Source organism: Luteibacter rhizovicinus (assembly GCF_004342265.1).
Classification (GTDB): domain Bacteria; phylum Pseudomonadota; class Gammaproteobacteria; order Xanthomonadales; family Rhodanobacteraceae; genus Luteibacter; species Luteibacter rhizovicinus_B.
Map to the genome: position 1 here is coordinate 631,505 of NZ_SMCS01000002.1, position 56,533 is coordinate 688,037.

General features: G+C 63.8%; 54 protein-coding genes (1 of these 54 only partly in view). 30 read left to right on the plus strand and 24 right to left on the minus strand.

The window, feature by feature from the left end:
* Positions 1 to 1,726, minus strand: the 5' portion of a protein-coding gene (locus tag EC912_RS06910; RefSeq protein WP_165973528.1) for a TonB-dependent hemoglobin/transferrin/lactoferrin family receptor. Its footprint begins 584 nt before the window's first position; 1,726 of the gene's 2,310 nt are visible here — the first part of the coding sequence; its start codon is at positions 1,724 to 1,726; the stop codon falls past the left edge of the window.
* Between the two features lie 170 nt (positions 1,727 to 1,896).
* Positions 1,897 to 2,988, minus strand: coding sequence for an ABC transporter ATP-binding protein (locus EC912_RS06915; protein ID WP_132142402.1), 1,092 nt, complete (start codon positions 2,986 to 2,988; stop codon positions 1,897 to 1,899).
* A gap of 258 nt (positions 2,989 to 3,246) precedes the next feature.
* Here EC912_RS06915 and glk point away from each other — a divergent pair, with 258 nt between their 5' ends.
* Positions 3,247 to 4,263 (plus strand): glucokinase, encoded by a 1,017-nt coding sequence (gene glk, locus EC912_RS06920; protein ID WP_132142403.1) that lies wholly within the window; start codon positions 3,247 to 3,249, stop codon positions 4,261 to 4,263.
* Positions 4,264 to 4,460: 197 nt separating this feature from the next.
* On the opposite strand, the gene EC912_RS06925 is transcribed toward glk, so the two are convergent.
* The 3 genes from EC912_RS06925 to secB form a co-directional block, all read right to left on the minus strand.
* On the minus strand, positions 4,461 to 7,481 hold the full coding sequence (locus EC912_RS06925) for a DEAD/DEAH box helicase (protein WP_132142404.1): 3,021 nt from the start codon (positions 7,479 to 7,481) through the stop codon (positions 4,461 to 4,463).
* Between the two features lie 141 nt (positions 7,482 to 7,622).
* The gene (locus EC912_RS06930; protein ID WP_132142405.1) at positions 7,623 to 8,660 is read right to left on the minus strand and encodes an NAD(P)H-dependent glycerol-3-phosphate dehydrogenase; all 1,038 of its coding nucleotides are present in this window, start codon (positions 8,658 to 8,660) and stop codon (positions 7,623 to 7,625) included.
* A gap of 3 nt (positions 8,661 to 8,663) precedes the next feature.
* Entirely contained in the window at positions 8,664 to 9,155 is a 492-nt protein-coding gene (gene secB / locus EC912_RS06935) for a protein-export chaperone SecB (protein ID WP_132142406.1), read from the minus strand.
* 295 nt (positions 9,156 to 9,450) lie between these two features.
* Here secB and rpmB point away from each other — a divergent pair, with 295 nt between their 5' ends.
* The 4 genes from rpmB (at position 9,451) to EC912_RS06955 (ending at position 10,904) form a co-directional block, all read left to right on the plus strand.
* Positions 9,451 to 9,687 (plus strand): 50S ribosomal protein L28, encoded by a 237-nt coding sequence (gene rpmB / locus EC912_RS06940; protein WP_132142407.1) that lies wholly within the window; start codon positions 9,451 to 9,453, stop codon positions 9,685 to 9,687.
* Between the two features lie 12 nt (positions 9,688 to 9,699).
* On the plus strand, positions 9,700 to 9,864 hold the full coding sequence (gene rpmG, locus EC912_RS06945; RefSeq protein WP_132142408.1) for a 50S ribosomal protein L33: 165 nt from the start codon (positions 9,700 to 9,702) through the stop codon (positions 9,862 to 9,864).
* A gap of 97 nt (positions 9,865 to 9,961) precedes the next feature.
* Complete coding sequence (locus EC912_RS06950) at positions 9,962 to 10,504, plus strand: DUF4166 domain-containing protein (protein WP_165973529.1); 543 nt, start codon at positions 9,962 to 9,964, stop codon at positions 10,502 to 10,504.
* Positions 10,497 to 10,904 carry a thiol-disulfide oxidoreductase DCC family protein gene (locus EC912_RS06955; protein ID WP_132142410.1) on the plus strand — a complete coding sequence of 136 codons (408 nt, stop codon included), beginning with the start codon at positions 10,497 to 10,499 and terminating at the stop codon, positions 10,902 to 10,904. The genes EC912_RS06950 and EC912_RS06955 overlap by 8 nt, the downstream gene beginning before the upstream one ends.
* A gap of 110 nt (positions 10,905 to 11,014) precedes the next feature.
* Here EC912_RS06955 and EC912_RS06960 read toward each other — a convergent pair whose 3' ends face one another.
* Positions 11,015 to 12,208 (minus strand): DesA family fatty acid desaturase, encoded by a 1,194-nt coding sequence (locus tag EC912_RS06960; RefSeq protein WP_132142852.1) that lies wholly within the window; start codon positions 12,206 to 12,208, stop codon positions 11,015 to 11,017.
* A gap of 236 nt (positions 12,209 to 12,444) precedes the next feature.
* Between EC912_RS06960 and EC912_RS06965 the strand changes: the two genes are divergently transcribed.
* The 8 genes from EC912_RS06965 (at position 12,445) to EC912_RS07000 (ending at position 18,898) form a co-directional block, all read left to right on the plus strand.
* Positions 12,445 to 13,179: an ABC transporter ATP-binding protein gene (locus EC912_RS06965; RefSeq protein WP_132142411.1), complete on the plus strand. Its 735-nt coding sequence runs from the start codon at positions 12,445 to 12,447 to the stop codon at positions 13,177 to 13,179.
* A complete protein-coding gene (locus EC912_RS06970; protein WP_132142412.1) occupies positions 13,176 to 13,931 on the plus strand; it encodes an ABC transporter permease in 756 nt (251 codons plus the stop codon). The genes EC912_RS06965 and EC912_RS06970 overlap by 4 nt, the downstream gene beginning before the upstream one ends.
* Complete coding sequence (locus EC912_RS06975) at positions 13,931 to 15,277, plus strand: GldG family protein (protein ID WP_132142413.1); 1,347 nt, start codon at positions 13,931 to 13,933, stop codon at positions 15,275 to 15,277. The genes EC912_RS06970 and EC912_RS06975 overlap by 1 nt, the downstream gene beginning before the upstream one ends.
* Complete coding sequence (locus tag EC912_RS06980) at positions 15,278 to 15,766, plus strand: hypothetical protein (RefSeq protein ID WP_132142414.1); 489 nt, start codon at positions 15,278 to 15,280, stop codon at positions 15,764 to 15,766.
* A 58-nt stretch (positions 15,767 to 15,824) separates the two neighbouring features.
* The gene (gene mutM / locus EC912_RS06985) at positions 15,825 to 16,637 is read left to right on the plus strand and encodes a bifunctional DNA-formamidopyrimidine glycosylase/DNA-(apurinic or apyrimidinic site) lyase (protein ID WP_132142415.1); all 813 of its coding nucleotides are present in this window, start codon (positions 15,825 to 15,827) and stop codon (positions 16,635 to 16,637) included.
* A 79-nt stretch (positions 16,638 to 16,716) separates the two neighbouring features.
* Positions 16,717 to 17,256, plus strand: coding sequence for a hypothetical protein (locus EC912_RS06990; RefSeq protein ID WP_132142416.1), 540 nt, complete (start codon positions 16,717 to 16,719; stop codon positions 17,254 to 17,256).
* 204 nt (positions 17,257 to 17,460) lie between these two features.
* Complete coding sequence (locus tag EC912_RS06995) at positions 17,461 to 17,955, plus strand: hypothetical protein (protein ID WP_132142417.1); 495 nt, start codon at positions 17,461 to 17,463, stop codon at positions 17,953 to 17,955.
* A gap of 25 nt (positions 17,956 to 17,980) precedes the next feature.
* Positions 17,981 to 18,898 carry a hypothetical protein gene (locus EC912_RS07000; RefSeq protein ID WP_132142418.1) on the plus strand — a complete coding sequence of 306 codons (918 nt, stop codon included), beginning with the start codon at positions 17,981 to 17,983 and terminating at the stop codon, positions 18,896 to 18,898.
* Between the two features lie 24 nt (positions 18,899 to 18,922).
* Here EC912_RS07000 and EC912_RS07005 read toward each other — a convergent pair whose 3' ends face one another.
* On the minus strand, positions 18,923 to 19,693 hold the full coding sequence (locus EC912_RS07005; RefSeq protein ID WP_132142419.1) for a hypothetical protein: 771 nt from the start codon (positions 19,691 to 19,693) through the stop codon (positions 18,923 to 18,925).
* Positions 19,694 to 19,702: 9 nt separating this feature from the next.
* Positions 19,703 to 20,332: a thymidine kinase gene (locus EC912_RS07010; RefSeq protein ID WP_132142420.1), complete on the minus strand. Its 630-nt coding sequence runs from the start codon at positions 20,330 to 20,332 to the stop codon at positions 19,703 to 19,705.
* A 157-nt stretch (positions 20,333 to 20,489) separates the two neighbouring features.
* Between EC912_RS07010 and EC912_RS07015 the strand changes: the two genes are divergently transcribed.
* Positions 20,490 to 22,481, plus strand: coding sequence for a UvrD-helicase domain-containing protein (locus tag EC912_RS07015; RefSeq protein WP_132142421.1), 1,992 nt, complete (start codon positions 20,490 to 20,492; stop codon positions 22,479 to 22,481).
* 68 nt (positions 22,482 to 22,549) lie between these two features.
* Here EC912_RS07015 and EC912_RS07020 read toward each other — a convergent pair whose 3' ends face one another.
* Positions 22,550 to 23,578, minus strand: coding sequence for an AI-2E family transporter (locus EC912_RS07020; RefSeq protein WP_132142854.1), 1,029 nt, complete (start codon positions 23,576 to 23,578; stop codon positions 22,550 to 22,552).
* A gap of 58 nt (positions 23,579 to 23,636) precedes the next feature.
* A complete protein-coding gene (locus EC912_RS07025) occupies positions 23,637 to 24,656 on the minus strand; it encodes an AI-2E family transporter (protein WP_132142422.1) in 1,020 nt (339 codons plus the stop codon).
* Positions 24,657 to 24,786: 130 nt separating this feature from the next.
* On the opposite strand from EC912_RS07025, the gene EC912_RS07030 reads away from it, so the two are divergent.
* From EC912_RS07030 to EC912_RS07055, 6 genes are all read left to right on the plus strand, one after another.
* Positions 24,787 to 25,701 carry a 5'-nucleotidase, lipoprotein e(P4) family gene (locus tag EC912_RS07030; RefSeq protein ID WP_132142423.1) on the plus strand — a complete coding sequence of 305 codons (915 nt, stop codon included), beginning with the start codon at positions 24,787 to 24,789 and terminating at the stop codon, positions 25,699 to 25,701.
* Between the two features lie 252 nt (positions 25,702 to 25,953).
* Positions 25,954 to 26,931: a hypothetical protein gene (locus tag EC912_RS07035; protein WP_132142424.1), complete on the plus strand. Its 978-nt coding sequence runs from the start codon at positions 25,954 to 25,956 to the stop codon at positions 26,929 to 26,931.
* Positions 26,932 to 26,957: 26 nt separating this feature from the next.
* Positions 26,958 to 29,552, plus strand: coding sequence for a glycerol-3-phosphate 1-O-acyltransferase PlsB (gene plsB, locus EC912_RS07040; RefSeq protein WP_132142425.1), 2,595 nt, complete (start codon positions 26,958 to 26,960; stop codon positions 29,550 to 29,552).
* 74 nt (positions 29,553 to 29,626) lie between these two features.
* The gene (gene ubiE, locus EC912_RS07045) at positions 29,627 to 30,385 is read left to right on the plus strand and encodes a bifunctional demethylmenaquinone methyltransferase/2-methoxy-6-polyprenyl-1,4-benzoquinol methylase UbiE (RefSeq protein WP_132142426.1); all 759 of its coding nucleotides are present in this window, start codon (positions 29,627 to 29,629) and stop codon (positions 30,383 to 30,385) included.
* A gap of 354 nt (positions 30,386 to 30,739) precedes the next feature.
* Positions 30,740 to 32,596, plus strand: a complete 1,857-nt coding sequence (locus EC912_RS07050) for a M1 family metallopeptidase (protein WP_132142427.1) — start codon at positions 30,740 to 30,742, stop codon at positions 32,594 to 32,596.
* Positions 32,597 to 32,675: 79 nt separating this feature from the next.
* Positions 32,676 to 33,674, plus strand: coding sequence for an alpha/beta fold hydrolase (locus tag EC912_RS07055; protein ID WP_243649179.1), 999 nt, complete (start codon positions 32,676 to 32,678; stop codon positions 33,672 to 33,674).
* Positions 33,675 to 33,738: 64 nt separating this feature from the next.
* Here EC912_RS07055 and EC912_RS07060 read toward each other — a convergent pair whose 3' ends face one another.
* From EC912_RS07060 to ttcA, 4 genes are all read right to left on the minus strand, one after another.
* Positions 33,739 to 34,506: a M48 family metallopeptidase gene (locus EC912_RS07060; RefSeq protein ID WP_132142428.1), complete on the minus strand. Its 768-nt coding sequence runs from the start codon at positions 34,504 to 34,506 to the stop codon at positions 33,739 to 33,741.
* A gap of 75 nt (positions 34,507 to 34,581) precedes the next feature.
* Positions 34,582 to 35,490, minus strand: a complete 909-nt coding sequence (locus EC912_RS07065) for a recombination-associated protein RdgC (protein WP_132142858.1) — start codon at positions 35,488 to 35,490, stop codon at positions 34,582 to 34,584.
* Positions 35,491 to 35,584: 94 nt separating this feature from the next.
* A complete protein-coding gene (locus EC912_RS07070; protein ID WP_132142429.1) occupies positions 35,585 to 36,781 on the minus strand; it encodes an amino acid aminotransferase in 1,197 nt (398 codons plus the stop codon).
* 14 nt (positions 36,782 to 36,795) lie between these two features.
* A complete protein-coding gene (ttcA, locus tag EC912_RS07075; protein WP_132142430.1) occupies positions 36,796 to 37,677 on the minus strand; it encodes a tRNA 2-thiocytidine(32) synthetase TtcA in 882 nt (293 codons plus the stop codon).
* 98 nt (positions 37,678 to 37,775) lie between these two features.
* On the opposite strand from ttcA, the gene EC912_RS07080 reads away from it, so the two are divergent.
* Both EC912_RS07080 and EC912_RS07085 read left to right on the plus strand, forming a co-directional pair.
* On the plus strand, positions 37,776 to 37,982 hold the full coding sequence (locus EC912_RS07080) for a YdcH family protein (RefSeq protein WP_132142431.1): 207 nt from the start codon (positions 37,776 to 37,778) through the stop codon (positions 37,980 to 37,982).
* 8 nt (positions 37,983 to 37,990) lie between these two features.
* Positions 37,991 to 38,572, plus strand: a complete 582-nt coding sequence (locus EC912_RS07085) for a GNAT family N-acetyltransferase (protein WP_132142432.1) — start codon at positions 37,991 to 37,993, stop codon at positions 38,570 to 38,572.
* A gap of 54 nt (positions 38,573 to 38,626) precedes the next feature.
* Here the strand turns inward: EC912_RS07085 and EC912_RS07090 are convergent, their stop codons facing one another.
* The 8 genes from EC912_RS07090 to EC912_RS07125 all read right to left on the minus strand — a co-directional run bounded on the left by EC912_RS07090 (position 38,627) and on the right by EC912_RS07125 (position 47,039).
* Entirely contained in the window at positions 38,627 to 39,643 is a 1,017-nt protein-coding gene (locus tag EC912_RS07090; protein ID WP_132142433.1) for a biotin/lipoyl-binding protein, read from the minus strand.
* Between the two features lie 8 nt (positions 39,644 to 39,651).
* The gene (locus tag EC912_RS07095; RefSeq protein ID WP_132142434.1) at positions 39,652 to 39,849 is read right to left on the minus strand and encodes a DUF1656 domain-containing protein; all 198 of its coding nucleotides are present in this window, start codon (positions 39,847 to 39,849) and stop codon (positions 39,652 to 39,654) included.
* Positions 39,839 to 41,965, minus strand: a complete 2,127-nt coding sequence (locus tag EC912_RS07100) for an FUSC family protein (RefSeq protein WP_132142435.1) — start codon at positions 41,963 to 41,965, stop codon at positions 39,839 to 39,841. The genes EC912_RS07095 and EC912_RS07100 overlap by 11 nt, the downstream gene beginning before the upstream one ends.
* Positions 41,966 to 41,979: 14 nt before the next feature.
* Complete coding sequence (locus EC912_RS07105; RefSeq protein ID WP_132142436.1) at positions 41,980 to 42,471, minus strand: MarR family transcriptional regulator; 492 nt, start codon at positions 42,469 to 42,471, stop codon at positions 41,980 to 41,982.
* A 107-nt stretch (positions 42,472 to 42,578) separates the two neighbouring features.
* Positions 42,579 to 44,384, minus strand: coding sequence for a M3 family metallopeptidase (locus EC912_RS07110; protein WP_165973530.1), 1,806 nt, complete (start codon positions 44,382 to 44,384; stop codon positions 42,579 to 42,581).
* A 134-nt stretch (positions 44,385 to 44,518) separates the two neighbouring features.
* Positions 44,519 to 45,283 (minus strand): AraC family transcriptional regulator, encoded by a 765-nt coding sequence (locus tag EC912_RS07115; RefSeq protein ID WP_132142438.1) that lies wholly within the window; start codon positions 45,281 to 45,283, stop codon positions 44,519 to 44,521.
* Between the two features lie 75 nt (positions 45,284 to 45,358).
* Positions 45,359 to 46,255, minus strand: a complete 897-nt coding sequence (locus EC912_RS07120) for an SDR family oxidoreductase (RefSeq protein ID WP_132142439.1) — start codon at positions 46,253 to 46,255, stop codon at positions 45,359 to 45,361.
* Positions 46,256 to 46,298: 43 nt separating this feature from the next.
* Positions 46,299 to 47,039, minus strand: coding sequence for an SDR family oxidoreductase (locus EC912_RS07125; RefSeq protein WP_132142440.1), 741 nt, complete (start codon positions 47,037 to 47,039; stop codon positions 46,299 to 46,301).
* 118 nt (positions 47,040 to 47,157) lie between these two features.
* Here EC912_RS07125 and EC912_RS07130 point away from each other — a divergent pair, with 118 nt between their 5' ends.
* A complete protein-coding gene (locus EC912_RS07130; RefSeq protein ID WP_132142441.1) occupies positions 47,158 to 48,066 on the plus strand; it encodes a LysR family transcriptional regulator in 909 nt (302 codons plus the stop codon).
* Here the strand turns inward: EC912_RS07130 and EC912_RS07135 are convergent.
* Positions 48,063 to 48,473, minus strand: coding sequence for a DUF4156 domain-containing protein (locus EC912_RS07135; protein ID WP_132142442.1), 411 nt, complete (start codon positions 48,471 to 48,473; stop codon positions 48,063 to 48,065). The two genes, EC912_RS07130 and EC912_RS07135, sit on opposite strands and share 4 nt — an antisense overlap.
* A 77-nt stretch (positions 48,474 to 48,550) precedes the next feature.
* On the minus strand, positions 48,551 to 51,382 hold the full coding sequence (locus tag EC912_RS07140) for a M16 family metallopeptidase (protein ID WP_132142443.1): 2,832 nt from the start codon (positions 51,380 to 51,382) through the stop codon (positions 48,551 to 48,553).
* Between the two features lie 265 nt (positions 51,383 to 51,647).
* Between EC912_RS07140 and EC912_RS07145 the strand changes: the two genes are divergently transcribed.
* The 7 genes from EC912_RS07145 (at position 51,648) to EC912_RS07175 (ending at position 56,492) form a co-directional block, all read left to right on the plus strand.
* On the plus strand, positions 51,648 to 51,851 hold the full coding sequence (locus EC912_RS07145) for a hypothetical protein (RefSeq protein ID WP_132142444.1): 204 nt from the start codon (positions 51,648 to 51,650) through the stop codon (positions 51,849 to 51,851).
* 7 nt (positions 51,852 to 51,858) lie between these two features.
* Positions 51,859 to 52,326, plus strand: coding sequence for a tRNA (uridine(34)/cytosine(34)/5-carboxymethylaminomethyluridine(34)-2'-O)-methyltransferase TrmL (trmL, locus tag EC912_RS07150; protein ID WP_132142445.1), 468 nt, complete (start codon positions 51,859 to 51,861; stop codon positions 52,324 to 52,326).
* A 98-nt stretch (positions 52,327 to 52,424) separates the two neighbouring features.
* A complete protein-coding gene (locus tag EC912_RS07155; protein WP_132142446.1) occupies positions 52,425 to 53,096 on the plus strand; it encodes a ubiquinone biosynthesis accessory factor UbiJ in 672 nt (223 codons plus the stop codon).
* On the plus strand, positions 53,093 to 54,742 hold the full coding sequence (gene ubiB, locus EC912_RS07160; RefSeq protein ID WP_132142447.1) for a ubiquinone biosynthesis regulatory protein kinase UbiB: 1,650 nt from the start codon (positions 53,093 to 53,095) through the stop codon (positions 54,740 to 54,742). The genes EC912_RS07155 and ubiB overlap by 4 nt, the downstream gene beginning before the upstream one ends.
* A gap of 6 nt (positions 54,743 to 54,748) precedes the next feature.
* Complete coding sequence (locus tag EC912_RS07165; protein WP_132142448.1) at positions 54,749 to 55,471, plus strand: pseudouridine synthase; 723 nt, start codon at positions 54,749 to 54,751, stop codon at positions 55,469 to 55,471.
* Between the two features lie 14 nt (positions 55,472 to 55,485).
* The gene (gene arfB / locus EC912_RS07170; protein ID WP_132142449.1) at positions 55,486 to 55,908 is read left to right on the plus strand and encodes an alternative ribosome rescue aminoacyl-tRNA hydrolase ArfB; all 423 of its coding nucleotides are present in this window, start codon (positions 55,486 to 55,488) and stop codon (positions 55,906 to 55,908) included.
* A complete protein-coding gene (locus EC912_RS07175) occupies positions 55,905 to 56,492 on the plus strand; it encodes a 1-acyl-sn-glycerol-3-phosphate acyltransferase (RefSeq protein WP_132142450.1) in 588 nt (195 codons plus the stop codon). Before arfB ends, EC912_RS07175 begins: the two co-directional genes overlap by 4 nt.
* Positions 56,493 to 56,533 lie beyond the last annotated feature (41 nt).

The window sequence follows — 56,533 nt, forward strand, 5'->3', positions numbered from 1 at the left end:
GATCGAGCGTGTAACCGCCGAAGATGAAGTTCTTGTACCGGTTGTAATAGACGTTGGCGGTGAAGTAACCGAGTTCGCCCGTACCGCGCACACCCAGTTCGATGCCCTTGCTGGTTTCGGGTTTCAGACCGGGATTCGGGATGATGCCGTACGCACGCGGCGTACCCCACGCGACAGCCAGCTCGCTGTACAGCGGCGGCCGGAATCCCTGCGAATACTGCGCGTACGCACTGATCGCATCCGTCACGGCATACTCGACGCCAAGCTTGGGCGACACACGACTCTTCTTTACGTCGGTCAGGCCGCTCTGCACGAACGAGCTCTTGTAGTAGCTGTCGTTCTCGTCCGGCTTGAAGGAGTAGCGATCGACGCGCACGCCCGGCGTCACGCGCAGGCGTCCGTTGAGGAACGACATCTCGTCCTGAGCGAACACGGCATAACGGTCCGTGTCGTTCTTCGGGAAGAAACGCAGCGGATAGTTTTCCGGCATGTACGGCGTATTGCTGGAAACGACGCCCGTACGCGTATCGCGTCCCTGACCACCCAGCTGGCCCGTGGGGGTCGTACGCGACACTTCGATACCGTAGGCGATGCGATGTTCGACGGCATCGCCGGTCACCGACTTGAACAGCGTGGCCTTGCCGCCGAAGAGACGCTCGTCGAGGTTGCTCAGATACAGGCGATCGTAGGTCGCTCCGCGCGACGGCACGTTTGCCAGCGTATGGGTGGTCGACTCGGTTTCGGTCTTTTGCCAGTACACATTCCATTCGATGCGATCGACCAGCGTCGTATCGAGATTGGCGTAGCGCTGTTCGAACGAACCGCGGATACGCGACGACGTGTCTTCGGCGCGGTCGTCCAGCAGGCGAGTAGTGCCGGTCGCCTGATTCATCGCGCTGTAGATATGCGTGTTCACCTTATTACGGAACACATCGACCGTGACGCGATCTTCGCGACCCGAGTCGGCGGTATGCACGTACTTTCCAAGCACGCTGTTCGTCGTCGACGACATCGGATCGGGCCGCGTGCGCAGATAATTCGTCGTGTCTACGTCGCCTTTGTTGTTCGTCGCACTGGCTTCGCGATGGTTTGCGACGAAGACGATACCGTTGCGCTTATCGCCGCCGGCCAGCGTAAGCGACGTGCCCAGGCCGCGATCCGCGCTGCTGTACTGCTCTTTCACCGAAACATAAGTATCGCGTCCGTCGCGCAGGTAATCGGCGGGATCGCGTGTCACGTAACGAACGGTGCCACCCAACGCATCGGAAGGATCGAGAGCGGAGGCCGGACCACGCGCTATCTCGACGCTTTTCACCGAATCGAGATCGATGAAGTCGCGGCCCGCACGCATACCGGTGGTGGAGAAGCCGAACGAATTCGCCGTGGCGACGCCGTCGGTCTGGATGTTGACGCGATTGCCGTCCAGACCGCGGATGCTGAAGCTGTCCAGGCCCCATCGTCCCGCGGCACCGATAGCCGACACGCCCGGCTCGTAACGCACCAGGTCGCGGATATCGACCACCAGATGGCGATCCATCGTTTCCCGGTCGATAACCGATACCGTGGCGGGCACGTCGAAACGGAACGCCGAACCGATGGCGGTGACCGTGATGCGCGGCAACTGCTGCGTATCGTCGGTGGAAGGCGCCGTATCCGCGGCGTACGCGGACGGGGAGCCGCCGAGCACCGCGCACACAAGCGCGGCCAGTGTGGTTTTCTGGAGCACAGGAAGTCCTTCGCAATCGTGCCTTTGCACGAATCGGGGGGCTTGCGAAGGAGGCCTGGCCTCCGGCTGGCGACCGGGGTTGATGGGTAGGAAAGAAGATCGCAGAAAGGCGTCTTCTTCACATGGTATTGAGAATCATTCCTATTTACAACACATGGCGCCCATGTTTCTCAAATGTCGATGCGACACGTTGTTTCGGGATCGAAGAAATGCAGCCGCTCGGCGGCGAAGCCCAGCGCCACATCGGTACCCGGCTGCACGACGGAATGCGGCGGCGCGCGCGACACGATTTCGCCACCGGCGTAACGCATGTTGAGGAAGATTTCGTTGCCGACGGGCTCGACGACTTCCAGGTGCGCGTGCAGTCGCGTTGCCACGCCGTTCGCTTCGGCAAGTTGCAGATCTTCCGGACGCACGCCGACGATGACCGGCTTGTCGACGTACGCGGCAAGCGCGTCGGACGTCACGCCCAGCGACACCGTGCCTTCGGCCATCTGCAAACTCAGGCCATCGGCACGACGAAGCGTGCCGTGGAAAAGATTCATCGCGGGACTGCCGAGGAAGCCCGCAACGAAAAGATTCACCGGCTTGTTGTAGAGATTCATCGGTGTGTCGAGCTGCTGGATCACGCCGCCATTGAGCACCACGATGCGCTGACCGAGCGTCATCGCTTCGATCTGGTCGTGCGTGACGTAGATCATGGTGGCGCCGACACGACGATGGATGCGCGCGATTTCGACGCGCGTCGAAAGACGCAGCTTCGCGTCCAGGTTGGAAAGCGGCTCGTCCAGCAGGAAAACCGCCGGATCGCGCACCATGGCACGCCCCAGCGCCACGCGCTGACGCTGTCCGCCCGACAGCGCGGCGGGCTTGGAAGACAGGCGTTCGTTGAGACCGAGCATGTCGGACGCTTCGGCGACGCGACGATCGATTTCTTCTTTCGGCTGGCCACGCAGACGCAGACCGAAGCCGAGGTTTTCCTGCACCGTCATGTGCGGATACAGGGCGTAATTCTGGAACACCATCGCGATGTCGCGATCCTTCGGTGCCACGTCGTTGACGACGCGGTCCCCGATCCACAGTTCGCCGCCCGAAATGGATTCCAGGCCGGCGATCATGCGCAGCAACGTCGTCTTGCCGCAGCCGGAAGGACCGACGAGGACCAGCAACTCGCCATCGGCGATGTCGAAACTGGCTTCGGCGACGGCAACGTGCCCGTTCGGGTAAACCTTGCGTACCTTATCGAGCCGAACACCAGCCATCTTCTTCTCCGTAGACGCCCGCACCGCGTAACGCCGCATCATCGTAAAACCCGTAACCGGCGCGGCATGGGAGCCTGCACTTTGTCGGGACAATCCGGTATTCTGCCGATGTAATCGTTTACGTCCAAGTGTAGGCTCCAGCGATGGGACTCGAAGCGGTCCACCGACCGTCCAGGGCGCGCCACCGGAATTGTCACTAGACGTCAGGCCCCGCCCAAGGCACCCTTGCGGGCTCAGTGACATGACAGGTTCTCGATAATGGTCAACGGTAGCGCTTCGGCGAAGACCCTGCTCGCCGATCTCGGCGGCACCAATGTTCGCTTCGGCATAGCGGACCCATCCCTTGAGCAGCCCCTGCTCCTGGATACCGTCAAGCGTTACCGCGTGAAGGATTACGAGTCGCTTACCCACGCGGCACGTGAATATTTCAAGGAAACCGGCCATAACGCCGATCGCGCGATCATCGCTGCGGCCGGTCGTATCGACGATGGCGAGACCGTGAAGGTCACGAACAACCCCTGGGCGATTTCGGCGAAGAAAACCGCCGCCGAGCTCGATCTCGAGTGGGTACATCTGGTCAACGACTTCGCGGCGCAGAGCATGGCCGTGATGCTGCTTAAGGGCAACGACCTGGTTCAGGTCGGCGCGCCGCCCCTGCCGAAAATTGGCAGCGACGAGGAACAGACGTTCGTCGTGGTGGGCCCGGGTACGGGTCTCGGCGTCGGCGGCCTGCTGATCCGCGGCGAAAAAGTCAGCGTGCTGCAGACCGAAGGCGGTCATGCCGGTTTCGCCGCGCATACGGCCGAGGACATCGAAATCCTCAAGGTGCTGAATCTGCGCTACGGCCGCGTGTCGAACGAGCGCCTGATCTGCGGCGCCGGACTCGTCAACCTGTACAGCGCGATCTGCGAAATCGCGGGCCAGAAGGCCGAAGATCTGACGCCTGAAGACGTCACCGACCGCGCCAAGGCCGACACCTGTCCGATGTGCGTACGCGCCGTCGAAACGTTCGCCGGTATCTTCGGCAGCGTCGCCGGCGATCTGGTGCTGACTCTCGGTGCGTGGAACGGCGTTTATCTCACCGGCGGCATGATCCCGATCCTGCTGCCGTGGCTGGAACGCGGTCACTTCCGCGAACGCTTCGAAGCCAAGGGCCGCTTCCGCGACACCATGGAAAAAGTACCCACCCAGGCCATCATGAATCCGGAACCGGGCCTCGTCGGCGGCGCCGCGCTCGCGGTCGTCGAATCGGGGCGTTCGCTGCTTAAGCGCTGATGGCCGGGCTTTCCGCGACGCTCTCTGTGGGAGCGCGCCTGCGCGCGAAAGCCAACAGGGCAAGGAAGCCGGATACCCACATCCGCAAGCTCGATCTTCGGGCTGCGGATGCAACCTTCATCCTTACCGCTCCGTAGGCTTTCGCGCGCAGGCGCGCTCCCACAGTGTCACGGTCGCGGCAGAACTGGTGGTAGCTATTACTGCGCCGGCGCCAGCAGCGCGTCCAGGTCGCTTTCGTCGAAGCTGAGCCTCTCGCGACTGCCGCCGCCTTCGAGGACGGCTTCCGCCAGCTCCGCCTTACGCGCTTTCAGTTCTTCGATGCGCTCTTCCACCGTACCCGCCGTAATAAGGCGATACACGAAGACCGGCTTGTCCTGGCCGATGCGATGCGCGCGGTCGCTGGCCTGCGCTTCGGCCGCCGGATTCCACCACGGGTCGTAGTGAATAACCGTGTCCGCCGCGGTGAGATTGAGACCCACGCCGCCTGCCTTCAGCGACAGCAGGAACATCGGAACCTCCCCGTTCTGGAACCGCTCCACGGGTTCGGCGCGATCGCGCGTTTCGCCGGTGAGCATCACGTAACTCAGGCGACGGCGATCGAGCTCGACCGCGATCAGCTTCAGCATTTCCGTGAACTGACTGAAGAGCAATACACGTCGCCCCTCGGCGAGCAGCGCGGGCAGCATGTCCATCAGCAATTCGAACTTCGCCGATTCGCGCACGCCACGCGCCGCTTCCAGTTTCACGAGTCGCGGATCGCAGCACACCTGACGGAGCTTCAGCAGCGCATCGAGTACGACAATGCCGCTGTGCGCGATGCCGCGTTGCGCGATGACTTCGCGCAGTTCTTCGGCCAGCGAAAGACGCAGGCTTTCGTAAAGATCGCGCTGACGCGGCTCCATCACGACGCGTCTCGTGATTTCCGTTTTCGCCGGCAACTCGGAGGCCACCTGACCCTTCGTGCGGCGGAGGATGAAGGGCGCGATGCGCCGGTTCAGCCGCTCCTGGCAGTCGACATCCTGTTGCCGCTCGATAGGCACGCGGTAGTGGCGCCGGAATGCGCCCTCGTCGCCCAGCAGACCCGGTACGGCGAGATCGACCTGCGACCATAGTTCGCCGAGATGATTTTCAAGCGGCGTGCCGGTAAGGCACAGACAGCGCGGCGCCTGCAGCGCGAGCAACGCGCGACGCGCCTGCGTGCGCGGGTTTTTTACCTGCTGCGCTTCGTCCAGCACGACCAGCGCGAACGATTGTTTCTTGAGTGCGTCGACATCGCGCGGAAGCAACGCATACGTCGTGAGAATGACGTCGTGCTCCGCGATACGCGTGAAGGTTTCGGCGCGCTGCGGTCCGTGCAGCGCCAGCAGACGGAGGTCGGGCGCGAACCGCGCAACTTCGGCCACCCAGTTGGGAACGAGACTTGTCGGCACCACTACCAGTGCCGGCGAATTCAGCGAACCGCTTTCCTTCAGCGCGAGCAGATGCGTGATGAGCTGCAACGTCTTGCCCAGGCCCATGTCGTCGGCGAGGACGCCACCGGTACCAGCTTCGGCAAGCGCGTTCATCCAGCGCAGGCCGTCGCGTTGATACGGGCGAAGCTCCGCGCGCAGACCCGCGGGCACCGCATCGCTGGCGCGCTCGGCCGCTTCGCGCAGACGGCGCGTGAAACCGCGCAATCGCTCGGGCGCTTCGAAGGAACCGCCGGACGGCAGCGCCTGAACCAGTTCTTCCAGACGCCCCGCCTGCACGCGCGGCAAATGCAGCTGCTGACGCGGGCGCTCGAGATATTCCGCCAGCGGCGCGAGCAGGCCGCGCAGCTCCTTCAGCCGGACGGGCACGCGACGTCGTTCGTCGACCGGGGCGTACCACACCGAGTCCTCGGCCTCGTTCGGCGCGGGGCTCAGGCTGAGCTGATTTTCGGCCAGCGCCTGGGCCACGGCGGGAAGCAGGTTGACGCGCTGCCCTTCGACCTCGATACCGATTTCCAGATCGAAGGCCTGGTCTTTATCGTCTTCGGCGGCGCGGCCATACCAGCGCACGGGGCCTTCGAGCACTTCGAACGGGAAACTCGGCGCGTACTCCAGCACGAAGCCGTCGGCTTCCAGCTTCGGCCGCAGCGCGAGCCATCGCGCCGGCGTGTTGACCTCCAACGCGCCCGCGTAGCCCTTACCCGGAAAGAGCCACGCATCGTCGGGCAACGTGTCGGCCATGTCCCAGGGCAGGCCTTCCGTATCCACGGCGGGATTAAGGCCGGCGGTCTCCAGATGCTCCATGGAGGCGAGCTCTTCCGCGCGGCGGCGCGTGATTTCGAGCAATGTTCCGTTCCGTATACGCCGCACCAGCGGCTCGCCGCCACGACCGGGCAGGCGCTCGCCCGCATAGTCGAAGGCGAGACGACCGTATGCCAGCGGCGGCGTACCGGCCGCCAGGCGCGCGTGACGGGTGAGCGCATGCAGCACGAGGACCGGCCGCGGCGAAAGCTCGGCGCGCCGCATGTCTTCGAATACCTGGGGGGCCGGCATGCGCGCGGCGAGCGGCGTGCTCGCCAGGGTGCTGCGGAAAATGCCGCTGTTTTCGGGCGGCAGCGGCGGCAGGTCGAGCCACTCGCTTTCCTCCCTGGCACCTTCCAGCTGACCGACTTCGGCGTGCTCGGCGTCGAGGAACCATAGCGCCCCCACGCGGAGCAGGCGCTGGCTGTGCGGGACGACGGGCAGCAGCTTCTGACTGCCGTCGTTCTCCAGATGCCAGCGCCAGCTCAGCGGATGCGACTTGCCGCGCGACAGGTGCAGCCCGGCCACGCCGCCGAAGAAGCATGGCGCCGTGTCGAGGATTTCGGTAAGCAGGGAATCGCCCAGCGACCCGGCGAACCGGGCATAGCTACGACTCTTGCGCAGGGTTTGCGGCAGCCCCAGCACCGTGGCGGCAAGACGCTGCTCGGAAGCGCTGAGCGATGCGTGCAGCAAGTGCTTGCTGTCCAGCGGCGTCGGCCGCGTATAGCGACCTTCCGCGCTGACGGTAAGCAGGACCGGAGCGACGTCCAGATGGGCCGACGGCTCGTGGGCGTCGTTGACGGCCTCGAGGAAGAAGCCCAGGACGACCCGATCGGACGAACGCACCTGTGCCGACGCGTCCAGCGCCCGGCGCCATGCCACAGGTAGCGATTCCGCCTGTCCGGCCGAAGCCTCGAAGCGACTCCGTTTGTCGTCCGGCTGGTGCATCCGTTTCGATCCGCCTGCGCGACCAAAACAAGAAGCTTAGCAGGGGCGGACGTCAAGCCTTGTAGGACTATTTCCTGTTTTGGCACATCCGGACCGGCACGGTTCAGCGACGCGGGCAAGCCCTGCGTCGCCAACGGACGATCAGGCCGGCGAGGCGCCGAACAGATTGGCCGGATATTCCGGTTTGCGCTCGCGGGCCATCAAGGCGCGCAGCCCTTCTACCGGCGTGACCTCGCCATGCAGCACGGCCCGGACCCCCGCCGCGATGGGCAGGTCGAGCTGGTGCTTGGCGGCGAGACGGGCCACTTCGTCGGCGGTGACCACGCTTTCGACCACCTGGCCGATCTCGCGGACAGCCTGGTCCAGCGGAATGCCCCGCCCAAGAGCGAGACCGAGCCGGCGATTGCGGGACAGATCGCCCGTACAGGTCAGGACGAGGTCACCCAGACCGGCCAGACCCATGAGGGTTTCCGCCCGGGCACCGAGGGCCACACCGAGGCGCAGCATCTCGTTCATGCCGCGCGTGATGAGGCCGGCGCGGGCATTGAGGCCAAGTTCCATGCCGTCCGCGACACCCGTCGCGACGGCCAGCACGTTTTTCATGGCGCCACCGAGCTCCGCACCCAGGATGTCGCTACCGGTGTAGGCGCGAAAATTCGGTGCGTGGAGCATCGTGGCGAGCAACTGCGCGAAGTCCGCGTCGTCCGAATGGACGGTAACCGCGCTGGGCAGGCCCGCCGCCACTTCACGGGCGAACGACGGCCCGGTCACCACGGCCGCCGCACGGCCCGGGAGCTTTTCCTGCACTACTTCATGCAGGAAGCGGCCGGTTCCCGTCTCGAAACCCTTGGTTGCCCACGAGATCGATGCACCGTCGTCCAGCAGTGGCTTGATCTCGTCGAGCATCGACGCGAAGGCGTGACTGGGAACGACGATAAGCACGACGCCGGCACCGCGAAGCACGGTGGCCAGATCGGGCTCGTAGGTCAGCTCGGCCGGCAGGTCCAGGTCCGGCAGATAGCGGGCATTCCGCCCGGTTTCCGCCATGGCGGCGAGGGCAACGGCATCGCGCCCCCACAGCCGAGTGGGCACGTCGTTACGCGCCAGCAGCGCGGCAAGCGCCGTGCCCCAGGAGCCGGCGCCGAGAACGGCGACGACCGGATGATCGGGCGTTGTCATCGATCAGCTATTGAGCGTGCGGGTCTCTTCGGCGCCGGTACCGCCATTCTGCTGGGCGGCGTAGAGCGCATCGAAGTTGATCGGCTGCAGGAGGAACGGCGGGAAGCCACCTTCCTGAATCATCGACGACACCATCTGACGGGCGTACGGGAACAGCAGGTTCGGGCAGTAGCTGCCGAGGATGCCGTCGCGATCTTCGTCGGTGAAACCACCGATGCCGAAGATACCGGCCTGGTGCACTTCGGCCAGATACGCGGTGCGCTCGCCGAGGTTGCAGGTAAGCGTCAGGCTGAGGACCACTTCGAACGTGTCGTTGCCGAGGTCGACGGCCTTATGGCCCAGATTCAGCTGGACCTGAGGCTGCTGCTCGTTCTCGCCCATTTCCTGGAAGACCTGGGGCGCGTTCGGTGCCTCGAACGACGCGTCCTTTACGTAGATCTTCTGCAGCACGAGCTGCGGCTGGCCTGCCTGGCCGTTTGCGTTGATCTCTGCCATGCGCTTACCCCTTAAGAATGGAAGCTTTTATGAATGAAAGACGGATATACGAAAGACGTCGATTGTTTCATAGAACCCTTGCTGCCGCACAGCCCCGGGTTGCGTCCGGACGTCGGATTCTGCGAGAATGCCCGGCTCCCCTATGCCGACCCGATCCCTCGGGCAAGTCCGCCACGCGATGCGGGCCTTACGGCGAGGACGCTTTACCCCCTCCAGCCATCGCGTGGCGACCTGTTCGCCGCTGGGCCGATGCCACCCTGGCCAAAGGGTGGTCAAACGAATTACGGAGGTCATCATGGCCCGTAGATGCCAAGTAACGAACAAGGGTGTGCAGACCGGTAACAACGTCTCGCACGCTAACAACAGGACCCGTCGCCGCTGGTTGCCGAACCTGCACGAGCGCCGCTTCTGGGTTGCCAGCGAAAACCGCTGGATCAAGCTGCGCGTTTCCAATCACGCGCTGCGCACGATCGACAAGAAGGGCATCGAGGCCGTGATCGCCGACCTCCGCGCCCGTGGCGAGAAAATCTGAGGAGCATGAGACATGGCTGGTAAGCGTGATAAGCATCGCCTGATTTCTTCCGCGGGTACGGGTCACTTCTACACCACGGATAAGAACAAGAAGAACATGCCGGAAAAGATGGAATTCATGAAATATGATCCCGTCGTCCGGAAACACGTGCTGTACAAGGAAGGCAAGATCAAGTAATCGCCCGGCGATTCGATCTTCGAAAAACCCGCCCTCGTGGCGGGTTTTTTGTGCCGATGCGGGACCATCGGGGTCTGCGCATCAGGGACAGCCTTACATGTCACCCGGCCTTTTCCAGTCACTCATAGGCGACGAAATCTGGGCCACGCTGCCCGCGCCGGTTCGCGATTTCCATGGCGACGACCGCGACCTGAGTGCGCGCGGCGACAGCATCGTCGATGGCTCGACGAAGCGCCTGGCGGCACTGGTAAGACGCGTTTCAGGCCTGCCCGCGCCAGGCTCGTCCGCTGCCCTCGATTTCCAGCTGCATCGCGAACATCTTCTAGAGCACTGGACCCGCCGCTTCGCCACCCGCACCATGCGCTCGATCATCGACCGCTCGTCGCGTCACGACGGTTGCCTGCGCGAACGCCTGGGGCCCGCCACGCTGCATTTCGAACTGGTCGTCGAAAATCGGGCGATCGTCTGGCGACTGCGCTCAATGCAGGTACTTGGCATCGGACTTCCGCCCTCGTGGTTGCGCGGCATCAACGCCCGCAGCTCGGCGGAAGGCGAACGCTACCGCTTCGAAACCCACGCAACCCTGCCACTGATCGGCCTGCTCGTCGCCTACCGCGGATGGCTGGAACGCCATGACTGACCAGCACATTATCGTCTTCGACGGCGTATGCCTGCTCTGTAGCCGATGGGTACGCTTCATTCTGAAGCACGACCATCATGCGCACTTCCGCCTGGCAGCCATGCAGACGGCGACCGGCAAACGACTGCTCGAAGAACACGGGTTGGATCCGGCCGATCCCGCATCGTTCCTGCTACTGGAAAGCGGTCGTGGCTATACCGACACGGACGCGTTGGCGCGCATTCTCGTGCAACTCGGCGCGCGTCGCTGGAAAGTGGCCGGATGGCTGATCGCCGTAACACCACGATTCGCACGTGACCTCGCGTATCGATTCGTCGCGCGTCACCGCTACCGAATCTTCGGCAAGAGCGACACGTGCCTGCTTCCGGCCGCCGACGACGCTTACCGTTTCCTGGACTGATATCAACGCGTGCGCTTTTTTTGTTTTTTGTAGGAGCGCGCTCCGGCATGTCCAGGGTAAAAAAAAGCCCGCCACGAAGGCGGGCTTTCGATCTTCCGGAGGAAGGCGCTTTACGCGCCGACCGCCGAGTACCCCTTCAGGCGCTGCGCGAACTGCTGAAGCGAACGGATGCCGCTCTGCTCCGCTTCGACGATCCACTGCTGGAGCGCCTTCAGTGCGTTGTCCGCACCGCGCTGCTCCATCAACGCCACCAGACGGGCGCGGAATTCGCAGACGGTGGTCAGCGTCGGACGCTTGGCCATGACGGCCTGCAGGCGCTCGCGACCTTCGTGATCCAGCCAGCGGCCACCATCGGCCAGTGCGCGACGCATGCGACGCGGGACTGCCTTCATGTTCTCGCCAGCGTGGCCGACTTCCTCGCGCATCGTCGGAAGAATGACGTCGCGGTAGTAGTCGGTCGTAGCCTGGAAGCGAAGCGCAAGCACGCCCTTCAGCGTCTCGGCATCCGGCAGGTGCACGTTCGGACGGATGTTCAGCGTCGGCGCGACACGCAGTACCTTCGCCAGACCAACCGCACGCAGCGTGCAGATCGCAGCCCAGCCAATGTCGAATTCCCACTTGCGCAGGGCGAACTTCGCCGAACTCGGGAACGCGTGGTGATTGTTGTGCAGTTCTTCGCCGCCGATCCAGAAACCCCACGGCGAAATGTTCGTCGCGGTGTCGGAGCTTTCGAAGTTGCGGTAACCCCACCAGTGACCGATGCCGTTGACGAAGCCGGCGGCCCAGAACGGGATCCAGATCATCTGGATGGCCCAGATCGCCAGACCCGCCGCACCGAAGAGCGCGAGGTCGATGAATGCCATCAGCGTCGGACCCCAGTACGGATGACCGCCGAGCAGCTTGCGCTCGATCCAGTCGCCCGGGGTGCCGCGGCCGTACTTCTCCATGTCGGCCTTGTTGTAGCTGGCTTCGCGGTACAGCGAGACGCCGTCCCAGAACACCTTCTTGATGCCGTAGACCTGCGGGCTATGCGGATCTTCCTCGGTCTCGACCTTGGCGTGGTGCTTGCGGTGAATCGCAACCCATTCGCGCACGACCATGCCCGTCGTCAGCCAGCCCCAGAAACGGAAGAAACCGTTGAGGGTCCAGTGGAAGTCGACGCCGCGATGGGTCTGGCTGCGGTGGTAGTAGAGCGTCACGGTAAAGATCGTGAGCTGCGTCACCACGAGCAGGTAGACCAGCATGCTTACCCAGCTTGCGCGGGTGAGCCCATTGGCCAGAAAGTCGAGCAGGGAATCGAGCATGTAGGCGATAACCACGCGAGTAAGAAAAGGAATCGTGCTCACGCAGTCTACACGGGCCGCTTCCATACCCACCAGCACGGTCTGCGGCCAAATGTGAAGAGGTCGGTTGTATGAAAACGGGGCGGCCGCGACAATCGCCGGATGACCCGAAACCCGCACGTTCATATTGCCGTCGCCGGCTATCCCGATAAGGGACCGATGCACGCACGTTGCCCGCTGTTCGGCGACGAACGCGCATGACGGCAACCAGCTTGCTGAACATCTCGGGGGTTTCGAGGCAACGGGCGGGTCGGGCCGCCGTTTCCGACCTCTCCCTGATTCTGAATCGCGGCCAAGTACTCGGTCTTCTCGGAGTCAATGGCGCGGGCAAATCGACGACCCTGGCGATGCTTGCCGGGGCCCTCAGGCCGGATCGGGGTTCCATCCTGCTCGACGGCCAGGACTTCGTGGCCTCTCCGGAACTGGCTCGCCAGACGATCGGCTGGCTGCCGGAAGCCGCGCCGCTATGGCCAGAACTGTCGGTGGACGAACATCTGATGGGCTTCGCCACGCTGCGCGGCATGACCCGGCGCGATGCACGGCGCGCCACGGATGCCATCGTCGAACGGCTTCAGCTCGGCGAATTGCGCCGACGCCTGGCAGGCGTACTGTCCCAAGGGCAGCGCCAGCGGCTCGGACTGGCCTGCGCACTGGTTCACGACCCGGCGCTGCTTATCCTCGACGAACCGGCCAACGCGCTCGATCCCGTACAGGTCGGCGAGTTGCGCAAGCTGGTGCGCGAACGCGCGGCCGCAGGCTGCGGCGTGATCCTGTCGACCCACGTACTGGGCGAAGTGACGGCGGTCTGCGATCGCGTCGCCATCCTCCACGAAGGCCGTCTGCGCCACGACGCCGCGCTGCGCGACGACGCGGACGGCCACATACTGGAATCTACCTTCTTCGCTATCGCGACGGGAGCCTCCGCCGCATGAGCATCCGTGCCGTTACCCGCCTCGAACTCCGGCGACTTCTCGTACGTCCGATGGCATGGGCGCTCGCCGCGCTCGCCATCGCCTGGCTAGCCTGGACCTACGTGCTGTCGCTGGGCAATTTTCTCAACGTGCAGGTAAAGCTCGCCGCACTGGCCGATGCACCGGGCTTCACCGATCTGGTGTCGGTGCCGCTGCTGGCCGAGCTCATCAAGCTGGCGTTCCTCGTCGTACCGTTGCTGACGATGTCGCTGCTGGCCGGCGAACGCCGTGCCGGCACCTTGCCGTTGCTGGCCTCGACGGGCATTGCGCCGTGGAAGCTGATCGTCGGCAAATATCTCGCCGTACTCGCATGGCTTGCCGTGTGGCTGATCGCGACGCTCGCCATGCCGCTGGTACTCGCCGGATCCACCTCGCCCGACTGGGGCAAGCTGGCCGCCGCGACGCTGGGTACCGCCCTGACCCTGGCCACGCTTGCCGCGATCGGCATCGCCTGTTCGGCGGCCACCGGCTATCCCGCGATCGCCGCGGCGCTGGCGCTGATCGTCACCTTGCTGCTGTGGACCGTCGATCGCGGTGCGCAGGCCGCCGGCGTGAGTGGCGGATTCCTGGAATGGCTGACGATGAGCACGCACCTGCAGAACCTGCTGCGCGGCCTGGTGACCAGCCCCGACCTGATCTGGTTCGCGCTCGCGATCGCCCTTCCGCTGATCCTCGCCGCGCGACGCCTGTCGGCCGACCGGGAGCGTCACTGATGCGTCGTTTCGATCGCTGGTTCGTGCTTCTCGCCCTGATTGCCGCCACCGGCTGCATCGGTTATCTCAGCACCCGGCACGTATGGGTGGCGGACTGGACGCGCGGCGCACGCGCGAGCCTTGCGCCGGAAAGCGTCGCGGTGCTGAAAAAACTCGACGGCCCGGTCGATGTCGTGGGGTATCTCTCGTCGGCGGGCGATCTGCGGGAACAACTCGCCGCCATCGTCGAGCGCTATACGCGCGAGAAAGGCGACCTGACCCTCCGGTTCGTCGATCCGGACATCGATCCGGCCGCCTCGCGGCAGCTCGGCATCACCGGCGACGGCGCCTTGCTGCTACGTCACGCCGGACGCGAAGAACGCGTGGAAAGCCCGGTCAACGAACGCAGCTTCAGCAACGCGCTGGAACGTCTCGCGCGGGGCGGGGAACGCGTCGTGGCATTCGTTTCCGGCGATGGCGAACGCCAGGCCGACGGCAAGGCGAACGCCGACCTCGGCATGTTCATGCTGCAACTGGAACGTCGCGGCGTGCGTGCGGTGCCGCTCAATTTCACCCAGGTCATGGGCGTACCCGAGCACACGGACCTCGTGGTGCTCGCCAGCCCAAGCGCGCCCCTGCCCGATGGGGCCGTGCGCGCACTGGTCGACTATGTTCGCGGTGGCGGCAATATCCTCTGGCTGACGGAGCCCGGCGAAGACAACCTGGGCACGGGACCGCTTGCCGACGTGCTTGGGGTCCGCGTTCTGCCGGGCGTTCTGGTGGATGGTCAGGGTTCCGCGCTGGGCCTTCAGGACCCGCGCCTGATTACGTTGGGCGATTACCCGTTCCATGCTGTCACTCATGGCTTCCGCCTGACCACGCTCTTCCCGCAGGTGGCGGCGCTGGCCCAGGTATCCGACCACGACTGGGCCGTCGTGCCCTTCCTCCGGTCGGGCGATCGCAGCTGGACGGCCTTCCACGGCATCGACAACGACAAACCCTCGACGATCCGTTTCGATCCCGCCGCCGGCGAACTCAAGGGACCGCTGGATTTCGGCTTCGCGCTGAACCGGCTATCGCCGCGCCCCGACCGTAGCGAACAACGCGCGATGATTGTCGGCGACGGCGACTTTCTTTCGAACACGTTCGTCGGCAACGGCGGAAACCGCGCACTGGGCGAGCGCATGTTCGACTGGCTACTCGGCGACGACGTACTCGTCGACCTGCCGTCGCGTGGTGCACCGGACCGCGTGATCCGTCTGTCGCAGGACGCGCTGAATATGCTCACGCTGGGCTTCCTGATCGCGCTGCCCATGCTGCTGCTTGGCGCCGGGGCGTTCATCGCCTGGCGACGCCGGAGGCGCTGAGTGAATCGCGAACTGCGCCTCCGTCTGATCGGTGCGCTGGGCCTGTTCGGCCTGCTGGCCGCCGTGGCCTGGCAATGGCGCGCCGACGAAAGGGATATTCGCGAACACACGCTGCTTTCCATCGATCCGGCGACCGTCGACCGCGTGGACGTGGCGATCAAGGGACTTCCGCCACAACACTTCGAGCGTCACGATGGCCGCTGGAGCAGCGATGCGGCGCTTCACGACGACGTCGGTCGCATCGAAGAACTGGCCTCCCTCGCCGCCGCGCCTGTCACGACATGGAAGGCCGCGAGCGATTTCGTCCCCGCAAAGATCGGCCTTTCCCCACCCATCGCCGTCCTGACGCTCAACGACCAGCGCATCGAGTTCGGCGAAATGACCGCACTGGGCAAGCAGCGCTACGCGAAGGTGGGCGACCGCATCGCGTTCGTCCCCGCCCAGGCCCTGCCAAGGGCGCCCCGCAGCGCGTCGCTGCCGGCGCAATAGCCCGCTCCTACACAAAAACGATATTGCGCCACGGGGTTACAGGCTCCATCTTGCGCATATGCCCGAGCTCCCCGAAGTCGAAACTACGCGTCGCGGTATCGCGCCGCACATCGAAGGCCGTCGCGTCAGCGGCGTCGTGCTGCGCCGGCCCGATCTGCGCTGGCCGATTCCCGAAGAAATCGTCACCCTGCTTCCCGGGCAGATCGTCGAAGCCGTGGAACGACGGGCGAAATACCTCCTGCTGCGCACCGCCATCGGTAGCGCCATGGTGCATCTGGGCATGTCCGGCGTGCTGCGCGTGCTGCCTTCGGATGTACCCCCCGGCAAACACGATCATGTCGACATTGCATTCGACTCGGGCCAGCTCCTGCGCTTTACCGACCCGCGCCGTTTCGGCTCGCTGCTCTGGCAGCCCACCGGCGAAACCCACGAACTGCTTGCCGCACTCGGCCCCGAACCGCTCACGGAAGCTTTCGACGGCGATGTGCTCTGGCATCTGTCTCGCGGACGCGTCGCCGCTGTGAAGACATTCCTGATGGATAACGCCGTCGTGGTGGGCGTGGGAAACATCTACGCGAGCGAGGCGCTGTTCGCCGCGGGCATCGACCCGCGACGCGCAGCGGGCAAAGTGTCCAGAGAGCGCTACGCCCGCCTTGCCATCGAAGTCAAACGTATTCTCGCTCATGCGATCACGCGCGGCGGTACGACATTACGCGACTTCCTGAGTCCCGACGGGGCGCCGGGCTACTTCTATCAGGAACTGTTCGTCTATGGGCGTGCAGGCGAACCGTGCAAGGTCTGCGGCAGCACGATCCGCTCCGTCGTGCTCGGGCAACGGGCGTCCTTTTTCTGTCCCGCGTGTCAGCGATGACCGACACACATACCCGGCAACACCCTGGTCAATGACACGTCTTTCGCCGGGAGAGTCGTAAGTCACCACCTCATAACCTATGGCGATCCATCGAAAGGATCGTCATGCGAGAAAGAAAGGAATCGCTCTGCTGCTTGCCCTGGCAAGCCTCCACGCCAGCGCCGGAGATCGCCCCTATGTCCATGATCTCGATCGCCGCTTCGATCAGTACACCTGGGTAACTACCCACAATTCGTTCAACACCCGGCTCTCTCCCGTACCGAACCAGAGCAGGGACATCTCCCAACAGCTCATCGATGGCGTGCGCGGCCTGTCGCTGGACCTGCACGAATTCGGCTTGCCGGCCGGCACGACATTCACTTTATTCGACTCACCTAACGGGAAACGATCCGACGATTACACGACGATTCGCGTCCTCGGGGATATCACGAACCGATCGGTCGTTATCCCTTCGTTTCATACCTCGTACAACGACGGTAACGTGTCGGTCGATGCACGATACCGAAATGGCCTGGATGGAAAAATCTCCCGCGTGGAGCTCACGCCGGCAACCTCTCAGCCCACTCCTCCAATCATCAGGCTACCGCCTCCCGGTTCGCGGGTGGAGCCGGGCAAATGAAACAACGCACCGGCATGCACCTATCGGGAGCTGTTCGTTCATGAGAATGCCGTACTCGGCGTAGCGCGTCATTTTTCTGCGCGCCATGTCAGCGCTCACCCACAAAACAACCCGGCAACACCCTAGTCTCTGAGCAGGCAAGCGCTTAGACGAAATTCCTGCGCGCCGACATAACCTAAAGGCCCGACCGAAAGGATGCCTGTCATGAAGACGAAAGGATTCGTCGCCCTTCTTGCGCTGACCTGCGCCACGCCGACGCTGGCCAGCCCTCCCTATGTCCACGATCTGGACAGGCCTTTCAACGAATACACATGGGTGACCACACACAATGCGTTCGCCACGAGAGCGTTTCTCTTTCCTCCACCGAATGGCGGCATCGTCTGCGGCATTCCCGGGCGCGAGAAGACAACCGTGGACCTCAAGGCGCGGGACAATCTTGGCTGCGAAAACGACGATGCCTCATCGGCCACTCTCACGGGGCTTCGTGCCGGCACCCAGCTCAACGTATTCGATTCGCCAGACTCGGACATCAAGGACGACTACGCGCTCATCGTCGTCCGGCGCGACATTGTCGGCCGGGAAGTCACCATTCCATCCTTTGAGCGATCGTATAGCGACGACGATGGGGTTGTGCAGTCGCACTACCGCAATGGCCTGGACGGATACGTATCGCGCCTTAGCCTGGACCCTGGGCAATGACGGCCAATGATCGCAAGGACGCATCATGAAACGGCTACTACTCCTGCTCGCACTCGGCTTCGCAACGGCTACGCAGACGATGGCGACCGAAATACAAGACCTCGACCGGCGCTATGACCAGTACACGTGGCTGACCACGCACAACGCGTTCAACGTGGGATTCGGCGGCAACCAGAATCGATCGATCCCCGAGCAACTCGGCGACGGCGTACGCGGCCTGATGATCGACATACACGATGACAATGGGCGCGCCATCGTCTGCCATAGCTGTTACACGGGAGGCCCGTATTTCGCCGATGTCCTCGGCAAGCAAATCGTGCCGTTCCTCCATGCCAATCCGGAAGCCGTCGTCATGATTCACCTCGACGACTTCGCCTCGCGCGAAACATTGCATCGGGAGTTCGACAACGTTCCCGGTCTTGCCCCACTGACATTCAATCCCGATACGTGGAAAACGGATCAATGGCCTACGTTGCGGCAAATGATCGCTACGGGACAACGACTACTGATCTTCGATATTCCGAAGAACACACAGACCAACACGGGGGATTACGAGACACCCGATGGCAATGTGCACGTGATGGCGGGCGACGAAGCAACCGTGGAGAATTACTGGAGTCTTGGCCTCACGCAGTGGATGCACGACTTCAGTTGCTACAGCCGATGGAAGCCACGCATACCTCTCACCACGGGAACGGTTGCATGGGAAGACAAATCATGGAACCGGCTCTTCGTCATGAACCAGTTCCATGGCGTGGCCTTCACGGCCGATGCGAAATTCGACAACAGCATGGAGGCCCTGATGGACCGCTTCGAGAACTACTGCTTCCCGGCGGCGGGACGAAAACCCAACTACGTCGCCATCGACCGGTACGACATTGGCGATGGCAAGGCATTCGTCAAGGCGTTGAACGAAGGAACGATCGGGCCACGCGAGCACTGAACACTCAAGCGCAGCCCGACACCCTCAGTCGGGCCAGCGCATATCCGCATGGGTGTTGTTGAAACGCGGATCGCTTTCGTCGCCGCCGAGCTTCACGGTAAGGCCATTCGCGATACCGTCGACCTCCATGACCTGGCCATCGCTGAAACGGGCACCGAAAGCCTGCAATTCGACGAGGTTTTCAGCGAGGGCGCCGGCGCGGTCGATCTCGCGATCGGGCACGTTCGTCAGACTGATATCCGGACGGCCAAACTTGCGCATGCCGCGCGTACGAATCCATGAGCGACCGCGAATTTCCTCGGGGCTGCACAGGATCAGCACGTGATGGCGCGGCGGCGCGCCGCCCTGCACGAGGTAATGGTCGCGCCAGCTCTGGGCATCGAACAACGTGAGAATCTGCGGATCGATAACGACCTTGCCGCCGATGTCGGTCAATGCGGCGACGACGCCCAGCGTGTCGCGCAAGTAATCCAGACCGGGCCTGTCGGGAAAACGACCGCGAATGGCGATCACATGCGGCGCGGCCTTCGCGGCGGCGAACGCCTCGGGGTTGTCTTCCTTCAGCACCTCGCCGAGCGCGCCCGAGAGGGGATAGCCCTCCCAGCGGGACAGCACGGTGTTCTGGAAGCGCTGGAGTTCCACGCCTTCGGGCAAGCCGGGACTACCGTACTTCGCGGCCGGAATCACCAGATCCTCGGGGAACGCGCCGAAGACGAAAAACAGCAGCAAGCCTTGTTCGTCGCTTTCCTGCCAGTAAGGGCGGGGCCAGTTTGGGGTATTGGTCTCGTCGGTCACAGTGGTTCCTTAGCCTTCGCCAAGCGGCAGTACGGACTGCTGCAATTCGATACGTCCATCGCCAGCGGTGATGGTCTTGAACTCCGCCCGGCTCACGGAGACATAGCGGTCGTTGCCGCCGATCTCAACCTGCGGCCCCTGGGTGACGGCGCGGCCCTGTTCATCCACGCGCACGACCATCGTCGCCTTCCGGCCGCTATGGCAGATGGTCTTGATCTCGTCCAGGTTGTCGGCCCAGGCCAGCAGGTACTGGCTACCCTCGAACAGTTCGCCCCGGAAATCCGTGCGCAGGCCGTAGGCCAGCACCGGGATATTCAGCCGGTCGACCACGTCGGTCAGCTGCCAGACCTGGGCCTTGCTCAGGAACTGGGCCTCGTCGACCAGCACGCAGTGCAGCTGGCCGCGCGAGGCGATATCGGCCTCGACGGTGGCAAAGATATTTTCGTCGGCGGCAAAACGCATCGCCCGCGCCTGCAGGCCGATCCGCGAGGCAACCACGCCTTCGCCGTAACGATTGTCCAGTGCCGGCGTGAGAATCAGCGTGCGCATGCCGCGCTCGTGATAATTGTGCGCACTCTGCAGCAGCGTGGTCGTCTTGCCGGCGTTCATCGCCGAATAATAGAAATACAGCTTGGCCATGGTTGCGCCCCGAACGTGACCGCACATGGTAACGCGAGCCGTGCGCCGGGGCACCGGCACCCGGCGGAGCGAGCTGTCCCAAGGCTCTCCGGCCAGCAGGGCTGGCTCTGCTAACATCCCCTCGCCCGATCCTCTAGCGCCAACGGCCCCCGACTCCATGCTCAATCCGCAACAACACGCGGCGGTCGAATACTGCGACGGCCCGCTCCTCGTGCTGGCCGGCGCCGGCTCCGGCAAGACGCGCGTCATCACCGAGAAAATCTCGCACCTGATCTCGCGCCGGCACCTGGCGCCCGAGAAGATCGCGGCCATTACGTTCACTAACAAAGCCGCGAAGGAAATGCGCGAGCGCGTGAGCAAGCTCATCTCCGACGACGCCTCTAAGGCGCTGACGGTGTGCACGTTCCACGCCCTGGGCCTGAAGTTCCTGCAGATCGAGCATGACCGCGCCCAGCTGCGCCGCGGCTTCTCGGTGCTGGACGCCGACGACAGCGGCAACATGATCAAGGAGCTGTCGCCGAAGGGCATCAAGCCGGACGTGCTCAATGGCATCCGCAATCTCGTCGGCCGGGCCAAGAACGCGGGACTGACGCCCGACGAGGCGATGGCGGCAGCGCGCAGCCCACGCGAGCTGGAGGCGGCCCAGATCTACGACATGTACCAGACGCGCTTGGCCGCGTTCAACGCGGTCGACTTCGACGATCTGATCCGTCTTCCGCTGCGCATCCTCGAAGCCGACGACGAAGCCCGCGCCATCTGGCAGGAACGCCTGCGCTACCTGCTCGTCGACGAATATCAGGATACCAACGACGCCCAGTACCGCCTGTTGCGCACGCTGACCGGGACGAAGGGCCGCTTCACCTGCGTGGGCGACGACGACCAGAGCATCTATGCCTGGCGCGGCGCCAATCCGGAAAACATCGACCAGCTCGGCAAGGACTTCCCGCAGCTTCGCGTGATCAAGCTCGAACAGAACTATCGCTGCGCCAAACGCATCCTGCGCGCCGCGAACCATCTGATCGCCAATAATCCGCACGTGCACGAAAAGAAACTCTGGAGCGATCACGCGGAAGGGCCGCCGATCCGCGTACTGGAATGCAAGGACAACGAACACGAAGCCGAGCGCGTCGCATCGATCGCCGCCAGCTTGCACGAAAAGTACAAGGACAAGGTTCGCTGGAGCGATTTCACCATCCTCTACCGCGGCAACTTCCAGGCTCGCGCGCTGGAAAAAGCGCTGCGTCTGGCTCGCGTTCCGTACCATCTGAGCGGCGCTCTTTCCTTCCTCGATCGCGCCGAGGTCAAGGACATCCTTTGCTATCTGCGTCTGCTGACCAATCCGACCGACGACGCCGCGTTCCTGCGCGTGGTCAACGTACCCAAACGCGAAATCGGCGCCACGACGCTGGAGAAGCTCGGCACGATGGCGCAGACGCGTAACGCATCGCTGCTGGAAGCCTCGCGCAGCGATGCGGTACTGAAGACCATCGCGCCGCGCTCGGCGTCGGCGCTGGCATCCTTCTCGCGCCTCATCGACGAATTGCGCAGTTCATCGATTCACCAGAGCGCCGCCGATCTGGTCGAAACGGTGCTGGATCGCACCGGTTATGCCGCACAAATCGCATCGACCATCGCCGATCCGACCCTGCGCGAGCGCAAGCTCGGCAACCTGCGCGAACTGGCCGACTGGTTCCGCGCCATGGGCAAGGACGGCGGCCGTACGGGCGATCTCACGGCGCAGCTTGCTCTGCTGAGCCATGCCGATCGCGACGATCCGGGCAACGCACTGCGCATGATGACGCTGCACTCGGCCAAGGGCCTGGAGTTCCGTTTCGTCTTCATCGTGGGCTGCGAAGACGGCACACTGCCGCACGAAGGCGCCATCGACGAAGGGCGTCTCGACGAAGAGCGTCGCCTGATGTACGTAGGCATCACGCGTGCGAAGGAACTGCTCACGCTGTCTTTCTCGGCGCGCTCGAGGAAGTACGGCGAAGTGCTGTCGAACGATCCCAGCCGCTTCCTGCAGGAATTACCGCAGGACGATCTGCATTGGGATGGCAAAGACCCCGACGCCGATGCCGAGGTCACACGCGAAACAGCGGCGACGCACATGGCCAGGATCAAGGCGATGCTGGCGGGCGGGGTCTGAACCGACCGCTCGCCCCACCATTTTTGTAGAGCGCGCCTGCGCGCGCCTACAAAAAGAGCGGCGGGGTGTCAGATCAGCCGCTCCGCTTCCAACTCGCTCTTCAGATACGCGTAGTAAATCGGCGCGGCCACCAGTCCAGCCAGTCCGAACGCGGCTTCGAATACCAGCATCGCCACCAGCAGTTCCCAGGTGCGCGCGCGGATCTGTCCGCCGACGATGCGCGCGTTGAGGAAGTATTCGAGCTTGTGCACGACGATAAGAAAACCCAGCGCCGCAATGCCCACCCACAGCGACACGGATAGTCCGGCGATGGTGATCAACGTGTTCGAGATGAGATTGCCGACAACCGGCAACAACCCGACCACGAACGTGACGATAACGAGCGTCTTGGCCAGCGGCACATTGATACCGAACAGCGGCAGTCCGATCAGCAGGAACAGAGCGGCCAGGGTCGTGTTGATCGCCGATATCTTCAGCTGGGCGAAGATGATGTTGTGGAATGCCTCGGCGAGACGCTTCGTACGCGTCGCCAGCTCGAACGCTAGCGGGTGCGCCGGACGACCACCCGCACCATGACTCAGCGCCACGATGCCGCCCAGCACCAGACCGATGACGATGTGGGCAAAGACCCGTGCGGCGGTCGTACCGACCAGTTGCAGATCGACCGCGTGCTTCTTTGCCAGCGTCATGCCCTGCTCCCTGAGATCGCCGAGGCTATCGGGGAGATTCGAGGTAAGAAAGGCAGGCAATTGCTCGTGCGCCTTGGTCAGCAACGGCAACAGCTTCGTATTCCATAGTTCGTCCGGGCTACCCAGATCGCGCCGGTAGAAGCCAAGTCCGCCGGCCACGATGAGGATAATGGCGCCGACGACGACCACGGTGACAAAGCCCACCGCGATCAGACGCTGCCGCTCGCCCGGCAGGAAGCGGCGCAGGACGGGAGTCAGCGTTTCGACCACTTCGTAGACCAGCAGGCCGGCGAGCAGCGCGGAGACGAGGTGCAGCATGAGTACGCCCCACAACGCGACGGCGGCCAGCACATAGCTGGCGATGCGTATATTACGGGTGTTGGCGGGGGTGTCGATCATGCGCTCCATCCATTGACGAACGCCCGGCGGGCGTCGGTGCGGCATTGCATCAGTGCCGACATGAAACCTAGATCAACCGCTCCGCTTCCAGCTCGCTCTTCAGGTAAGCGTAGTAAATCGGTGCGGCGACCAGTCCAGGGAGCCCGAACGCCGCTTCCAGCAGCAGCATGGCGACCAGCAGCTCCCACGCGCGGGCACGGATCTGGGTGCCGACGATGCGCGCGTTCAGAAAATATTCGAGCTTGTGGATCAGGATCAGGAAGCCGAGCGCCGCGACGCCGACGGACAGCGAGACGGACAGACCGGCGATCGTGATGGCCGTGTTCGACAGAAGGTTTCCTATCACCGGAAGCAGACCGACGATGAAGGTGATGACGATCAGCGTCTTGGTCAGCGGCAGGTGCACGCCGAACATCGGAAGCACCACCAGCAGGAAGATCGCGGTGAACGTGGTGTTGACCAGGGATATCTTGATCTGCGCGAACACGATGTTGTGGAACGCGTCGGCGAGCCGTGCCGCGCGCAGGCTGAGTTCGGCGGCCAGCGGGCCGACCTGGTGCGCGGGGCGTGCGCGGCTCAGCGCAACGATCGCACCGAGTACCAGTCCGATGATGATGTGCACGAAGACGCGCGCGGCCTCTTTACCCGCAAGCTGCAGGGTAACGGCATGGGAACGCGTCCATTCCATCGCCGTGATACGCAGGTCGTCCACGCTGTCCGGAAGACGCTCGACGATGGACTGCGGCAACTGCGAACGCGCGCGCTCGACCAGCGGCATGAGTTTGTTCTGCCAGAGGTCCTGTGGATTGCCGACCTCGTTCCTGAAGAAGCTGATAGCGCCAAGGATCAACAGGATCAGCAGGCCGACCACGACGATGCCGATCAGCGCCACGGCCAGTACGCGCGCACGGTCGCCGGCCAGCCGGCGTCCCATCAGCGGCGCGACGGACACCACCACTTCGTATACGAGCAGTCCCGCCAGCAGGGCCGGCAGCAGGCGAAGATAGAGAACGAAAAAGAGACCGGCGGCGGCTCCGACGTAACTGGCGATGCGTATAGCGTGCGACGGCTTCTTTTCGACACCCATGAGACATACCGGACGACAGGAGGCCCGAGTCTGGCAGGTGGACGGGTTGCGGGCCAGTGGTTCCGGTGTCTCCTGCCTGTCGTAAACTTGCCCGACTATCTCGACGTTCCATCCAGGGGATTTCCGCTCCATGTCTTTCAAGCTCCTTCCGGTCGCGCTGGCGTCCGTTCTCGTTCTCGCCGGCTGCGCGTCCGGTCCCGCTACGGCTCCGAAGCATGTCGACACGTCGACGATGGCGAAAGAAGAGGCCGCCGCGCCCAAGGGACGCGCCGCGGACGACAACCTCAACGCCGTCGCCTGGTCGCAGCATGCGGTAGAGCACGACCTGATCTACACCGAGGTCTTCCGCAACGCGCGGGAGAAACTGCTCGCGGCAAAGAAAGACCCGAAGTGGGATGCGCTGGCGCATGACGACCGCGCGGCGCACAAGGACCTCAAGGGTCTGAAACCCGCCATCGTTCTCGACATCGACGAAACCGTTCTCGACAACTCGCCCTATCAGGCACGTCTGGTGCGCTCCGGCGGCGAATTCAACGAGGCCGACTGGGCCGCGTGGTGCAAGGAAGCCATCGCGCGTCCGTTGCCGGGCGCGCTGGAACTGACGAAGTTCGCCGCCGACCACGGCATCGCGGTTATCTACATCTCCAATCGCGCCAAGGATCTGGATACCGCCACGCTTTCGAACCTGCGTACGGCCGGTTTCCCGGTGGCGGGGCCCGATTCGTTCCTGGGCCTGGGTACGTTTGTCGAAGACTGCGAACAGGTCGGGACGGAGAAGGGTTGCCGACGTCAGCGCGTTGCCAGCCAGTACCGCGTACTGATGCAGTTCGGCGATCAGATCGGCGACTTCGTCAACGTACTCGGCAATAACGCCGAAGGCCGCGCGAAGGCCATCGCGCCCTATGGCGACTGGTTCGGACAGCGCTGGTTCGTGCTCCCCAATCCGACGTACGGCTCGTGGGAACCGGCCCTGTTCGACAACGACTACACGGCTCCCCGCGAGGAACGCCGCCAGAAGAAAATCGACTCGCTGCGCATTAACTAATAAAAACAATAAGTTAAACACTAACATCTAACGTATTGCTTTAACTTTGTCGCACAACTATCATCGCACTCGCCAAAACCGCTGAACCAAAAGCCAAGCGGACGAGGCCATTTCCCTTACCGGCTTCGGGCCGGATAGCCCCGTGAGGCCTTGCGCCTCCGGGGTTTTTCTTTTTACGGTTGTGGGCCGACCCTTCGCCCGCGTACGCTGACCGACCCCATGCGTCACGCGATGCGTGTCGAGAGTCCTCCCATGCGCCGCCTCCTGCTCCGCTCCCTGTGGTTCGCACCGCTGCTGGTCATCGCACTGGCGGCTGGCTGCGGCAAGAAAGAAACGCCCGCCACACCGGAAACCAGCTCACCGGAAGAAACCGTTCGCGCATCGCTGGTCCTGTTGCGCGACGGACAGTTCGACGCCTTCTGGCAACACGCGCTGCCGCCTGCCGATTACCGCGACCTCAAAGCCGACTGGCCGAAGCGCGATGCGGCGAACGAACCGCTTACCGCCGATGACCGCGAACGATTCGCTACCGGCGTAAAGCGACTCACCGAAGCGGACGCCGAGAAAAAACTCTTCGCCAGCCTGAAGCCGACGCTGATCCAGTACGACCGCGAATACAAAGACCAGATGATCCTGACCCTGGGTATCTTCCAGTCGATGGCCATCACCGCCATCGATCAGGCGAAGGACCTGACCTTGTCCCAGAAGCGCCAGTTACGCGACGCGCTGGTCATCCTCAATCCCTGGGCCCAGACGGTGCCCTGGGGAGACCAGGCCAAGGCGAAGGAGGCGATCGCGATCGTTACCGACACGGCCCGCAAGCTGAACCTGTCGACGCCCGAAGACATGCGCACGATGGATTTCGACACCAGCATGAAACGTTACGCGATCGTCTGGAGCGGCCTGAAGCGCACGCTGGACGTTTACGGTCTGTCGCTGGACAAAAGCTTCGATTCGGTCGCGGTGGACACGCTGGAGAACGGCGGCGGCTCCGCCCACGTCAAGATCCGCTACACCTTGCTGGACAAGCCGATGGAGACCGAGGCCACCCTCGTACAGCTCGATGGCCGCTGGTACGACAGCGACATGCTTCAGAGCGTTCGCGAACAGCACGCCCGCCTGATGCCCCCCGCGACGCCCGCGCCCACAACCAGCGCGCCGCTGCCGGCACCCGCCAGTTCCGTACCCTCCACTGCCGGTGCGCCGGTAGCGGACGCACCCCGCCATTGAGGCCTTACAATGCAAGGATGCCTGACATGTCTATGACTTCGGACCCGCACGTCCCGCGCGCGCGATCCCCCTGGTGGTTCAACCTGCTGGGGCGCCTCCTCGAACCCTGGGTCCGCATCAAGCGGGAACCTTCGGAACCCGCGAGCCTGCTCAATAGCCAGACCGCCGTCTGCTACGCCATCGAACGCGACGGCGTGTCCGATGCGCTGATCCTGGAGCGCGCCTGCCGCGAGGCTGGCATGCCCAGCCCCATGCAGATACTGAATCTGCCCGGCCGCCGCCGTCGTTCGGTGTTTTCGCTGAGCCGCCGCCAGGGCTGGCTGTTCGGGCGTACTGACTCGCGCGGACCCAAGGAACCCATCGGACAGCTCATCCAGGCTCTGGAAGATGCACCCGAGCGCGATATCCAGGTCGTACCCGTCTCGATTTACGTCGGCCGCGCGCCCAACCGCGAGAGCGGCTGGTTCAGCGTGCTGTTCGCGGAAAACTGGATCGTCGTCGGCCGCTTCCGGCGCATGCTCGCGCTGCTGTTGAACGGTCGCGACACCGTCGTGCATTTCTCCCCGCCCGTCTCGCTGCGCAGCGTGCTCGGCGAATCGCATGGCCTGACGCCCGAGCGGCTCACGCGCAAGATCGCCCGCGTATTGCGCACGCACTTTCGCCGTATCCGCGCCGCGGTAATCGGACCGGACCTGTCGCATAAGCGCACCGTGGTCGATTCCGTCCTGAATGCCGAACCGGTACGCGCGGCGATCGCAGCCACCGCCGCCAGGGAAAATATCCCGCTGACGAAAGCGGCGCGGCGCGCTCGCGACTTCGCGCTGGAAATCGCGGCGGATTATTCGCATCCGGTCGTACGATCCACGTCATTCCTGTTATCGAATTTCTGGAACAAGCTTTACGACGGCATCGCCATGCATCACTTCGACAAGGCGCGCGCCGCGGCGCCCGGCCATGAAGTGGTCTACGTACCCTGCCATCGCAGCCATGCCGACTATCTGCTGCTGTCTTACCAGTTGCATCAGTCCGGTGTGGTACCGCCGCATATCGCCGCGGGCGTGAATCTGAACCTGCCCGTCATCGGCCCCATCCTCCGTCGCGGCGGCGCGTTCTTCCTGCGCCGCAGCTTCAAGGGCAACGCGATGTACTCGGTGGTGTTCAACGAATACCTCGCGCAGCTGGTCGATCGCGGCGTACCGCTCGAATACTTCATCGAAGGCGGACGTTCGCGCACGGGTCGCCTGCTGGCGCCGCGGGCCGGCATGCTGGTGATGACGGTCCGAGCGTTCCTTCGCGCACCGCGTCGCCCGGTCCTGTTCCAGCCCGTATACATCGGCTACGAGAAGCTGATGGAAGGCAAATCGTACGCTGGCGAACTGTCCGGCAAGCCCAAGGAAAAGGAATCGCTGCTGGGGCTGGTTCGCGGCCTGAAGGTGCTGCGTCAGCGCTATGGCCATGTCACGCTGAATTTCGGCGAACCTATCGAACTGAACCCGCTGCTGGATGCCGCCGCACCGGACTGGCGTGGCGTCGGCGGCGATCCGGACGCCAAGCCCGAGTGGCTGAACTCCGTGGTCGACGATCTGGCCGAGCGCATCCTGATCAACATCAACCGCGCGGCGGACGTCAATCCGATCAACCTGCTCGCACTGGCCCTGCTGGCCACGCCCAAGCACGCCATGGCCGAGAACGACCTGCTCGCGCAGCTCGACCTCATGAAAGCCATGATGGTCGAGCTGCCCTATTCCGACCGGGTCACGGTCACGCCGATGAATCCGGCCGGCATCATCGCCTATGGCGAACAGATGGGCTGGATCCGGCGCGTACGCCATCCCCTGGGCGACGTACTGGTCGCTGAAGGCGAACAGGCCACGCTGCTTTCGTACTTCCGCAACAACGTCCTGCACCTAAATGCCAGCGCGGCATGGGTCGCAACCTGCTTCCTCAACAATCGGCGCATGTCGCGTTCGTCGGTGTTGCGCCTGGGCCGCATCATCTATCCGTTTATCCAGGGCGAGCTGTTCCTCCCGTGGAACGACGAAGGCTTCGGCCAGCAGCTTCACGAAACCATCGATTTCTTCGTACGTCGCGGCATCCTGGAATCCAACGGCGAGGGACGTCTGCTCGAACGCGGCCCCGGTCAGGACGATGGCGCCTACCAGCTACGCGTGATTGCCCGAAGCATGTTGCAGGCATTCGAGCGCTATTACATCGCGATTGCTGCGCTGGTGAAAAACGGTCCGCATACGCTCACGGCGGCCGAGCTGGAAAACGCGTGCACGCTCACGGCGCAGCGGCTCAGCCTGCTCAACGAGCTATCGGCACCTGAGTTCTTCGACAAGGCACTCTTCCGCGGCTTCATCCAGAAGTTGCGCGAAGCGCGTATCGTCTGGACCGACGACGACGGTAAGCTCGATTTCGACGCGGTCCTGGAAGACATGGTGCGCGACGCGCGAGTGATCCTCGCACGCGAGATACGTCATTCCATCCTGAAGATCACGCCGGGCGGCGAAAACGATCGCGATCTGGATGCGCGGCCGCCGACCGATCCGGGCGCGACCAGTACCAGCGACTCACTGCACGAAAGACACGTGGCGGCCGAGCGGGAACGGCATTCGTGATGGGTTTTCGCGTCACCGCTTCGTTGGCTATCGCGCTCGAGAGCGCTCCTACATTCACTTATTGAAGTCCGACCATGACCGACGACAAGAACACCGGCACAACCCATTTCGGCTTTCGCGACGTGCCCGTCGACGACAAGCAGAAGCTCGTCGGCCAGGTCTTCACCTCGGTCGCGCGCAACTACGATCTGATGAACGACCTGATGTCGTTCGGCATTCATCGCCTGTGGAAGCGTCACTTCGTGGCGGTCAGCGGTGTGCGGCGCGGCGATCGCGTACTCGATCTGGCCGGCGGCACGGGCGACATCGCCGCGCTGTTGAAGCCGGTGGTCGGCGCGGAAGGCGAGGTCGTTGTCGGCGATATCAACGCCGCGATGCTGGGTGTGGGTCGCGACCGCCTCACGGATCGCGGGCTCGTTTCCGGCCTGCGTTGGGCCCAGATGAACGCCGAGGCGCTGCCCTTTCCGGATGCGAGTTTCGACGCCGTGACCATCGCCTTCGGCCTGCGCAACGTTACGGATAAGGACAAAGCGCTGGCCGACATGTGTCGCATCCTGAAACCCGGCGGCCGCGCACTTGTGCTGGAATTCTCGAAAGTGAAGAGCCCGCTCTTCAGCAAGCTCTACGACGTGCACTCGTTCAAGATCCTGCCGAAGCTCGGCAGCCTGTTCGCAGGCGACGCTAACAGCTACCAGTACCTCGCCGAATCCATCCGCAAGCATCCGGATCAGGAAACGTTGAAGGGCATGATGCTGCGCGCGGGCTTCGGGCATGTGGAGGTGCGCAACCTGACGAATGGCATCGTGGCGATTCATCGGGCTTATAAGCTCTAAATCACCACGAAGCCGACGTATCGCCCGCTCCCCCTCATCGTCATTCCCGCGCACACGGGAATCCGCAGCGTCATGGCCCAGATGAGCGACGACACCACACTGCAAGATCACGCGAAGTAACCGCCAGCCACACGTGGCCGCTGCGGATCCCGGCGTGCGCGGGAATGACGGTGAGGGTACGCAAACGTCGTTTGAACCCGTGACGGGAAGGTATGCGAGCGCCGCGCGAGGCGCGAGCAGGGATCGAACTGGTGCAGGTGCTGCACAGGGCGTGTCCCAGAGGCAACGACCGGCACACGTCCCTCTCGGCATGCAGTGGCATACTTGGACCTTTCCACCATCGGATCGCCCTCGATGCGCCTGCTTCCCCTCTTCGCACTGACCCTGGTCTTCCCGGCCGTGGCCCTCGCCGCCGACCCGCACAGCTACGCCCAGCCGGCGAAGGTGCGGGTGACGCATCTCGACCTCGACCTCAAGGTCGATTTCGCCCAGCGCCAGCTCGACGGCGGCGCGACACTGAAGCTCGACTGGAAGGACGCGAAAGCGAAGGACCTCGTCCTCGACACCCGCGACCTGAAGATCGCGAGCGTGGAAGCCGTCGGCACCGATGGCAAGACGCAGCCGCTGAAGTTCGCGCTGGCACCGCGCGACAAGGAACTGGGCAGCAAGCTCACGATTCAGGCACCGCAGCACCCCGCGCAGGTACGCATCGTCTACACGACGGTGCCCGAGGCTTCCGGCCTGCAGTGGCTACCGCCCGAGCAGACCGCGGACAAGAAGCTGCCCTTCATGTTCTCGCAGTCCGAATCGATCCACGCGCGCTCGTGGGTGCCGTTGCAGGATTCGCCGGCCATCCGCTTCACCTATAACGCGCATGTCACCGCGCCCAAGGACGTGCGCGTCGTCATGAGCGCGCTCAACGATGCGAAGCATCCGCTGGACGGCGACTTCACGTTCGCGCAGCCGCATCCGATTCCGTCCTATCTGCTCGCGATCGCCGCCGGCGGTATCGACGTGCGCGAAACCGGTCCGCGCAGCGCCGTCTACGCCGAACCCAGCGTGGTGGCGAAAGCCGCGCACGAATTCGAGGACACCGAAAAGCTCATTGCCACGACCGAAAAGCTCTACGGTCCGTATGCATGGGGCCGCTACGACATTCTCGTGCTGCCACCGTCGTTCCCGTACGGCGGCATGGAAAATCCGAACATGACGTTCGCGACACCGACCGTGCTGGTCGGCGACAAGAGCCTCGTATCGCTGGTATCGCACGAACTCGCGCATTCCTGGTCGGGCAACCTGGTGACAAGCGCCGCATGGCGCGACATCTGGCTCAACGAAGGCTTCACCACCTACGTTCAGGGCCGTATCACCGAAGCCGTCTATGGCAAGACGCTCGCCGACGAAGAAGCATTGCTATCGGCGCGCGCGCTGCAGAAGTCCATTGGCGAAATGTCCGCGAATTCGCAGAAATTGACGCCCGATCCGCGCGGCGTCGGCGCCGACGATTCGCTTTCGTCCGTCGCGTACGACAAGGGCTCGTGGTTCCTGCGCACGCTGGAGCAGCGCTTCGGTCGCGAAACCTTCGATGCTTACCTGCGCGGCTACTTCGATCATTTCGCGTTCCAGAGCATCGACACCGACACGATGTTCGCGTACCTGAAAACCAATCTACTCGACAAATATCCGGGCAAGATGAGCGAGGCCGAAGCGCGTGCATGGATCTGGCAGCCGGGCATCCCGAAGGACGCGCCGCTTCCTACGTCGCCGCGCTTCGACGGTATCGACAAGCAGCGCACCGACTTCCTTGCCGGCAAGCTCGCCGCCGACAAACTGGATGCAAAGACATGGAATACCCAGGAATGGATGTTCTTCCTCGATCGCCTGCCCGACGTAACGCCGCTGGAAAAGATCAAGGAAATCGACGCGGCATGGCATCTCACCGGTACGCCTAACGCCGAAATCGGTATGCGCTGGTACGTGCACGCCATCGCGGCGGGCGACAAGGATGTCTGGACGGCCGCCGGCGAACACATGGCCCGTATCGGACGCCTGTACCTGACGACGCCGGTCTACAGGGCATTCGCGAAGACGCCGGAAGGCCTGGCATTCGCCGAAGGCATCTACGCCAAAGCGAAGTCCGGCTACCACCCGATGACGCAGGGCGCGGTGGAAGGCATCTTCGCCAAGGCGAAGAAAGCGCAAGCAAAGTAAGTAAGGCAGACGGGCGGCGCCTTGATTGCGCCGCCCTCCTCCCGCATCTCGCGGGACATCCATCAAGAAAGACCGACTCATGGCAAAGCCACTTCCCGTCGTCAAAACCGATTCACGGCCGCTCTGGAAGCGGCTGCTGCTGCGTCGGCTGAAATTCCTCGTCGTGGTGGCCGCCGTACTTGGCGTGGGCTTCGGCGGCGTCTACCTGTTCGCACCCCAGCTATTGGTGAAGGCCGACTACGCCCGCCTGGCGATGGCGGCGCATCTGGAAAAGCACTCGGTGCAGGCGGGCGATACCAACTGGACGTACTACGAGGGCGGTCAGGGTCCGACGATCGTACTGCTTCACGGTTTCGCGGCGCGCAAGGAAGTCTGGCTGGAATCCGCGAAGGAGATGACCAACCACTTCCACGTCATCATTCCCGACCTGCCCGGCTGGGGTGAGTCGTCGCGCCTGACGGATGGCAATTACAACATCGACGCCCAGGCGGCCCGACTCGATGCCTTCTTCAGCACGCTCAATATGAAGGGCTTCATGCTGGTCGGCCATTCGATGGGCGGTGCCATCGCGGGCGTCTACGCCGCGGAGCATCCCGAGCGCATCGCCAGCCTCGTGCTGATGGATTCGCTGGGCCTGACGTTCAAGGAAAACGACTTCGCGCGCGAGGCGCTGGCGGGCAAGGATCCCTTTATCTTCGACGACCGTGCAAGCTTCGAAAAAGCCAACGAACTCGCCTTCCTGCATCCGCAAAATGTCCCCGGTCGCGTGGCCGATGTGTTCATCAAGGAAAACCAGAACGACCGCGCGTTCATCGAGCGCACGTTCAATCAGCTCAGGGACAAGTCCCAGTCGCTCGCACTGGACCCGCTGATCGGCAAGCTGACGATGCCGGTACTCGGCGTGTGGTGCCACGACGACAAGATCATCGACGTTTCCGCGCTGGAAACCCTGCGCAACGGACTCAAGTCGTCGCCGTCGATCTCCGCGACCGTGCTCAACGGCTGCAACCATATGCCGATGATGGAACGTCCGACGGAGACCGCGCAGATTCTTACGGGATTTGCGATCGCGCATTAAGTCGCGAACACCCAACGCGCTCGAAAGCGCTCCTACAACGGCGTATTGCTGTGTGTAGGAGCGCTCAGTCGGCAACGTCCGCAATCAAACGGTCCAGCTGCGCCTTCATCCCGCTGCCGTTTACCCGCAGCCAGTCCCGCTGTTCTTTGTAATCGGGAAGGATGCTCGCGACCCAGTTCCAGAAACGCGGCGAATGGTTGCGCACTTTCAGATGGCACAACTCATGGACCAGTACGTAGCGCAGGGCGGCCGGCGGAGCGAGCGCCAGGGCAAGGTCCAGGTTGATGCGGTCGCGGGTGTCCAGACTGCCCCACAGGCTCTTCAGGGGTCGTATGCGCAACGCGGTGGGCGCCGCATTGATCAGCGGCACGTACACCGGCAACCAGCGCGCCACATCGCGCCGGATCTGCATTTCGAAGAATGTAGCCAGCAGTCCCCGCGCGAGCATCAATCCGCGCGTATGCGGACGCGGCAACACCAGCGTCAGGTTCTCGCCGTGATGTTCGACTTTCGGATAAGAGCCTTCGGCCCAATCCAGATCGATCGTTTCGCCGCGTAACGGAAACGACGTGGCATGGCCGACCTTCAGCGCAGGTAACGGCTCGGAGTCGAGGTTGAACTCGCCGAGCTTCCGCTCCAGCCAGTCGGCGTGATGGCGAAGAAACGCCGTCATCTGTGCCGTATGCGTACCGTTGGGATAGGTAAGTCGCGCGCCTTTGGGCGTCACCGTCAGGCGCAGGCGACGCGCGCGCGGATGCGCCGCCTTCAGCACGCGAATAGTGCCTCCGGTCGGCGTCGCCAGTTCCAGCCAGTCGCCTTGGTCGTATGTCATGCCGCCCGTCTCGTGATTATCCGACGACGTCCATACCGTCACATATACACCAACCACCGCGGCACGCCGGAGGATTTACTCCGGGCGCGGTAGCTTGAACCACTCTTCCAGCTTGCCGAGCAGCCTGTCGAATTCCAGAGCCATCAGGGCGAAGTTGGCATCCATTTCCGCCGCCTGCGATTCGTGGCTGTCGCCCTGCTCGTCGAGAACCACATCCGTGAATCGGATTTTACGCAGGATCAGGTCTTCGCCGAGCGTGAAAGTGATGCGGTCGTCGAAAATCAGCCCCAGCTGGAAAACCTGTTTTCCGTTGCGCAAATGCTCCCGAATCTCATCGGTATCGAGATCCTGGCGACGGCAACGGGCAATGGCGCCCGCGGCGGTCGCCGGATCGCGCAGTTCGCACTCGTCCCCCAGCGCCAGGCCGGCGGGCAGGTCGCCCGAGGACACCCAATCGGTCATCAGGACGCGGGGCGATTCCTCCGGGGCCAACGGCACTGCCGGGAAGCTGCCCAGTGCCTCGCGGATCTGGGTAAGCGCGTTCTCAGCGGACTTGCGACTGGAAGTATCGAGCACCAGCCACCCGTGCTTCTTATCGGCATAGGCGGACATGCGCGAGCTGCGCACGAACGCACGCGGCAGGAGCTCGTTCATCACGTCGTCCTTCATGCGCTTGCGCTCGCGGCCGCTGATCTTGCGCCCTTCTTCCTCCGCGATTTTCTGCACACGGCGTGACAGTTCATCGTTCACCACGGCGGCCGGGAGGAGTTTGTCCTCGCCGCCGACCGTCACCATCGTGTTGTGGCTGACGTTGTGGGTCAGGGCTTCCTCGTTGCGTCCCAGGGGCGAGATGAAGCCCCTGGTGGACATTTCGAGGGGGCCGACGGGACGCAGACGATGTTCCGGAAGCGCTTCTTCGAGGCGTTCCAGATCGGCGGCGACGGGGGCGGAAAAGCGAAAGAGCGTCAGATTACGGAAGAACATGCGTGGACGGATCTCGTTCGAATAGGTGACCGGAACGGACGGCATGCGCCCGTTCGCGGATGGACCCCCTCAAGGAAGGGGATCGGCTCTGGATTCAGCTGACCTGGGCGATCGCCTCGGCGACGCGGTCAAGATTGCCGTCGTTGAGCGCGGCGACGCAGATGCGTCCCGTGCCGACGGCGTAAATACCGAACTCCGTGCGCAGGCGTTCGACCTGTGCGGCACTGAGTCCGGAATAAGAGAACATGCCGCGCTGGGCTTCGATGAATCCGTAATCGCCCTTCGCGCCATGCGCCGCCAGACGCTGGACGAGACCGCGACGCATCTCCCGGATGCGATCGCGCATTTCGCCGAGCTCCACTTCCCAGGTGGCGCGCAGTTCCGCGTGATTGAGCACGGCGGAAACCACGGCGGCGCCATGCGTCGGCGGATTGGAATAATTGGTGCGAATGACGCGCTTGATCTGCGACTGCACGCGCACGGCTTCGTCGTGGCTTGCCGTGACGATGGACAGAGCGCCCACGCGTTCGCCGTAAAGCGAGAACGACTTGGAGAACGAACTGGCGACGAAGAACGGCAGCCCCGAGTCGGCGAACAGACGTACGGCGACGGCGTCGGCATCGATACCGTCGCCGAAGCCCTGGTACGCGATATCGAGGAAGGGCACGAGCGCATGCTTGCGCACGGTGTCGATGACGCGCTTCCAGTCGCCGGCGCCGAGGTCGACACCGGTCGGGTTATGGCAGCACGCGTGCAGTACGACGACCGCGCCCTTGGGCAACGCCTCGAGGCCCGCGATCATGCCGTCGACATCGACGCCGTGCGTTGGCGCGTTGTAATACGGATAGTTCACGACCTTGAAGCCCGCAGCCTCGAACAGCGCGCGATGGTTTTCCCAGCTGGGGTCGCTGATGGCGACCGGCGCGTTCGGATTCAGGTGACGCAGGAAATCGGCACCGACCTTGAGCGCGCCCGTGCCACCCAACGCCTGCGCGGTAACGACGCGACGATCGGCGAGCAACGGCGAGGATGCGCCGAACAGCAGACGCTGCACGGCCTGGTCGTAAAGCGCGATACCGTCGATGGGCAGGTAACCGCGCGGCAGCATCGCCTCGACGCGCGCTTTCTCGGCTTCGCGCACGGCGCGCAGCAGCGGAACATGCCCGTTTGCATCGTAGTAAACGCCAACGCCGAGATTGACCTTGTCCGCGCGCGTATCGGCGCCGAAGGCTTCGTTCAGGCCGAGGATCGGGTCGCGCGGAGCGAGTTCGACGGAAGAGAAGAGTGTCATGGTCGATTTGCCGGTTACGGTACGGAAGAAGTGTCGTCGCTGGTGTCGCCACCGGCGAGCCAGGCATGCGCGTCGGGCCGGACCGCGCCTTCGCGCGCACCCAGCGATGCGAAGTCGAACAGATTGCGGTCGACGAGCTGCGAAGGCGCGATGTTACCCATCGCGCGGAAGATGGTTTCGCTACGGCCGGGATGCAGTTTTTCCCAGTCCTCGAGCATACGTTTGACGACCTTGCGCTGCATGTTCTCCTGCGAGCCGCACAGGTTGCAGGGAATGATCGGGAACGCCTGCGCCTCAGCGTAGGCGGCGATATCGTCTTCGCGGCAGTAAGCCAGCGGACGGATCACGACATGCCGGCCATCGTCCGACCGGAGCTTGGGCGGCATCGCCTTCAGGCTGCCCTGGTAGAACATGTTCAGGAAGAACGTACCGAGGATATCGTCGCGATGATGACCAAGCGCGATCTTCGTGATGCCATTGTCGGCCGCCCACTGGTACAGCGCGCCGCGCCGCATGCGCGAGCACAGGCTGCACATCGTCTTGCCCTGCGGAATCACACGGGTAACGACGCTGTAGGTGTCCTGCTCGATGATATGGAACGGTATGCCGCGCGCCGTGAGGTATCCGGGCAGCACGTGCTCGGGGAAATCGGGCTGCTTCTGGTCGAGATTGACCGCGATCAGCTCGAATCGCACCGGCGCTTTCGCCTGCAGCGAAAGCAGCATGTCGAGCAGGGTGTAGGAATCCTTGCCGCCGGACAGGCAGACCATGATCCGGTCGCCGTCCTCGATCATGCCGAAATCGGCGATGGCCTGACCGACCTGATGGCGCAACCGCTTGGCCAGTTTGCTGGCTTCGTAGGTCTGTTTGCGATGGATTTCGGGACGGGCGGACATGGGCGTACGACGGAAAGGCGGACCCCTATTGTAGCCGCTGCCGGGGACGGCGCCGGAGAGGTACACTCTGGGTCTTCCCTTCCGTGCCGGCCACCGCCATGCAGGTCCAGGATCCGACCCAGCTCGCCCACCGTCTTGCCGAACTCAAGGTCGAACATCGCGACCTGGATTCGGCCATCGACCAGCTGGCCGCCAGCATCGGGCGGGACGAGCTCCAGCTGACCCGCCTGAAGAAGCGCAAGCTGCTGCTGAAAGACACCATCGCCCGAATCGAAAGCCGGCTCATTCCCGATCTGGACGCCTGATACCGCCCATGACCTCGCTGGAAAACGCTCATGTCACGCTGGAACCCCTCAGCCCCTCGCATGTTCCGGAGCTGGAACGGGCCGCGGCCGATGGCGACCTGTGGAATCTGTGGTTTACGTCGGTACCCGCCCCGGGCGGCATGGCCGACTACGTCGACAAGGCCCTGCTCGGCCGGGATGCCGGGCTGATGCGGCCGTTCGCCATCCGCGAGAAGACCACCGGCCAGATCGCCGGCACCACGCGTTATTACGACATCGTCCCCGACCCGGCCCGCGCCGCGATCGGCTACACGTGGTACGCGAAGCGCTGGCAGAAAAGCCATCTGAACACGGCTTGCAAGCATCTGTTGCTGGAGAACGCGTTCGGGAACCTCGGACTGGTCGCGGTGGAGTTCCACACCGACTCGTACAACTTCGACTCGCAGCGGGCGATCGAGCGGCTGGGAGCGAAGCGCGAGGGCGTACTCCGGGCCCATAAACGCCGCCCCGACGGCAGCCTGCGCGATACGGTCTGCTACAGCGTGCTGGCCAGCGAATGGCCGGACGTGGATCGCTGGCTGCGGATGCGGCTTCAGCGGCTGACCGCCTGACCCGAGCTGTATCGCTCTCGCTCCCGCAGTAAAGATCAAAGCGCTTTACAAGCCTCAGCGGTGCTGGGTACCGTCCCCACTCGGATGCACCACCAGCGTCGCCGTCATGCCGGCGGCCAGCACCGTGTCCTTGGGCATGTTCTCCGGATCGATCTTCACGCGCACCGGTACGCGTTGCGCGAGACGCACCCAGTTGAATGTCGGATTGACGTCGGCCAGCAGATCCGAGCCGGTCGGGTTGTCGGCATCGGTGATGCCGCGAGCGATGCTGTCGATCGTGCCCTTCAGATGCACGCCACCGCTCATCAGGCGGATATCGACGGCATCCCCGATACGCAGGCTGGGCAGCTTCGTCTCCTCGAAGTAGCCGTAAATCCAGTACGAGTGGCTGTCGATGAGGGCCATGCGCGCACCGCCCGCACTGGCGTAATCGCCGACGCGGATATCCAGGTTGGTCACATAGCCGTCCACGGGCGCACGGACTTCCGTGCGATCCAGATTCAGCTCGGCGGATGCCAGCGCGACCTGTGCCTGGGCGACGGCGGCCAGTGCCTGTTCCTGCGATGCGCTGGCCTGCTTCTGGCTGGCCTGAGCCTGCTGCCAGCCCGCGCGAGCCGCGTTGGCGACGGCGACGGCATTCGCCTTGTCTTCTGCCGAAATCACATTGTTGATGAGCTTCTGACGACGATCGGACTGCGCCTGATACATTTCGAAATTCGTGCGGCTCTGCGCGATGCCCGCCTGTGCGGCGTTGATCGTAGCGCCCGCCGCACGTGCGGCGGCCTCGGAAGCGTTGAGGTTCGCCTGTGCCTGCGCCACCGCGTTCTGATAACGCGCCTGATCGACGACGAAGAGCAGATCGCCCCTCTTCACCACCTGGTTGTCCTTCACGCGGACGTCGGTCACCAGTCCGGAAACGTCGGGCGCGATGCGGACGATTTCGGCACGCACGCGACCGTCGCGCGTCCATGGCGAGTACATGTAGTGCTTCCACAGTGCGTGCGCGATAAACGCCGCGACGATGACGACGATAGCGGTAACGGCGAAACGGATAAGGGTCGGGAGCTTCATGGAATGACTCAGAACAAGGTGAGCGCAAGGGCGCCGAACACGCAGACAAACAGCGCGAGCCGGAACAAGGGCGGATGCCAGACGAGACGGTAGATGCCGAAACGCCCCGCCGCCCAGTCGAGCAGCCAGAGCAACGCCAGCGACACGACGAAGAGAACGAACAGGCCCGGAACCAGCGCGTCGCCAATAGCAATTTCACGGGGCATTGGAAATCTCCTGCGCAAGAGGGGCCGAAGGCATGTACGCGGCGAGGACCGATTCGCCATCGAGCAAAGCCATCCGGATCAGATGGAGGTGTTCCAGCAAGCCATGCGAGGCATCTTTCTCGCTGACTGCCGCAATCGCTGTCGCGACGGCATCGCGCGCCAGCAGGTACTTCGCTGCATCGGGCGCTTCGTAGAAGCGCGCCAGCGAGGCCAGCGCCGTGTCGATGTATCCGCGCACTCCGCCGGGTGCGGTGCCGCGATCGAGGTCGTGTCGAAGCTCGATCAGCGCACGCCCCGTTTCGTGCACGGCCAGTGCCCAGGCCAGCAACGCGCGGGAGTCGGCACTGCCGGGCTCGGTCTGCGACACCACCTGGCTCACCAGATCGTGATTGATGCTTTCGAAACGATGCCGCAGGCCCGGCAACGGTGCTTCGGCGGCCAACGCCACCTGACCGCGCAACCGCGCGAGTTGCCGCTGGCGCAACCAGCGACTGCCGATCACCGTGGGCACGAATACGAAAGCGATCGCGGCCGCCGACAGACCGACTACCTGGGCGATGGCATCGTTGATGAAATGCACGGGGTCGTAAACCATCGGGTTCTTGATGGCCAGGATGTACGCGAAGCCCATCGAGTAACCAAGGCCGATGCTGCCGAGCGTCGCACTCGTCATCATGACCAGGCCGATCATCAGGAAAGGCGCGATGCTCGCGACCATCAGCGGATAGCCATCCACCTGGGTCAGCACGGCGAACTCGCATACGAAGCCGATTATCATGCCGATGAGATAGCCGAACATGACCTGGCCGGTCACGCGCGTGGGGTTCGGCGCGGCGGCGAACAGTCCCGCGAAGATCGTCGCGAGCAGCATGGCGCTGGAACCCATCGGCCATGCGCTCAGAATCCAGAACACACCGAGCGCGAGCATGGTGATCGTCGTACGGAACGTGGCCAGTATCGCGCCGGCGTAGTCATTGCCCCGCGCGAAACGGACGCGCTCCGCCGAGCCGGCAATGATGCGCGGCGCCTGCAGCGTGGCGGCCGTGTCCACGTATGCGTACAGCTCATCCGTGAAACGTCTGAGCAGCGCGGCGCCCGTATCGAAATCGCGCACGTCCTGCGTGTCGGTCATACCTTCGCGCAAAAGAGGCGCTTTCGCCGCCATCTCATCGCGCGCGCCAATAAGCCGCGGCAGCAACACGCGCGCCGCGGCGCCCGCTTCTATCGGAGCGTCGAGTGCCGCACCCAGCGGTGCGTAAAGCGCGATCAATGCCTCACCGGTCGTGTCGCGATGCGCGCGTTTTAACCGGTTGATCAGGTGGTGCAGCGACTGGAAGCTGGTCGACGCGGCCATGAAGCGCTGATTGAACTCCTGCAGATGGCCGCTACGCGCGCGGGCTTCCGCATCTTCGAAGATGACCGAACTGCGCAGGTCTTCCAGCGTCACCGCATCGCGCACGAAACGAAGATGGGCGCGCTCCATGGTCGAACGCGCGATGGTGCCGCCCGTGCTTGCGCGCACGAAACCGACGAAGTGCGCGAACTGTTCGCGCGCCGTGCGGCGAAGCACGTCGCGCATGCGGCTGGGAAAGACGGTGTCGTTGATGACGCCGCTGACCAGAAGGCCAAGCAACACTTCGCTGATGCGCGCCGTGGCCGAATCGAAGACACCCGGTGGGTTGTCGATCACGGGAAGGGCAATGATCGCCGCGGTATAGCCGCCAAGAACGAACGCGTACGACTTGAAGTTCCGGTATAGCGTCGCGCCGCCGGAACAGATGCCCAGCCACAGGGATAGCGCCACCAGGAACAAGTCGCGCTGCTGCGGGAAGGCCGCCACGATGAGGAAGGCGACAACGGCGCCACCCAGCGTGCCGATGGCGCGATAGAAACTTTTCGCCAGGACCATGCCCGACTGGCGGTTGGCCACGATGATCGTCGTGAGCATCGCGGTCGACGGCGCCGGCAGCGACAGCCGCATGGCGATCCAGCCGGTAAGGAAAAACGCCAGCATCGTTTTGAAGACAAACAGCCAGATCGACACCTGCTCGCGCAGTGTGTCGACGACGATCTGACGCGTCGCGGGGGCCTGTTTTTCGATGTCGATGGCGGACATGACGGACCCCTGCCTCAGGCGGGAAAACCTTCCAGCATCTTCTTGAGCAACTTTTCCAGCTGGCCCTGTTCGTCTGTCGTCAGGTTGCCGGTCTGCTGGAGCAGAAGCATCGAAATTCCGGGCAGAAAGCTCTCGATCAACGCCGTGCCCTCATCGGTAAGGGTGAGCGTGACTTTGCGGCGGTCGTCTTCGCTGGCCGTACGGGCGATGAGTCCCTTGTCGCACAACTGGTTGGTCAGCCGCGTGACGTTCGCCGACTTCTCGCCGGCCGCATCGCTGAGCTGGGACGGGTTCATCGCGTTGTCCGGCGTGCCGTACATCATCATCAGGATGTTGTACTCGGGATGGTTGAGCCCGTAAGGCCGCAGGATCGCATTGGCTTCGTCGTGAATCTGTTTGTACAGATGCTTGACCAGGCGGACCAGAACGGCCGGCTGGCGGGGAAATTCGCGGTACTTGCCCAGGGTGACGTCAAGGCGCTGCTCGGTCGGGGCGAAGCTGGACATGGTCGCGAATCTCGTTGGGTTACCTCAGTAGTATATAGTTCATAACTGAATTATCAATATATGGATAAGTTCATGGCGCCCAAGCTGGCGCGCCATGAAGGCCCTGGTTATTGTTTTTGCTCGATTTTCTTATAGAGAATCGCAAGTTCCGCCGTCTTTCGCCTGATGACCTCCATGTCGGCAGCCACCAGTTCGCCGGGCGGCAGGTCCCGGCCAAAGAAACGTCGCAGGATGTCGTCCGGCTTCGCGGCGAACCCCTCGGCGAGCAATCGCGCGTAGCGCTTCTGGAAATCCGCCGGGTCGCGAGTGGCCATGTCGAACATTTTCGTCGCGAGCAAACCGGCGTACAGATAGTTCACCAGGTAGAGCGGGTCCTGGTACATGAGGCGCTTGGTCATCCACGCATGCGCAAGCTGCGGGTCGCGGGCGGGCCATATCTCGAAGCGACTTATCGTCGACAGCGTCAGGGCATCCAGGTCGGCGGCGTTCTTGATCGTTCCCCCCACGGTACCGTCGTAGATCGCCTGCTCGAGCTCTCCCTCTTCGGCCGAGGTGAATATCTCGAAGGTCATCTCGTCCAGTTGCGATTGCAGGTAGAACGCGCGGGTCGCGGGATCCTTGCTGTTCCGGTACAGGTCTTCGTAGAACAGCATCTCGTTGAGGATGGCGATGCCTTCGTGCATCCAGCTTGGACCGTGATTGAAGAACGGCGACACGCCATGTTCGTTCATCAGCTGCGCATGGATGGCATGCCCACCTTCGTGCGCGACCACGCTCGCGTCTTTAACGGCGCCCTCATAAGTCCCGACGAAGAGTCCCGCCGGCACGCCAGGCGCGGCGATGGAAAACGCATCGCTCACCCGAGTGCCCTGCTTTTCGGCCAGGTCGGTACGGTTGGCGACGGGATCGAGCAGTGCGGCGAAATGCGCGACATAGTCGGGACCAAGCGGACGCAGTGCGCGCAAGACCGAGCTACGCATGTTCTCGTACGTGAATGCCGGCGCCACGAATCCCGGCGGCGGAAGCGCCATGTCCCACGAATGCACGTCGACGATACCCGTCATCGCGCCTATGTGCTCCGCACGGATCCGCTGATAGTTCTTCAGCGTATCGGCCTGAGCTTCGACCGCCTTCGTTGTTTCGTCGACGTTCTTACGATCGAACTGGCGCGAGAAATAGGCCGCGGCGGGGGCATCGTCGAAGTGCTGGAGGCGCGCGGCGCGGTCGTTGAGACGTACAACGCCCAGAAGAATGCTGGCGTAGATGTCGCCGCGATTCGCGTAGGCGTCCCAGCGCCGCGTCCATGCCTGCTGGCGCACGGACCGGTCCGGATCGCGCAACAGGGCATCGGCATCCTTGTTTATATCCCGCTCGCCCGAGGCCGTGGCGATCTTGCCAAAATCGGTGCTGCGCTTCGTCTTCTGGTAGATGTTCCAGTAATCCGACGACGATGCATCGCTGAGCGAATCGAGGATGGACTGCTGCGCGTCGGGAAGTTCGTGCGGCAGGCTGCGCACCGCCCGTTCCAACAGATAGGCATATGTACCCAATGCGGGCTCGCGTGCAACCGCCTTGTCGAAGCCCTCTTTGCCGAGGCTCCGCAATGTCGTGCGAACTTGCATCACGAGTTGTCCGTCCGCACTACCCATGGCGCTCTTGGCGTCGGCGGTTTCGCGATCATCGATGTCCAGCGCGGAACGCAGATGCAGCCAGGCGTTGTGCCTCTGTGCCCGCGCCAACAACGCCTCGGACCGATGCAGATAGTCGAGCAGCTCGCGCGGCGTGGGCGACGTCGGCGATACGACAGCCGCCATGTCGGCAAGCAATGCCTTGCGGTCGGATTGCTCCGCCTCCGGGCTCGCAAAGTAAGCGTGCTGATCGATGCTATGCGTTTCAGCGTTCGCGGTCGCCATCGCGAACGCTAAAGCCAACCCCACAACCACCATGGTCCGTACACGCATATCGCCGCCCCACCATCGAAAGATCGCCCACTTTATCGGGCGTTACCGGCTCCGTGCTTTGCGTTATTTAGCGGACTTGCGTCGCCTTAGCGCACAGCCTTGCGGTAACTGGACGGCGTGCTGTCGAACGCCGCCCGAAACGAGCGGGAAAACTGCGCCGCGCCAGCGAAACCGCACTCGATCGCGATATCGATAAGCGGGCGTCGCGTCGAGCGAAGAAGCACGGCGGCTTTCTCGACGCGTAACCGTCGCACGTAATCGCCCACGGGAACGCCGTAGAACGCATGAAAACTTCGGGATACATGCACGGGGTGCCGCCCGGCAACTGCCGCGAGCCGGTCGAGCGAGACATCGGCGGCGGGATCGTCATGAAGACAGTCGCGAAGGCGCCGCAACCATAACGGCGGCGATGGGTCGGCGCGGTCGTTGAAACCGCGACCCAGCGCCGCTACCAGTTCCAGCGCCAGTCCCTGGGCCGACAAACTGGCGAATGGATCGTCGATTTCCAGCTCGGCGGCAAGCCGGTCGCCGATATGGAGAAGCCGTGCCGACCGGCGAACGCTGGGGGCTTCGTCGAGATGGACGCCATGTTCCCGCAACAACGCCTGCAGGTTCTCGTCGGGGGAAAACAGGAGTTTGCGCGCGCCCGCGGCTCCAAAACGCTGTTCGTGCACGGCATGCGCCGGGCAATAAAGCAGGTCGCCCGGAAGGTGATCATTCGCTCGCGAGCGAATACGCTCTTCGTATCCTCCCGCCAGCACCAGACAGAACCACGCCTCGTCGTGCTGGTGCGCATCCATCATGCCGTGCGGTCGATAGCTGGAGATATGCAGTTCGCTGATCCCGCTCAATGCCGTTCTCTCTCCGCAGCCCGAAAACCATGATGGGGGCGTGCACCGGCACGCCCCCAAGATCGTCGTCGGAGATTACACCCGGCGCGGATGCAGCAGATCTTCCAGACCGATCCGGCGGAACATCTCGGTCCGTACCCGATCGGCGACGCCGTTCACCACTTCCGCACCGTCCTGGGACGGATCGACATGGACGCGGAACGGACGCTTGCCATGCTCCATGTCGACGATTTCGACCATGGCGGTAGCGACCGAGCCGGCATCCGCGTCGGCAGGCTCCAGACCCGACAGTCCTTTGAGGATCGCGTCCGGCAGACCGGCATAGGGACCGTTGTCGTATTCGGCGGCGCGTGCCTCGTCGGCCGGCTTGCCCGAGTGAGCGAAGTGATTGGTGCCCTTGGTAAAAGCGCCCGGCACCATGATCGTTGTTTCGATGCCCCAGCGGGCCAGCTCGCCCGCATAGCTGACGGCAAGCGCATCCATCGCGGCCTTGGCGGCGAAATACGGTGCGAGATAGGGCGGTGTGCCGCCGCGCGTGCTGCTGCTACCGACCCACAGCACCAGACCTTTGCCCTGCTTGCGAAGCTGGGGAAGCGCCGCGCGGTTTACGCGCTGGGTACCCAGGACATTGACGTCGTAAAGCTGCGCGTATTGCTCGGCGGTAAAGGACTCCGCCGGACCGAAAACCATATGACCGGCGTTGTGTACCAGGACATCCAGATGGCCATCCGTTTCGACAATGTGACGCACGGCGGCGTCGGCGGATGTCTGGGACGTGACGTCGAGTTCGACGGTTCGCAGGTCGATACCGCGCTCCTTCGCTTCGCGCGCGATGGCTTCGGCCTGCGGCGCGTTGCGGCCGGCGATGTCGCGCATGCTGGCGTAGACGGTGTGGCCGGCGGTGGCCAGGGCGCGGGCGGTCAGCAGGCCGAAGCCGCTGGATGCGCCGGTGATGAGAATGATCTGTTTCATGGTGACGTACCTCGAATAGATGACGATGCAGGAAGGGGTCGAATCAGATAATTCCGCCGTTGGCGCGCAGGGTCTGGCCGTTGATCCAGGAGCCGTCCGGGCCAGCAAGGAACGCGACCGCGGCGGCGATGTCTTCCGGCGTGCCCAGACGCTCAAGCGGTGCGAGTTTCGCGAGACGATCGATCAGCTCGTCGGACTTGCCGGTCAGGAAAAGGTCGGTGGCGGTCGGCCCCGGGGCGACGGCGTTGACCGTGATCTGGCGGCCGCGCAGTTCGCGGGCGAGGATGGTCGTCAACGATTCGATGGCCGCCTTCGTCGCGGCATACGGACCGTATGTGGGCTGCAGCAGCGCGACCACGCTGGACGAGAAGTTCACGATGCGGCCGCCGTTGCGCAAACGCTTCGCGGCTTCGCGCATGGTGTTGAAGCTGCCTTTGAGGTTGACCGCCAGCAGACGGTCGAACGCGTCGTCGTCCGTCTCGGCGATGCTGGCCAGGTGCATGATGCCGGCGTTGTTCACCAGCACATCCACGCCGCCGAACACGCTTTCGGCCTGATCGAAGAGGCGGCGGACATCCGCCGTGTTCGCGACGTCCGCCTGGGCGGAGATGGCCTTGCCGCCCGCCTTTTCGATCTCGCCGACCAGCGCCTCGGCGGCGGCCGCGCTACCGGCATAGTTCACGACGACGGTGAAGCCGTCCTTTGCCAGCCGCTTCGCGACGGAAGCGCCGATGCCGCGGGAAGCGCCCGTGACGATGGCAACCTTGTTCGTAAGCTCGTTCATGTCTTTCTCCCGATCCGGCGGAATGCCGGTGTGGAGAAAGCTTGCTCGTTTGCGCCGGAAGGATAATCAGCCTAAATTTGCCAACACTATTCCGTCAGAACGAACAGTTGGGGGTTCGGTGGACCGTTTCGACACCATGCGTCTGTTCGTCCGGATTCTGGAACGGCGAAGCTTCACGTTGGCCGCCCAGGATCTGGAACTGCCTCGCTCCACCGTGACCCAGGCCATCAAGCGGCTGGAAACCCGGCTGGGAGTTCGTTTGCTCCAGCGAACGACGCGCCACGTCAGTCCCACGCTGGATGGCGAGGCCTATCACCGTCGTTGCCTGGCGATCCTGGCCGACGTGGAAGATGCCGAAGCCGCGTTCGTGAATGCACGGCCCAGCGGGCTGATCCGCATCGATGTCCACGGCACGCTCGCCCGCGCTTTCGTGTTGCCTGCCCTGCCGGCCTTCCTCGACGAATACCCGGATATCCGGGTGCATATGGGCGAGGGCGACCGCCTGGTGGACCTGGTGCGCGAAGGCGTCGACTGCGTGCTGCGCGTGGGTGACCTGCAGGACAGCAGCATGGTGGGAAAGCGCGTCGCGCTACTGCAAGAATCGACCTTCGCCAGCCCGGACTACCTCGACCGCCATGGCCGTCCGGAGACCCCGCGCGACCTGGAAGGTCATCGCGTCGTCGGATTCGTTTCGTCGGCGACGGGAGCGGTGTTGCCGCTGGAATTCGTCGAAGGAGACAGCGTGACCGAAGTCATCCTGCCGGCCACCGTAACAGTCAGTGGCGCGGAAACCTGCGTGGCGATGGCCCGGCTGGGCCTTGGCCTGATCCAGGTGCCGGTCTATCACGTAGCGGCCGACCTGGCGGCTGGACGGCTGGAACGGGTGCTATCCGATTACCCGCCCACGCCGTCACCCGTATCGTTGCTATATCCGCACAACCGCCAGCTGTCGCCGCGCGTGCGGGTGTTCGTCGACTGGCTGACGCGGACTTTCGCAGCGCAGTCAGCCGGGGCCGGCGACGTCTAGTTCTTCAGCGGAACGGTTTCGAAGCCGCCTTGCGGCGCGGCGGCAGGGGCAGGCGTCGTCGACGGCGCGACGTTACGTGCGGGCGTCGCACCGCGGGCTCCGCAGGTGTAAGCACCCCAGGGCTGCGAGCCTTCCGAAGGTTCGCCCAGCGGCTTGATCGTGTCGGCGTGCATCTTGGCCGCTTCATTGCGGGCGAGCACTTCCAGTTCGTCGCGGACCGTAAGGTCGTTGCGATCCACCGGGCCGACGCGATTCATGACCTGGACGGTGACCTTGCCCAGTTCCTGGCAACTGGAGACATCGCCGTTCCACGCGGTACGCACGTTCTTGGCCGCGTCGTCGAGTTTGATGCCCCAGGTACACGCGGACAGGGCGAGAGGAACGAGTAGGACGAGAATCTTGCGCATGCGGAACTCCGTGAACTTGCGGACGGGGCTATCGTAGCCGAAGGCGCGGCCCGGAACGGGCCACGCCTTCGAGTCCGTTAATGCGCCGGCTTGCCGTCGGCGTCGATGACCTGCACATCGCCGAGCTTCAGCGCGCGGACCGGCGCCTCGATCTTCTTGAGGTCGCCGACGATGACCCAGGTCAGCGCATCCGGCTTGATGACTTCGGCGATAGCCGCCTCGGCCGCCTTCTGGTCGACCCCTTCGATGCGCGACTTCAGCGTCTGGACGTAATCGTCCGGACGGTCGTAGATGACGATGCCGCCCATGGACGAAAGCACCGCGCTGGTCGTTTCGAAACTGCCGGGCAATGCACGGATACGCTGCGAACGGATCTTGCCGATCTCGTCCGCGGTGAGCGGCCGCGCACCGACGACGTCACGCGTCTCCTTGAGGATTTCCGCAGCGGACTCGGCGGTTTTGTCCGTCTGTACCGGTGCGTAGAACAGCATCGGACGCTGCCCCTTCGCATCGGAGAGCATGCTGCCCGCACCGTAAGCCCAGCGTTTTTCCTCGCGCAGATTCATGTTCAGCCGCGATGTGAACGTGCCGCCGAACGCCCCGTTGGCAATGCCGAGATCGAGTGCGTTCTTCGCCTTCGTGGACGGTGCGACGAGACCCGCCAGGATCAGCGACTGCGGTGCGTCGGTACGGTTGATGAGGAAGACGCGCGGCTTCGGTTGCGCGGCGACCTTGCCGATGTTTTTCTTGGGGATAGCCGAAGCGGGCGCCTTCCAGTCGCCGAACGCGGCATCGAGCTGAGGCAGGATCGCGGCAAGCGTCGTATCGCCCGCCACGAGAATCCGCACATTGTCCGGACGCAGGTAATCGCGCTGGAAGTTCGTCAGGTCCTGCGCGGCAAGCGAACGGATAGCCTCTTCGTTACCGGTACCGGTGAACGGAATGCCATACGCGTGACCGGCGCCGTATAGCAGCGGCGGCAGAGCGCGCAATGCCAGGCTCGTGGGCTCGGTTTTTTCCTGCGCGATACCGGCCAGCCACAGACGACGGACGCGTTCGATGTCGTCGGCCTTGAAGGCGGGATTGCGCACGATGTCCGCGAACAGGTCGAGCGACGGCTTGAGGTCGCTGTTCAACGCGCTGAGTCCGGCGGAACAGGTATCGAGCGAGCAACTCGAACCGATCACCGCGCCGAGCCGCTCCTTGCGCCGCGTGACTTCGACCGAATCCAGCGTGCGGGTGCTTTCGTCGATCAGCGCGGACGTGAAGCTCGCGGTACCCGACTTGCGTCCTTCGTCGGCGGCGTAGCCCGCATCGAACAGCAGCTGTATCTGGGTCACGGGGATCGTATGGCGCTCGGCCAGGACGACTTCGATGCCGTTCTTCAGTTTCCCGCGCTGAAGTGTGGGGAAGGACAGCGAGGGGAAGGTGTCGACGTTCGGCACGCCCTTGCTGCGATCGACCTGACTGGCCGCGACGGTGTACGCGTGCTTTGCGGGCAGCACGGCGACCGGACGTCCCGTAGCGGTGCCAAGACCGGCAACCGCTTTGTCTTCGGCATCCGGATCGAAGCCCTTACCTGCCGGCAGCACGGTAAGCGTGTAGTCGCCCTTCGTCAGCCACGTCTGCGATGCCTTGCGGACGCTTGCGATCGTCGCGTCCTCGGAGCGCTGCAGATCCTTGCGGAAAGCGGCCGGATCGTCGCGATAAACCTGCCCGCTGGCCAGAAGCGCGGCCTTGCCGCTGACCTTCTCCAGCCCACGGACGAAACCGGCGCGATTGCTGACCTTGGCGCGATCGAGTTCGTCCTGGGTCGGGCCATCGGCGAGGAACTGCTTCCAGACATCGGCGACGGCGGCTTCCACCTTCGCCGGGTCCACGCCTTCCTTTACATCGACGCTGAGCTGGAACTGGCCGGCAAGCGCGAACGGCGCGATGGTGACCGACACGTCGTCGGCGAGCTGATCCTTGTAGACCAGACGCTGATAGAGGCGAGAGGTCTTGCCGCCGCCCAGCACGGTCGAGGCAAGGTCGAGCTGCGTAGCGTCGTCGGTACCAAGCTCCGGCACGACCCAGGTACGCAGGATGCGCGTCTGCGCGACCTGATCGTGCTGCGTGCCACGGGTGGATTTGGCGACCGGCGTGATCCACGCCTGCTGACGCGGCACGGGCGGACCGGCCGGAATGTCGCCGAAGTATTTCTCGGCCTTGGCTTTCGCCTGCGCGGCGGTGATGTCGCCGGCGAGGACCAGCGTGGTGTTCGCGGCGCCGTAGTAGTCATGGAACCACTTCTTCACGTCCGCGAGCGATGCCGCGTCCAGATCGGTCATCGAACCGATCGTGTCGTGGTGGTACGGATGGTTCGCCGGATAGGTGTTGACGAGGATGTTCTCGTCCACGCGCCCGTAGGGGCGGTTTTCGCCCTGGCGCTTTTCGTTCTGGACAACGCCGCGCTGGGTATCCAGTTCCTTCTGCCCGATGGCGCCGAGCAGGTGGCCCATGCGATCCGATTCCATCCACAGCGCCATGTCCAGCGCCGTGGTGGGCACGGTCTCGTAGTAGTTCGTGCGGTCGAACCACGTCGTGCCGTTCATGTCCGTGGCGCCGGCCAGCTCGAACGGCTGGAAATAGGTGCCCTTGCGGTTTTCCGAACCGGAGAACATCAGGTGCTCGAACAGATGCGCGAAACCCGTTTTGCCGGCCGGTTCGTCGGCCGAGCCGACGTGATACCAGATGCCGACGGCCACGACCGGCGCCTTGTGATCCTCGTGAACCACCACGGTCAGGCCGTTGGGCAACGTGAAGCGGGTGAAGGCGATATCCGGGATGGTGTCCGCCGGATTCGTGGCGGCGGCAGCGCCGACGAACGAAATCAGGCTGGCGGCGAGCAACGCGATCGGTTTCTTCATGCAGGTTTCCTTACCGGCCGTCATGGCCGCATCCCATCGAGGCTAGCCCGTCGCCACAGCCGGGCGCAAATGCTCGAAGGAAGGGGTTGTCCGCTGTCCGATTGACCGCGAGCGGTGTCCGCGGACACCGTCCGGCGCCGGGCCGATATGACAAACCTCATGCAAATCAGGTTATTGCGGGCTCTGACGAAGTGGCACGGCGTTTGCGTTACTAGTCATGCCGCAAAGGGCGGCTTCGTCGAAAACACGTCATAAGGACACGGTCATGAAATACGAAATGCTGATGCTTCGCGGTCTCTTCGTTGCCTCGCTGCTCGTCTCTGGGCTGATCCTCGGCAACATGCTCATTTCCCCCAGCGCCGTCGTGCAGCTGGCCGCCAATGGCAGCACGGGTACGGCCGTCAGCGCCGCCAAGACCGGCTGCGCCGTTCCGCCGGATGGCCTCATCTGCCCGCGTCTGGATTCATAATGCGCGAATGCTGAATGTCATCCTGTTCCGACCCGAAATACCGCCCAACACGGGCAACGTGATTCGCCTCTGCGCAAATACCGGTGCGGCATTGCACCTTGTGCGACCGCTTGGCTTCGAGCTGGACGACAGCCGCCTGCGCCGCGCCGGTCTGGATTACCACGAATACGCGAGCGTCGCGGTGCACGACGACCTCGAAACCTGTCTCGCCGCGCTGGAACAGCCCCGCGTATTCGCGTTCTCCACGCGCGGCCGGACGGCCCATACGGACGCACGCTTTGCTCAGGGCGACGCCCTGCTGTTCGGCTGCGAAACGGCCGGTCTGCCCGACGCGGTGCTCGATGCGCTCCCCGAGACGCAACGCCTGCGCCTGCCGATGCGGCCGGGTAGCCGCAGCCTCAATCTATCCAACACCGTTGCCATTGCCGTTTTCGAGGCGTGGCGCCAGTTCGGCTTCGAGGGTGCGGCGGGCTAGGGATGCTCTGAACAAGTTTACGTAGCGGTGACGTCTACGCAAACTTGTTCAGAGCATCCCTAACCCATCGGGTACGGCGCCCACGCTACAATCGGGCGATGACTCCTTCCCGTCCCACGGCCGACGCCGGCCCCCATCGGTTTCTACCCCGGCCGTTGCGCGTGCTTGCGGGCCGCGCGCTCGAAGCGGCGCTGAATCGTGCCGTCGATCTCGATATCGAAACGCGCCAGCGCCTCGACGCGCTGGATGGCCGAAGCATTCAGGTACATCTGCGCGGCCCGGAACTGGCCTTGCGCATTGCCGTCGAGAAAGGCCGCCTGCGTGTCGGACCAGCCGAGGAAGGCGGCGGCAATCTGCGCGTCACCGCATCGCCCGGCAGTTTGCTGGCCATGGCCATGCGCCGCGACGAGGACGGCGTGTCGCCGGGCTCCGTCGACATTTCCGGCGACGCCGAACTGGCACGCCGGCTGGAGCGCCTGGCTCGCCAGTACGCACCGGACGTCGAAGAAGCTTTCGCCCGCACATTCGGCGATGTCATTGGCGTCCCGCTGGCCCGCGCGCTGCGCGAGGCGCTGGCACACGCCCGCACCTCCGCCGCACATCTGACGGAAGACGGCGCCGACTGGCTGCGCGACGAAGGCCGCGTCGCCGTCGCTCCCGGCGAGATGGACGGATTCCTCGATGGTGTCGACACCGTGCGCGAACGCGCCGAACGACTCGAAGCGCGGCTGGCCCGACTGGACCGCACCGTGAAAGGAAACCGCGCATGACGCCGCTGCGTCTGGCGCCGCGCCTTCTGCGCGTCGCCGCCATCCTGCTTCGCTATCAGCTCGACGATCTTGTCGATGGCGCGCATCTGTTTCGCCCGCTGAAAATTGTCCGCGCATTCCTGCCGCGCCCCTCCGCCGATGTGCGGGCCCTCCCCCGCGGCGCACGACTTCGGCTCGCGCTGAACGAGCTGGGCCCCATCTTCGTCAAGGCCGGACAGGTGCTGTCGACCCGTCGGGATCTCGTGCCCGCGGATGTCGCGGACGAGCTGGCCCTTTTGCAGGATCAGGTACCTCCCTTCCCCGGCACCGAGGCACGGGCGATCGTCGAACGCGAACTGGGCGCATCGGTCGACACACTGTTCGCCAGCTTCGACGAGACCGCACTCGCATCCGCATCCATCGCACAGGTGCATGCCGCGACGTTGCGTGACGGTCGCGAAGCCGTCGTCAAAGTGCTGCGTCCGGGTATCGACCAGCGCATCGCGCGCGACGTCGACCTGTTACATGCATTGGGAACGCTGGCGCAGCGCTGGCATCCCAACGCAGACAAAATCCGCCCGCTGGACGTCGTGGCCGAAGTGGAGAAGATGCTCTCCAACGAACTCGACCTGCAACGCGAAGGCGCCAGCGCAAGCCTGCTTCGCCGCAACTTCGCTACCGGCGTCGACCTGTACGTTCCGGAGATCTTCTGGGACTTCAGTACCGAGCGCGTACTCACGCTGGAACGCGTACACGGCGTCAGCGCCGACGATGTCGCCGCCATCGAAGCGGCGGGCATCGATCGCAAACGTCTCGCCGAGAAGGGCGTACGCCTGTTCTACGAACAGGTATTCCGCGACAACTTCTTCCATGCCGACGCGCACCCGGGGAATATCTGGGTCGATACCGCGCGCGTGGACGAACCGCGTTTCATCGCGCTCGACTTCGGCATCATGGGATCGCTTCCCGAAGCCGATCAGTACTGGCTGGCCGAAAACTTCATCGCTCTGTTCGAGCGCGACTACGCGCGTATCGCGCAGTTACACGTTGCCGCGGGCTGGATGCCGGGCACCGTGCGTATCGACGAACTCGAAGCGGCGGTACGCACGGTGTGCGAACCGTATTTCACGCGTCCGCTGTCGCAGATATCCATCGCGGAACTGGTCGTCAAGCTGTTCCAGACGGCCCGACGTTTCGAGCTGACGCTGCAACCTCAGCTGATCCTGCTGCAGAAGACCCTGCTGAATATCGAAGGCGTCGGCCGTATGCTCGATCCGGAGATCGACATCTGGGCCGTGGCGCATCCGGTGCTGAAACGCATCCTGCGCGAACGCTACAGCCCGCGCGCAACACTGCGCGAGTTCCGTCGCCGCGCGCCCGAATGGTTGCATATGGCGCCGCAGATACCCGAGCTGGTGCGGGATGCACTGCGACGTGTCGCCAGTGGCGAGAAGCGCGAAGTCGCCGACCCGGTCGCGCTTGCCGCGGCGCGCGACGATGCAAGGCAGACGCGCCGGTTGCTGGCTTTTACCATGCTCGGCAGCGCCCTGCTGATTTGCGCCGCGCTGTTCGCCACGCTGCTTCCGCACGGCTTCTGGCCTGCGGTTACCGCCGGTGTCGCCGGTACGCTCGCGTTCGTCGCGGGCTGGCCGCGCGGCACGCGCTAACCACCCATGCTGGAAATCCTCTTTCAGGACGACGACATCGTCGCCGTCAACAAACCCGCGAACCTCGCCGTGCACCGGTCGAAGTTCGTCGGCCCCGATGACGCGTTCCTTATCGATATGCTTCGCGAGCAGATCGATGGGCGGGTACACCTTGCCCATCGCCTCGACCGCGCCACATCGGGCGTGCTGCTGATTGCACGCTCGCCGGAAGTGGCGGCGGCGCTCGGCGAGCAGTTCATGGGCCGGACGGTACGCAAGCGCTACATCGCCGTCGCACGCGGCTGGCCCGAACCCGCCGAAGGCACGATCGACTACCCGCTGCCCGGTTCGCGCGACACCGGCCCGCGGCGCGAGGCGTCAACCAACTACCGGCAACTGGCGACGACCGAAGTCGAAATCGCACTCGGGCGCTACGAACGGCAGCGCTATTCGCTACTGCTGGCCGAGCCGAAAACCGGCCGATTCCGGCAGATCCGCAAACATTTCGCGCATATCCACCATCCCCTGATCGGCGATAGCCAGCATGGACGCGGCGACCATAACCGCCTTTTCAAGCAGTACTTTTCATCGCATCGCCTGCTGCTGCACGCACTGCGACTGGATATCACCCATCCGGTCAGCGGGCAGCCCCTGGCGATCGAGGCGGGGCTGGACGATACGTGGCACCGCATTCTCGAGCGTTTCCAGTGGGGCGAGGCGCTGACATCCGCGCTCCACGACGACTGCTAGAATCGCCACCCATCATGCTAATCGTTACCCGGTCCATCGCCATTCCCGAATCCGAGCTCGTCGAGCGCTTCATGCGCGCGGACGGTCCCGGCGGGCAGCATGTGAACCGGACGGAGAGCGCCGTCGAGCTTCGCTTCGACGTCGCATCGTCGCCTTCGATATCGGATGAGTTACGCGAACGCCTGCTAGCGCGCCGCGACCGCCGCATGACGGACGCCGGCGTACTCGTCATCCAGGCCCGCCGCTTCCGCGATCAGGCACGCAATCGCGACGATGCGCGAGACCGCCTTATCGACGTCATTCGCGAAGCGACCGTCGTTCAGAAGAAGCGTGTGGCCACCAAACCCACGCGCGCCTCGAAGGAGCGCCGCCTCGTCGGCAAGCAGAAGCGCGGCAACATCAAGAGTACGCGCAGCAAGGATTGGGGCCGCGAATGAGCGAATTGCCCGACTATCCGCCGCCGCTCGCGCCTGCGTTACCGGATTCGCTCTGGAAGCGGTTCTGTCGCTGGGCCATTGCTCGCAGCGGCTGGCGTCTTGTAGGTCAGTTGCCCAACCTCTCCAAGGTCGTGGTCATCGGCGCGCCGCATTCGTCCAACTGGGATGGCGTCTGGGGCCTTCTCATCAAGTCGGGCATCGGCGTCGATCTCGGCGTCATGATCAAACGCGAAGCGCTCAATGGACCCTTCGGTCCCATCGTGCGTCGCCTTGGCATGGTGCCGATCGACCGCAAGGCCGCCACCGACGTCGTCGGCCAGATGATCGAACGCTTCAACTCCCGCGAACGCATGTGGCTTGGCATCGCACCCGAAGGCACGCGCAAACACGTGCAGCACTGGAAATCCGGTTTCCTGCGTATCGCCCGCGGCGCCAACGTCCCCATCCAGCCGATCTTCATCGACTATCCCAGCAAGACCTTCACACTGGGACCGCTGTTCCATCCGACCGACAGCGTCGAAACCGACATGATCGCCATCCGTGCGATGTTTGCGCCGTATCGTGGGAAGCATCGCGGGGCGTGAGGCGACGACGAATTCCGTCTCATTGCATGCTTCTCTATAGA

Excerpts from the sequence above, each read along its gene's own strand:
- EC912_RS06915 (WP_132142402.1), bottom strand. The coding sequence starts at position 2,988 with ATGGCTGGTGTTCGGCTCGATAAGGTACGCAAGGTTTACCCGAACGGG.
- glk (WP_132142403.1), top strand. The coding sequence starts at position 3,247 with ATGGTCAACGGTAGCGCTTCGGCGAAGACCCTGCTCGCCGATCTCGGC.
- EC912_RS06925 (WP_132142404.1), bottom strand. The coding sequence starts at position 7,481 with ATGCACCAGCCGGACGACAAACGGAGTCGCTTCGAGGCTTCGGCCGGA.
- EC912_RS06930 (WP_132142405.1), bottom strand. The coding sequence starts at position 8,660 with ATGACAACGCCCGATCATCCGGTCGTCGCCGTTCTCGGCGCCGGCTCC.
- secB (WP_132142406.1), bottom strand. The coding sequence starts at position 9,155 with ATGGCAGAGATCAACGCAAACGGCCAGGCAGGCCAGCCGCAGCTCGTG.
- rpmB (WP_132142407.1), top strand. The coding sequence starts at position 9,451 with ATGGCCCGTAGATGCCAAGTAACGAACAAGGGTGTGCAGACCGGTAAC.
- rpmG (WP_132142408.1), top strand. The coding sequence starts at position 9,700 with ATGGCTGGTAAGCGTGATAAGCATCGCCTGATTTCTTCCGCGGGTACG.
- EC912_RS06950 (WP_165973529.1), top strand. The coding sequence starts at position 9,962 with ATGTCACCCGGCCTTTTCCAGTCACTCATAGGCGACGAAATCTGGGCC.
- EC912_RS06955 (WP_132142410.1), top strand. The coding sequence starts at position 10,497 with ATGACTGACCAGCACATTATCGTCTTCGACGGCGTATGCCTGCTCTGT.
- EC912_RS06960 (WP_132142852.1), bottom strand. The coding sequence starts at position 12,208 with ATGCTCGATTCCCTGCTCGACTTTCTGGCCAATGGGCTCACCCGCGCA.
- EC912_RS06965 (WP_132142411.1), top strand. The coding sequence starts at position 12,445 with ATGACGGCAACCAGCTTGCTGAACATCTCGGGGGTTTCGAGGCAACGG.
- EC912_RS06970 (WP_132142412.1), top strand. The coding sequence starts at position 13,176 with ATGAGCATCCGTGCCGTTACCCGCCTCGAACTCCGGCGACTTCTCGTA.
- EC912_RS06975 (WP_132142413.1), top strand. The coding sequence starts at position 13,931 with ATGCGTCGTTTCGATCGCTGGTTCGTGCTTCTCGCCCTGATTGCCGCC.
- mutM (WP_132142415.1), top strand. The coding sequence starts at position 15,825 with ATGCCCGAGCTCCCCGAAGTCGAAACTACGCGTCGCGGTATCGCGCCG.
- EC912_RS06990 (WP_132142416.1), top strand. The coding sequence starts at position 16,717 with ATGGCGATCCATCGAAAGGATCGTCATGCGAGAAAGAAAGGAATCGCT.
- EC912_RS06995 (WP_132142417.1), top strand. The coding sequence starts at position 17,461 with ATGAAGACGAAAGGATTCGTCGCCCTTCTTGCGCTGACCTGCGCCACG.
- EC912_RS07000 (WP_132142418.1), top strand. The coding sequence starts at position 17,981 with ATGAAACGGCTACTACTCCTGCTCGCACTCGGCTTCGCAACGGCTACG.
- EC912_RS07010 (WP_132142420.1), bottom strand. The coding sequence starts at position 20,332 with ATGGCCAAGCTGTATTTCTATTATTCGGCGATGAACGCCGGCAAGACG.
- EC912_RS07015 (WP_132142421.1), top strand. The coding sequence starts at position 20,490 with ATGCTCAATCCGCAACAACACGCGGCGGTCGAATACTGCGACGGCCCG.
- EC912_RS07020 (WP_132142854.1), bottom strand. The coding sequence starts at position 23,578 with ATGGAGCGCATGATCGACACCCCCGCCAACACCCGTAATATACGCATC.
- EC912_RS07025 (WP_132142422.1), bottom strand. The coding sequence starts at position 24,656 with ATGGGTGTCGAAAAGAAGCCGTCGCACGCTATACGCATCGCCAGTTAC.
- EC912_RS07030 (WP_132142423.1), top strand. The coding sequence starts at position 24,787 with ATGTCTTTCAAGCTCCTTCCGGTCGCGCTGGCGTCCGTTCTCGTTCTC.
- EC912_RS07035 (WP_132142424.1), top strand. The coding sequence starts at position 25,954 with ATGCGCCGCCTCCTGCTCCGCTCCCTGTGGTTCGCACCGCTGCTGGTC.
- plsB (WP_132142425.1), top strand. The coding sequence starts at position 26,958 with ATGTCTATGACTTCGGACCCGCACGTCCCGCGCGCGCGATCCCCCTGG.
- ubiE (WP_132142426.1), top strand. The coding sequence starts at position 29,627 with ATGACCGACGACAAGAACACCGGCACAACCCATTTCGGCTTTCGCGAC.
- EC912_RS07050 (WP_132142427.1), top strand. The coding sequence starts at position 30,740 with ATGCGCCTGCTTCCCCTCTTCGCACTGACCCTGGTCTTCCCGGCCGTG.
- EC912_RS07055 (WP_243649179.1), top strand. The coding sequence starts at position 32,676 with ATGGCAAAGCCACTTCCCGTCGTCAAAACCGATTCACGGCCGCTCTGG.
- EC912_RS07060 (WP_132142428.1), bottom strand. The coding sequence starts at position 34,506 with ATGACATACGACCAAGGCGACTGGCTGGAACTGGCGACGCCGACCGGA.
- EC912_RS07065 (WP_132142858.1), bottom strand. The coding sequence starts at position 35,490 with ATGTTCTTCCGTAATCTGACGCTCTTTCGCTTTTCCGCCCCCGTCGCC.
- EC912_RS07070 (WP_132142429.1), bottom strand. The coding sequence starts at position 36,781 with ATGACACTCTTCTCTTCCGTCGAACTCGCTCCGCGCGACCCGATCCTC.
- ttcA (WP_132142430.1), bottom strand. The coding sequence starts at position 37,677 with ATGTCCGCCCGTCCCGAAATCCATCGCAAACAGACCTACGAAGCCAGC.
- EC912_RS07080 (WP_132142431.1), top strand. The coding sequence starts at position 37,776 with ATGCAGGTCCAGGATCCGACCCAGCTCGCCCACCGTCTTGCCGAACTC.
- EC912_RS07085 (WP_132142432.1), top strand. The coding sequence starts at position 37,991 with ATGACCTCGCTGGAAAACGCTCATGTCACGCTGGAACCCCTCAGCCCC.
- EC912_RS07090 (WP_132142433.1), bottom strand. The coding sequence starts at position 39,643 with ATGAAGCTCCCGACCCTTATCCGTTTCGCCGTTACCGCTATCGTCGTC.
- EC912_RS07095 (WP_132142434.1), bottom strand. The coding sequence starts at position 39,849 with ATGCCCCGTGAAATTGCTATTGGCGACGCGCTGGTTCCGGGCCTGTTC.
- EC912_RS07100 (WP_132142435.1), bottom strand. The coding sequence starts at position 41,965 with ATGTCCGCCATCGACATCGAAAAACAGGCCCCCGCGACGCGTCAGATC.
- EC912_RS07105 (WP_132142436.1), bottom strand. The coding sequence starts at position 42,471 with ATGTCCAGCTTCGCCCCGACCGAGCAGCGCCTTGACGTCACCCTGGGC.
- EC912_RS07110 (WP_165973530.1), bottom strand. The coding sequence starts at position 44,384 with ATGGCGACCGCGAACGCTGAAACGCATAGCATCGATCAGCACGCTTAC.
- EC912_RS07120 (WP_132142439.1), bottom strand. The coding sequence starts at position 46,255 with ATGAAACAGATCATTCTCATCACCGGCGCATCCAGCGGCTTCGGCCTG.
- EC912_RS07125 (WP_132142440.1), bottom strand. The coding sequence starts at position 47,039 with ATGAACGAGCTTACGAACAAGGTTGCCATCGTCACGGGCGCTTCCCGC.
- EC912_RS07135 (WP_132142442.1), bottom strand. The coding sequence starts at position 48,473 with ATGCGCAAGATTCTCGTCCTACTCGTTCCTCTCGCCCTGTCCGCGTGT.
- EC912_RS07140 (WP_132142443.1), bottom strand. The coding sequence starts at position 51,382 with ATGAAGAAACCGATCGCGTTGCTCGCCGCCAGCCTGATTTCGTTCGTC.
- EC912_RS07145 (WP_132142444.1), top strand. The coding sequence starts at position 51,648 with ATGAAATACGAAATGCTGATGCTTCGCGGTCTCTTCGTTGCCTCGCTG.
- trmL (WP_132142445.1), top strand. The coding sequence starts at position 51,859 with ATGCTGAATGTCATCCTGTTCCGACCCGAAATACCGCCCAACACGGGC.
- EC912_RS07155 (WP_132142446.1), top strand. The coding sequence starts at position 52,425 with ATGACTCCTTCCCGTCCCACGGCCGACGCCGGCCCCCATCGGTTTCTA.
- ubiB (WP_132142447.1), top strand. The coding sequence starts at position 53,093 with ATGACGCCGCTGCGTCTGGCGCCGCGCCTTCTGCGCGTCGCCGCCATC.
- EC912_RS07165 (WP_132142448.1), top strand. The coding sequence starts at position 54,749 with ATGCTGGAAATCCTCTTTCAGGACGACGACATCGTCGCCGTCAACAAA.
- arfB (WP_132142449.1), top strand. The coding sequence starts at position 55,486 with ATGCTAATCGTTACCCGGTCCATCGCCATTCCCGAATCCGAGCTCGTC.
- EC912_RS07175 (WP_132142450.1), top strand. The coding sequence starts at position 55,905 with ATGAGCGAATTGCCCGACTATCCGCCGCCGCTCGCGCCTGCGTTACCG.